At 35.1% G+C, this 57,671-nt stretch carries 52 protein-coding genes, 1 tRNA gene and 1 pseudogene (1 of these 54 cut by a window edge); 28 read left to right on the forward strand and 26 right to left on the reverse strand.

Going from position 1 to position 57,671, the window contains the following annotated elements; genetic code table 11:
• The first annotated feature begins 127 nt into the window (after nucleotides 1-127).
• Nucleotides 128-2,878, forward strand: coding sequence for a DEAD/DEAH box helicase (locus tag ACFIM8_RS05065; protein WP_375606862.1), 2,751 nt, complete (start codon nucleotides 128-130; stop codon nucleotides 2,876-2,878).
• Nucleotides 2,879-3,304: 426 nt separating this feature from the next.
• Nucleotides 3,305-4,243: a COG2958 family protein gene (locus tag ACFIM8_RS05070; RefSeq protein WP_375614592.1), complete on the forward strand. Its 939-nt coding sequence runs from the start codon at nucleotides 3,305-3,307 to the stop codon at nucleotides 4,241-4,243.
• 637 nt (nucleotides 4,244-4,880) lie between these two features.
• On the opposite strand, the gene sodC is transcribed toward ACFIM8_RS05070, so the two are convergent.
• The 4 genes from sodC to ACFIM8_RS05090 form a co-directional block, all read right to left on the reverse strand.
• Nucleotides 4,881-5,408, reverse strand: a complete 528-nt coding sequence (sodC, locus tag ACFIM8_RS05075) for a superoxide dismutase [Cu-Zn] SodC (RefSeq protein WP_375606864.1) — start codon at nucleotides 5,406-5,408, stop codon at nucleotides 4,881-4,883.
• Between the two features lie 417 nt (nucleotides 5,409-5,825).
• Nucleotides 5,826-6,182 (reverse strand): hypothetical protein, encoded by a 357-nt coding sequence (locus tag ACFIM8_RS05080; protein ID WP_375606865.1) that lies wholly within the window; start codon nucleotides 6,180-6,182, stop codon nucleotides 5,826-5,828.
• Entirely contained in the window at nucleotides 6,160-6,504 is a 345-nt protein-coding gene (locus ACFIM8_RS05085) for a hypothetical protein (protein ID WP_375606866.1), read from the reverse strand. Before ACFIM8_RS05085 ends, ACFIM8_RS05080 begins: the two co-directional genes overlap by 23 nt.
• Before the next feature lie 460 nt (nucleotides 6,505-6,964).
• Complete coding sequence (locus ACFIM8_RS05090; RefSeq protein WP_375606867.1) at nucleotides 6,965-8,191, reverse strand: UbiH/UbiF family hydroxylase; 1,227 nt, start codon at nucleotides 8,189-8,191, stop codon at nucleotides 6,965-6,967.
• Between the two features lie 185 nt (nucleotides 8,192-8,376).
• Between ACFIM8_RS05090 and pcsA the strand changes: the two genes are divergently transcribed.
• The 3 genes from pcsA to ACFIM8_RS05105 are packed head-to-tail and all read left to right on the forward strand — an operon-like array spanning nucleotide 8,377 to nucleotide 10,672.
• The gene (gene pcsA / locus ACFIM8_RS05095; protein ID WP_375609478.1) at nucleotides 8,377-9,189 is read left to right on the forward strand and encodes a phosphatidylcholine synthase; all 813 of its coding nucleotides are present in this window, start codon (nucleotides 8,377-8,379) and stop codon (nucleotides 9,187-9,189) included.
• A gap of 26 nt (nucleotides 9,190-9,215) precedes the next feature.
• Complete coding sequence (locus tag ACFIM8_RS05100; RefSeq protein ID WP_375614593.1) at nucleotides 9,216-10,262, forward strand: enoyl-CoA hydratase/isomerase family protein; 1,047 nt, start codon at nucleotides 9,216-9,218, stop codon at nucleotides 10,260-10,262.
• On the forward strand, nucleotides 10,259-10,672 hold the full coding sequence (locus ACFIM8_RS05105) for a DUF6163 family protein (RefSeq protein WP_375606870.1): 414 nt from the start codon (nucleotides 10,259-10,261) through the stop codon (nucleotides 10,670-10,672). Before ACFIM8_RS05100 ends, ACFIM8_RS05105 begins: the two co-directional genes overlap by 4 nt.
• A gap of 289 nt (nucleotides 10,673-10,961) precedes the next feature.
• On the opposite strand, the gene ACFIM8_RS05110 is transcribed toward ACFIM8_RS05105, so the two are convergent.
• The 8 genes from ACFIM8_RS05110 to ACFIM8_RS05145 form a co-directional block, all read right to left on the reverse strand.
• The gene (locus ACFIM8_RS05110; protein WP_375606871.1) at nucleotides 10,962-11,321 is read right to left on the reverse strand and encodes a hypothetical protein; all 360 of its coding nucleotides are present in this window, start codon (nucleotides 11,319-11,321) and stop codon (nucleotides 10,962-10,964) included.
• A 109-nt stretch (nucleotides 11,322-11,430) separates the two neighbouring features.
• Nucleotides 11,431-12,240 (reverse strand): MBL fold metallo-hydrolase, encoded by an 810-nt coding sequence (locus ACFIM8_RS05115; protein WP_375609481.1) that lies wholly within the window; start codon nucleotides 12,238-12,240, stop codon nucleotides 11,431-11,433.
• Nucleotides 12,241-12,250: 10 nt separating this feature from the next.
• Nucleotides 12,251-13,024, reverse strand: a complete 774-nt coding sequence (locus tag ACFIM8_RS05120; protein ID WP_375606873.1) for a TatD family hydrolase — start codon at nucleotides 13,022-13,024, stop codon at nucleotides 12,251-12,253.
• Entirely contained in the window at nucleotides 13,014-14,573 is a 1,560-nt protein-coding gene (metG, locus tag ACFIM8_RS05125; protein ID WP_375608358.1) for a methionine--tRNA ligase, read from the reverse strand. The genes ACFIM8_RS05120 and metG overlap by 11 nt, the downstream gene beginning before the upstream one ends.
• A gap of 76 nt (nucleotides 14,574-14,649) precedes the next feature.
• Nucleotides 14,650-15,693 (reverse strand): DNA polymerase III subunit delta', encoded by a 1,044-nt coding sequence (locus ACFIM8_RS05130; RefSeq protein WP_375614594.1) that lies wholly within the window; start codon nucleotides 15,691-15,693, stop codon nucleotides 14,650-14,652.
• On the reverse strand, nucleotides 15,690-16,334 hold the full coding sequence (gene tmk / locus ACFIM8_RS05135; protein ID WP_375614595.1) for a dTMP kinase: 645 nt from the start codon (nucleotides 16,332-16,334) through the stop codon (nucleotides 15,690-15,692). The genes ACFIM8_RS05130 and tmk overlap by 4 nt, the downstream gene beginning before the upstream one ends.
• Before the next feature lie 28 nt (nucleotides 16,335-16,362).
• Entirely contained in the window at nucleotides 16,363-17,526 is a 1,164-nt protein-coding gene (locus ACFIM8_RS05140) for a D-alanyl-D-alanine carboxypeptidase family protein (protein WP_375609484.1), read from the reverse strand.
• A 1,085-nt stretch (nucleotides 17,527-18,611) separates the two neighbouring features.
• Complete coding sequence (locus ACFIM8_RS05145; protein WP_375606878.1) at nucleotides 18,612-19,511, reverse strand: septal ring lytic transglycosylase RlpA family protein; 900 nt, start codon at nucleotides 19,509-19,511, stop codon at nucleotides 18,612-18,614.
• Between the two features lie 286 nt (nucleotides 19,512-19,797).
• Between ACFIM8_RS05145 and ACFIM8_RS05150 the strand changes: the two are divergent.
• A pseudogene (locus ACFIM8_RS05150) lies at nucleotides 19,798-19,975 on the forward strand (integrase); the annotation flags it as partial.
• An 86-nt stretch (nucleotides 19,976-20,061) separates the two neighbouring features.
• Here the strand turns inward: ACFIM8_RS05150 and ACFIM8_RS05155 are convergent.
• Nucleotides 20,062-20,137, reverse strand: a tRNA-Lys gene (locus ACFIM8_RS05155).
• Between the two features lie 1,236 nt (nucleotides 20,138-21,373).
• On the opposite strand from ACFIM8_RS05155, the gene lexA reads away from it, so the two are divergent.
• Together lexA and rimO are read left to right on the forward strand one after the other, a co-directional pair.
• A complete protein-coding gene (gene lexA / locus ACFIM8_RS05160) occupies nucleotides 21,374-22,078 on the forward strand; it encodes a transcriptional repressor LexA (RefSeq protein WP_375609539.1) in 705 nt (234 codons plus the stop codon).
• Nucleotides 22,079-22,575: 497 nt separating this feature from the next.
• Nucleotides 22,576-23,889: a 30S ribosomal protein S12 methylthiotransferase RimO gene (rimO, locus tag ACFIM8_RS05165; RefSeq protein ID WP_375606880.1), complete on the forward strand. Its 1,314-nt coding sequence runs from the start codon at nucleotides 22,576-22,578 to the stop codon at nucleotides 23,887-23,889.
• A gap of 954 nt (nucleotides 23,890-24,843) precedes the next feature.
• On the opposite strand, the gene ttcA is transcribed toward rimO, so the two are convergent.
• From ttcA to ACFIM8_RS05185, 4 genes are all read right to left on the reverse strand, one after another.
• Nucleotides 24,844-25,719, reverse strand: a complete 876-nt coding sequence (gene ttcA, locus ACFIM8_RS05170; protein WP_375614596.1) for a tRNA 2-thiocytidine(32) synthetase TtcA — start codon at nucleotides 25,717-25,719, stop codon at nucleotides 24,844-24,846.
• A 265-nt stretch (nucleotides 25,720-25,984) separates the two neighbouring features.
• Complete coding sequence (gene rpsD / locus ACFIM8_RS05175; protein ID WP_375606882.1) at nucleotides 25,985-26,602, reverse strand: 30S ribosomal protein S4; 618 nt, start codon at nucleotides 26,600-26,602, stop codon at nucleotides 25,985-25,987.
• A 170-nt stretch (nucleotides 26,603-26,772) separates the two neighbouring features.
• A complete protein-coding gene (gene murI, locus ACFIM8_RS05180) occupies nucleotides 26,773-27,600 on the reverse strand; it encodes a glutamate racemase (protein WP_375606883.1) in 828 nt (275 codons plus the stop codon).
• Nucleotides 27,593-28,429 (reverse strand): RNA methyltransferase, encoded by an 837-nt coding sequence (locus ACFIM8_RS05185; RefSeq protein WP_375606884.1) that lies wholly within the window; start codon nucleotides 28,427-28,429, stop codon nucleotides 27,593-27,595. Before ACFIM8_RS05185 ends, murI begins: the two co-directional genes overlap by 8 nt.
• A 267-nt stretch (nucleotides 28,430-28,696) precedes the next feature.
• Between ACFIM8_RS05185 and sfsA the strand changes: the two genes are divergently transcribed.
• From sfsA to radC, 3 genes are read left to right on the forward strand one after another with little or no spacing between them, the layout of a single operon-like run.
• Entirely contained in the window at nucleotides 28,697-29,413 is a 717-nt protein-coding gene (gene sfsA / locus ACFIM8_RS05190; protein WP_375606885.1) for a DNA/RNA nuclease SfsA, read from the forward strand.
• Complete coding sequence (map, locus tag ACFIM8_RS05195) at nucleotides 29,406-30,236, forward strand: type I methionyl aminopeptidase (protein WP_375606886.1); 831 nt, start codon at nucleotides 29,406-29,408, stop codon at nucleotides 30,234-30,236. The genes sfsA and map overlap by 8 nt, the downstream gene beginning before the upstream one ends.
• 17 nt (nucleotides 30,237-30,253) lie before the next feature.
• Nucleotides 30,254-31,048, forward strand: coding sequence for a DNA repair protein RadC (gene radC / locus ACFIM8_RS05200; RefSeq protein ID WP_375606887.1), 795 nt, complete (start codon nucleotides 30,254-30,256; stop codon nucleotides 31,046-31,048).
• A gap of 45 nt (nucleotides 31,049-31,093) precedes the next feature.
• Here the strand turns inward: radC and ACFIM8_RS05205 are convergent, their stop codons facing one another.
• The 4 genes from ACFIM8_RS05205 to ACFIM8_RS05220 form a co-directional block, all read right to left on the reverse strand.
• Nucleotides 31,094-31,306 (reverse strand): DUF3126 family protein, encoded by a 213-nt coding sequence (locus tag ACFIM8_RS05205; protein ID WP_375606888.1) that lies wholly within the window; start codon nucleotides 31,304-31,306, stop codon nucleotides 31,094-31,096.
• 608 nt (nucleotides 31,307-31,914) lie between these two features.
• Nucleotides 31,915-32,688, reverse strand: a complete 774-nt coding sequence (locus ACFIM8_RS05210) for an alpha/beta fold hydrolase (protein ID WP_375606889.1) — start codon at nucleotides 32,686-32,688, stop codon at nucleotides 31,915-31,917.
• Nucleotides 32,685-33,197 carry a DUF192 domain-containing protein gene (locus ACFIM8_RS05215; RefSeq protein WP_375614117.1) on the reverse strand — a complete coding sequence of 171 codons (513 nt, stop codon included), beginning with the start codon at nucleotides 33,195-33,197 and terminating at the stop codon, nucleotides 32,685-32,687. Before ACFIM8_RS05215 ends, ACFIM8_RS05210 begins: the two co-directional genes overlap by 4 nt.
• 261 nt (nucleotides 33,198-33,458) lie before the next feature.
• On the reverse strand, nucleotides 33,459-34,034 hold the full coding sequence (locus ACFIM8_RS05220; RefSeq protein WP_375606891.1) for a cold-shock protein: 576 nt from the start codon (nucleotides 34,032-34,034) through the stop codon (nucleotides 33,459-33,461).
• A gap of 325 nt (nucleotides 34,035-34,359) precedes the next feature.
• On the opposite strand from ACFIM8_RS05220, the gene ACFIM8_RS05225 reads away from it, so the two are divergent.
• From ACFIM8_RS05225 to ACFIM8_RS05245, 5 genes are all read left to right on the forward strand, one after another.
• On the forward strand, nucleotides 34,360-35,493 hold the full coding sequence (locus ACFIM8_RS05225) for an ABC transporter substrate-binding protein (protein ID WP_375606892.1): 1,134 nt from the start codon (nucleotides 34,360-34,362) through the stop codon (nucleotides 35,491-35,493).
• Nucleotides 35,494-35,606: 113 nt separating this feature from the next.
• Nucleotides 35,607-36,683 carry a branched-chain amino acid ABC transporter permease gene (locus ACFIM8_RS05230; protein WP_375606893.1) on the forward strand — a complete coding sequence of 359 codons (1,077 nt, stop codon included), beginning with the start codon at nucleotides 35,607-35,609 and terminating at the stop codon, nucleotides 36,681-36,683.
• Nucleotides 36,683-37,741: a branched-chain amino acid ABC transporter permease gene (locus ACFIM8_RS05235; protein ID WP_375606894.1), complete on the forward strand. Its 1,059-nt coding sequence runs from the start codon at nucleotides 36,683-36,685 to the stop codon at nucleotides 37,739-37,741. Before ACFIM8_RS05230 ends, ACFIM8_RS05235 begins: the two co-directional genes overlap by 1 nt.
• Nucleotides 37,738-38,520 carry an ABC transporter ATP-binding protein gene (locus ACFIM8_RS05240; protein ID WP_375606895.1) on the forward strand — a complete coding sequence of 261 codons (783 nt, stop codon included), beginning with the start codon at nucleotides 37,738-37,740 and terminating at the stop codon, nucleotides 38,518-38,520. Before ACFIM8_RS05235 ends, ACFIM8_RS05240 begins: the two co-directional genes overlap by 4 nt.
• Nucleotides 38,507-39,217, forward strand: a complete 711-nt coding sequence (locus ACFIM8_RS05245; protein ID WP_375606896.1) for an ABC transporter ATP-binding protein — start codon at nucleotides 38,507-38,509, stop codon at nucleotides 39,215-39,217. Before ACFIM8_RS05240 ends, ACFIM8_RS05245 begins: the two co-directional genes overlap by 14 nt.
• A gap of 88 nt (nucleotides 39,218-39,305) precedes the next feature.
• Here the strand turns inward: ACFIM8_RS05245 and gatA are convergent, their stop codons facing one another.
• Nucleotides 39,306-40,793 carry an Asp-tRNA(Asn)/Glu-tRNA(Gln) amidotransferase subunit GatA gene (gatA, locus tag ACFIM8_RS05250; protein ID WP_375608349.1) on the reverse strand — a complete coding sequence of 496 codons (1,488 nt, stop codon included), beginning with the start codon at nucleotides 40,791-40,793 and terminating at the stop codon, nucleotides 39,306-39,308.
• A 31-nt stretch (nucleotides 40,794-40,824) separates the two neighbouring features.
• Nucleotides 40,825-41,112: an Asp-tRNA(Asn)/Glu-tRNA(Gln) amidotransferase subunit GatC gene (gene gatC, locus ACFIM8_RS05255; protein WP_375606898.1), complete on the reverse strand. Its 288-nt coding sequence runs from the start codon at nucleotides 41,110-41,112 to the stop codon at nucleotides 40,825-40,827.
• 147 nt (nucleotides 41,113-41,259) lie between these two features.
• Here gatC and ruvX point away from each other — a divergent pair, with 147 nt between their 5' ends.
• On the forward strand, nucleotides 41,260-41,739 hold the full coding sequence (ruvX, locus tag ACFIM8_RS05260) for a Holliday junction resolvase RuvX (RefSeq protein ID WP_375606899.1): 480 nt from the start codon (nucleotides 41,260-41,262) through the stop codon (nucleotides 41,737-41,739).
• Here the strand turns inward: ruvX and ACFIM8_RS05265 are convergent.
• On the reverse strand, nucleotides 41,724-43,343 hold the full coding sequence (locus ACFIM8_RS05265; RefSeq protein ID WP_375606900.1) for an acyl-CoA dehydrogenase family protein: 1,620 nt from the start codon (nucleotides 43,341-43,343) through the stop codon (nucleotides 41,724-41,726). The genes ruvX and ACFIM8_RS05265 overlap by 16 nt on opposite strands.
• A 125-nt stretch (nucleotides 43,344-43,468) precedes the next feature.
• Between ACFIM8_RS05265 and ACFIM8_RS05270 the strand changes: the two genes are divergently transcribed.
• The 4 genes from ACFIM8_RS05270 to dprA are packed head-to-tail and all read left to right on the forward strand — an operon-like array spanning nucleotide 43,469 to nucleotide 47,565.
• On the forward strand, nucleotides 43,469-44,434 hold the full coding sequence (locus ACFIM8_RS05270; RefSeq protein WP_375608348.1) for an aspartate carbamoyltransferase catalytic subunit: 966 nt from the start codon (nucleotides 43,469-43,471) through the stop codon (nucleotides 44,432-44,434).
• Nucleotides 44,431-45,732 carry a dihydroorotase gene (locus tag ACFIM8_RS05275; protein ID WP_375614597.1) on the forward strand — a complete coding sequence of 434 codons (1,302 nt, stop codon included), beginning with the start codon at nucleotides 44,431-44,433 and terminating at the stop codon, nucleotides 45,730-45,732. Before ACFIM8_RS05270 ends, ACFIM8_RS05275 begins: the two co-directional genes overlap by 4 nt.
• 11 nt (nucleotides 45,733-45,743) lie before the next feature.
• Complete coding sequence (gene plsY / locus ACFIM8_RS05280; protein ID WP_375610381.1) at nucleotides 45,744-46,376, forward strand: glycerol-3-phosphate 1-O-acyltransferase PlsY; 633 nt, start codon at nucleotides 45,744-45,746, stop codon at nucleotides 46,374-46,376.
• Nucleotides 46,333-47,565, forward strand: coding sequence for a DNA-processing protein DprA (dprA, locus tag ACFIM8_RS05285; RefSeq protein WP_375608347.1), 1,233 nt, complete (start codon nucleotides 46,333-46,335; stop codon nucleotides 47,563-47,565). Before plsY ends, dprA begins: the two co-directional genes overlap by 44 nt.
• Here dprA and ACFIM8_RS05290 read toward each other — a convergent pair.
• Nucleotides 47,495-47,701: a hypothetical protein gene (locus tag ACFIM8_RS05290; protein WP_005773510.1), complete on the reverse strand. Its 207-nt coding sequence runs from the start codon at nucleotides 47,699-47,701 to the stop codon at nucleotides 47,495-47,497. The two genes, dprA and ACFIM8_RS05290, sit on opposite strands and share 71 nt — an antisense overlap.
• Nucleotides 47,702-47,965: 264 nt before the next feature.
• Between ACFIM8_RS05290 and topA the strand changes: the two genes are divergently transcribed.
• The 7 genes from topA (at nucleotide 47,966) to ACFIM8_RS05325 (ending at nucleotide 56,687) form a co-directional block, all read left to right on the forward strand.
• Nucleotides 47,966-50,539: a type I DNA topoisomerase gene (gene topA / locus ACFIM8_RS05295; RefSeq protein ID WP_375610383.1), complete on the forward strand. Its 2,574-nt coding sequence runs from the start codon at nucleotides 47,966-47,968 to the stop codon at nucleotides 50,537-50,539.
• 3 nt (nucleotides 50,540-50,542) lie between these two features.
• The gene (gene rnr / locus ACFIM8_RS05300; protein WP_375614598.1) at nucleotides 50,543-52,819 is read left to right on the forward strand and encodes a ribonuclease R; all 2,277 of its coding nucleotides are present in this window, start codon (nucleotides 50,543-50,545) and stop codon (nucleotides 52,817-52,819) included.
• Nucleotides 52,820-53,177: 358 nt separating this feature from the next.
• The gene (locus ACFIM8_RS05305; RefSeq protein WP_375606907.1) at nucleotides 53,178-54,350 is read left to right on the forward strand and encodes an MFS transporter; all 1,173 of its coding nucleotides are present in this window, start codon (nucleotides 53,178-53,180) and stop codon (nucleotides 54,348-54,350) included.
• A 102-nt stretch (nucleotides 54,351-54,452) separates the two neighbouring features.
• Nucleotides 54,453-54,620 (forward strand): 50S ribosomal protein L33, encoded by a 168-nt coding sequence (gene rpmG / locus ACFIM8_RS05310; RefSeq protein ID WP_004864083.1) that lies wholly within the window; start codon nucleotides 54,453-54,455, stop codon nucleotides 54,618-54,620.
• A 332-nt stretch (nucleotides 54,621-54,952) separates the two neighbouring features.
• Entirely contained in the window at nucleotides 54,953-55,516 is a 564-nt protein-coding gene (locus ACFIM8_RS05315) for a thermonuclease family protein (RefSeq protein WP_375606908.1), read from the forward strand.
• 28 nt (nucleotides 55,517-55,544) lie between these two features.
• Complete coding sequence (locus ACFIM8_RS05320; RefSeq protein ID WP_375606909.1) at nucleotides 55,545-56,174, forward strand: uracil-DNA glycosylase family protein; 630 nt, start codon at nucleotides 55,545-55,547, stop codon at nucleotides 56,172-56,174.
• Between the two features lie 21 nt (nucleotides 56,175-56,195).
• Nucleotides 56,196-56,687: an Lrp/AsnC family transcriptional regulator gene (locus tag ACFIM8_RS05325; RefSeq protein ID WP_375606910.1), complete on the forward strand. Its 492-nt coding sequence runs from the start codon at nucleotides 56,196-56,198 to the stop codon at nucleotides 56,685-56,687.
• A gap of 28 nt (nucleotides 56,688-56,715) precedes the next feature.
• Here the strand turns inward: ACFIM8_RS05325 and cobT are convergent, their stop codons facing one another.
• Nucleotides 56,716-57,671: the 3' portion of a nicotinate-nucleotide--dimethylbenzimidazole phosphoribosyltransferase gene (gene cobT, locus ACFIM8_RS05330; RefSeq protein WP_375606911.1), read on the reverse strand. Its footprint extends 52 nt past the window's final position; only the last 956 of its 1,008 coding nucleotides appear in the window; its start codon lies beyond the right edge, outside the window — the gene reads right to left on this strand; its stop codon occupies nucleotides 56,716-56,718.

A 57,671-nucleotide genomic window follows, 5' to 3' on the forward strand; every position in this document is an offset into this window, starting at 1 on the left:
GATGATTATAGTTTAAATGTAGCCAATCTTGAACCAATGATTGTGGTAAAAGAAAGCGACAAAGATAAAGATATTGCGCAACAAGAATTAGATCTATTTGAATAATATATAAAAAGCGGAGTTTTTTATGAACAGTGTTGAAAAAAGGATTTCAGCTCGCTTATCGTTGCGTGATCCTCAACGTGAATCATTAAATATTTTGGTGAAAATTTTAGAAAATATAGAGCTTTCTAAAAATGCTGATTTAGTTTCGAAATTAGAAATAATAAAAAGTCTCTATCCTTCTGTACAAGATTTTGAACGAAGCTTTCCCTCTTTTTGTTTTGCCTTAGCAACGGGAGTTGGAAAAACGCGACTTATGGGAGCTTTTATTAGCTATCTTTATTTAACAGGTCGTAGCCGACATTTTTTTGTTTTAGCGCCAAACTTGACTATTTATGAAAAATTAAAACAGGATTTTAGTCCTCAAAGTCCGAAGTATGTTTTCAGTGGAATAAGTGAATTCATTGCAAATAGACCCATTATTATTACAGGTGAAGATTATGAAAGTGGTAAAGGTATTCGCGCTGATGAACACCACTATTACGGACAAAAACGTTTGTTTGAAAATCGGGATACGGCCTTTATCAATATTTTTAATATTTCTAAAATTAATACAACGGATAATAAAAAAGGCACACTAAAATCTAGTATTCCGCGAATTAAACGCTTACAAGAAACGATTGGTGAAAGTTATTTTGATTATCTCGTAAATCTTCCTGATTTAGTTTTGTTAATGGATGAAGCGCATCGTTATCGAGCGTCTGCTGGTGCAGCAGCAATTAATGAGTTAAAACCTGTTTTAGGAATAGAACTTACAGCGACACCGAAAACAATAGGTGCAAAACCTGTAGATTTTAAAAATGTTGTTTACAGTTATTCACTTGCAGAGGCTATGAGAGATGGTTTTGTAAAAGAGCCTGCTGTTGCTACACGTAAAGACTTTCATCCTCAAAATTATACATCTGAACAATTAGAACATATTAAATTACAAGATGCAATTCATGCCCATGAAAACGTGAAAGCAGATTTAATTGCCTATGCCAAAGATTATAACAAAAAATTTGTTAAGCCTTTTATTTTAGTTGTCGCTCAAGATACAAATCATGCACAGAAATTGCGTGATTTATTGGAATCAGATGATTTTTTTGCAGGAGCTTATAAGGGAAAAGTTATAGAGATTCATACAAAACAGTCAAATATAGAGGAAGATCAAAATATTCAAAAACTCATTGTGATTGAGAATCCTCATGAGCCAACAGAAATTGTTATTCACGTTAATAAATTAAAGGAGGGATGGGATGTTAGCAATCTTTATACTATCGTACCGTTGCGTGCATCGGCTTCAGAAATTTTAACAGAACAAACAATTGGGCGTGGATTGCGTTTGCCTTATGGGCATAGAACAGGCATAGAATCTATTGATCGTTTAACAATCATTGCGCATGATCGTTTTCAAGATATTATTGATCGTGCGAACGATCCGAATTCAATTATAAAAAAGCATATTGAGATTGGAACAGGGGGTGATATATCCTCTGAAAAATCGGATATAGTGGCAGTTCCAAGTCAAGCAGAAGCTTTATTTATAAAAACGATAGTAACACGTCATTCCGATATAAATGGAACATCTGATTTACACGGTATCATGTTACGTAATACAGATTCACCCACATTAACCTCTGAAGAACAAGAAATTGCTGCTATCGCATGGGATATTATTAAAGAGAATGATAATTTACCAAGTTCTCAAATGCTTTGTTCTGCACCGATACAAGAAAAAATGAATAATAAAATTATGAGTATTATACCGCTAGCACAAAAGTCTCTTGTGTCAAAAGTGGTTACAATTCTGACAAAACAATTACCAGAACTGATCATAGATATTCCTAATATTGTACTCATTCCTTCGCGTGAGGTTACTTATGGTTTTTCTGATTTTGATTTGGAGAATCTAGAAAGTTTAAATTTGCAACCTGTTAGTAAAGAACTTTTAATTCGAGAATTGCGTACCCATAAAAGCATTTTTCTCACTTCTAAAGATAAATATATTAAAGAACCTCATCTTGAAAATTACATCATTCGTGGTTTTATTGATAATGATTTTATCGATTATGATAGCCATACGCCATTATTACGAAAATTGGCTTGTCAGATGGTAGAGCATTTCCAATCTTATTTACCCAATGATATAGCTGTTGAGAACGTATTAATTCACTATCAGCATAAGATTAATACTTTTATTGTTGCGCAATTAAGAAAACATCAATGGGAAACACAAAAAGATTATGAGATTAAAGTTACACGAGGTTTTACAACTTTAACACCTATCCATTATGTTTTGCCGCAAGGAACATCTCCTATTGATTTTCGTAATATTCCTGCCATTAAAAGAGACATTAAGAAACTTATATTCAGCGGCTTTAGGAAATGTTGTTATCCTTTGCAAAAGTTTGACTCAGTAGAAGGGGAATTACGATTTGCTCAAATATTAGAAGACGATGCAAAAGTATTGAAATGGATGAAACCCGCTCGAGGTTTTTTCAAGATAGAATATGATAAAGGATCAGCCTATGAACCAGATTTTGTTGTAGAAACGAAGGATGCCAAATATCTTTGTGAACCTAAAAAAGCTTCTGAAATACAAAACGCTATTGTTTTAAAAAAGAAACAAGCTGCAGTTCAATGGTGTTGTCATGCAACGCATTATGCAGCTACTTACGGTGGTAAAAAATGGTATTATGTTCTTATTCCCCATGATGCTATTAAAGCAAATAGTAGTTTTGAAGGTTTGTGTGCAGAATTTACCATTTCAGAATCTATACTTGAGAGCACATAACTTTTTGCTTTAAAAAAAACATAAGTTTTTTAACTGGTCGATGCGAGAAATAATCAAATGTTTGAATATTATTTTTAATTTTGTTCCCTGTTGCACCATTAATTTAAGAATATGAGCTAATTCTTAAATCATGAAATTATTATTTTTTTCTAACTAACTTAAAGTAAAAGGAAAAATTTATAGGGAAATTATACAATATTATGCTTTTTTATGGGGATTTTCAGCCCATTTATGATTTTTGATAAAAATAGAAGCTTACTTTCTTTATATGAAACAAAACCTTGAATTTGTAGTCACAAATTCAGAAAAAATATTTTAATTTTATAGACAGCTTTTTTCAAAAAAAATAGACAGTTTGTTGTGTTCTCTTTTGAAATATCTGAATATAATGGAATATCCAGAAGATAAAAGTAGGCTACTTTACATATGACTTTGAATTTAACAAACACTGTTTTTAATTTTTTAAAGAAAAACCCGACAAAAAAATTTACAGCTCGAGAAATTGCTCAATGGATATTTGAGAATTATCCAGAAAAATGCCGCCAAAAACAAAAGCGTTCAACGGCAATAATCTCTCCCCTTCATAGTGATGCAGCTCTTATTCAGCAAATTGTTGCTGAAATAGGGTCTCTGCGCTCTCAATTACAAAAGCGTTATCCAGAAATTAAAACCACTGAAGGACGACCGCGGCAGTATTATTTTACTAAACAAACAGATAGCGCTGAAATTGATGCAGCAGAGGACAATGTAGATTATAGGCCAGAAGATGGCTCTGTTAAAGAGCATGATCTTTATCCGTTATTATCTAAATTTTTATGGACAGAGCTTGCTGTTTACAGCAAACGCATTAATGAGAAATGTTCTCGTAATAAACATGGTGCGGGCGGCAATAAATGGCTTTATCCAGATCTCGTAGGGATGCAAGATTTAAGCAGGGAATGGAATCGTGAAATCAAAGACTGTATTTTGCAATATTTTGATAAAAAGACAAAGCTTTGGTCTTTTGAAGTTAAAATTCTCATTAATCGTTCAAATTTACGGAAAGCATTTTTTCAAACAGTTAGCAATTCTTCATGGGCTAATTTGAGCTATTTAGTTGCGAGTGAAATTGAAGGTATTGATACATTAAAAGAACTTCGGATGCTTTCAAGCTTGCATGGAATTGGATTTATAAGACTCGACAAGGAAAACGCCTCTGAGAGTGAGATCATAATTCCAGCGAAAGAACGTAGTGATATTGATTGGGATACTGCTAATAGATTAGTGAAAGAAAACAAGGACTTTTTTGATTATATTAAACTCATTCGTCAATTTTATCAAACTGGTGAAATGCGTCCATTGGATTGGGATTATATGGATCCATGAGGAGTATTAAAAAAGCTCTATTGTTTAAAGGCTCTTTTTGTAGAGTGATAAAAAATTACTTTCATGGTTTTATTTGATGATTATATTTAGGTAATACATTGATTTATAATGATAATTGGTATTTTTGACTTAAATGAGAAGTCTGAATATCATAGCATTCAATCATTTTAAACTATCTTATATTGGTGTTAATCAATCAAGGTTGTTTTCGTGCATCTCACGAGAGAGGCGATAGGGAAGGGGCGTGTGGAAATTCTGTTTGGAGTGTTCTATTTTGTGCAAGAGATGTGATCCCATTAGATACTAGATTTAATGATTATAATTCATTACATATTTTGTATTGTAGAAAATAAAATTAAACTTTGTTGTTTCTGTTTAACATAACATCAAGCATTGAAAAAATTTCCTCCTCATACTGAAGTTTCTTACAGAAAATTTATTCTGCTCTTTCCTTGTTTCCGATTTCTGTTCGTTCTGATTATTATTAAGTTCTTTATTCTCTGCATTAAATATTTAAAAAGAAATATCAATTTTATAAAATATTCACATAGTTTATTTCATTTCTTGAAATGGATTTAAAAAATAAATTTCTATCATATCTTATGCTCAAGAGAGTGTGTGTAACACAATATTCTATTTATTTTTCAATAATACCGCACGCTAAACGTGCTCCACCTCCGCCAAGCGGTAATGGTTTATCTGATTGATTATCAGCCCCTAAATGAATGACTAAAGAGCGCCCTTTAATTTCAGAGATTGTTTTTAATCGTGGAGCAAGAACGCTCATTACGGCATTTCCTTGCTTATCAACATAAAGTGCCGGTAAATCACCAAGATGACCATTGACATTATAGGGTCCTAAGTGTTTCCCAGTATGCTCTGGATCATAATGTCCACCCGCGCTTCCACCTATTATGCCATCTTTTGTATCACATGAAGGATTTACATGTACATGAAAACCATGAATCCCTTCTGATAAAGTAGATAAATTAGGGATAAAAATCAAACCGTGTATGTTTTCTTCAATTTTAATGCTACCAATAGCCTTTTTGGAATTGTTATTTTCTAATTTATAAATATTTATTTGTTTTGATAGTGCTAATGCAGAATTTTTATGAATTAAAAATGCCATAAAAAACAATAATGATAATAATATTTTTTTCATAAAATACCTTTATACTTATATTTAAATAGATTATTATCTATAAATAATAATCTATACTAATTATATCTTATATAAGTGTCTTAATTTGAACTTTAAGAAAAATAATTTACATAGAAATATTAGTTCTTATAAAGAGCAAATAAATTAAAATATGTTTATATATCTCTGAACATAATTTTTATTTTTTGATCTATAAAAAATACAGCTTTATGGATGAATAATTATATCTCACTTACATTTCTTCAAGAGATGCTTTTAAAAAATCTACTTTTTGAGATATAATGAGAAATTAAATAAGGAATTCTAGTAAATTAGCTATTATTTCATTTATAATATGATGATCGTTTCATCAAAAAAAATAACATATAATTTGTTGATGATTTAATTGTTTTTCATAGAAAAAATGACGAGGAGTTTCTATTTATTATGAAATTTATAAGAGAAAGAATTATTATGATTCGTATAAATTTCCCATAAAATACAGCATATACCGACACTCCCTCCCATTCCTGATCCTATCAGTGCTCCTATTATTATTCCGGAAGAAAGTGCTACTCTTATACCCATTGCAATAATTGGACCAAATCCTGGAAGAGCAATATAACCATAAGTTGCAAGAGTTGCCGCGATAGCTCCTGATAGGCTACCATTTAAACCGCCAATAAAAGCAAATTCTTTAATAGAATGGCGGCACTTTTTTAATTTTTTTTTCTTACGGCTGTAAAAAGAAACGTTGCTGTAAATTTTAAAATCAATCATATTCTTTTCTCTCATTTTGAATGCTAACTGTTCCTGAATAGTCAACGGATACGAAAAAATGGGACTTTTTAAATTTTACCAAAGCACGCCAGATACCATTGTCATCTAAGCGTAATCGTTTAATATTCTCAAAACCATTTTGCATAAGACAATTTTTAACTTGTGAAGCAGTAAATGAGTTCTGACCTATTTTAGTGACCTTTTGAGTAGAGCTATAGGTAAAGGCTTGACAATAAGGAAGGTGAAAAACTTCACTTATTGAAGTCGTGACTATCAACGAGACACATGCAATCATTATAAAAAAAGTACTTAATTTCAAAAAATTATTTAGTGTCATCTTATTACCATTTGTTGAAACAACACTTCATTAACCTCTGTGTTACTAACAGGTTCCAAAGATGATTTTATTTTTAATATTATAATTAACAATAAAAAGTTTTGAAAATATATTGATTAAATAAAACTGTTTTTTATTTTTCATTTTCTTTATAGTTCTAAATTTAACAGCTATGATTTAGCAAGATATATTTATTATTTAATTTGTAGTATATAATTCAGTTTTCTCTTATTTCATATCAATATACTAATATATATAATAATTATTTAATAAAAAATAGATGTATAGTTATATTAATTATACATATTATTATTACAAATAAATTAAATAAATATAATTAATTATTCTAATATAATTTGTTACTTCTTAGAAAGAACAAAAGTATATTTTTACATCAGTAATAGATATGATTAAAAATGCAATTTATTATTTTTTATTTTACGTTATTATCCATTATTGCTTAGTAGAGTTTTTTAGATGATTTTGTTGGAAATATTTGCATAATTTCCTTGAATCCATAACCGGGATACATTCCTTCGCGCATAAATAAATTACGTAATGGCGGGAAACTATGTAACAAACCAAGCCCAATGCTTCGTATGATATGAACAGGCAACATATGAGAAAGTAGAGCAGAGTTCAGTGTATGAACAGCTCCACTTCGGATTAATATATCTGGTTTGCGGCATTTGTTATAATGTGCAACAATCATTTCAGTGTTAGAGTTGGATATTTTATTGGGTAAAATATCAATTAAAGTTTGGACATCACGCAATCCTAAATTCAATCCCTGTGCTCCAATAGGGGGGAAAACATGAGCGGCTTCACCGACTAAAATTGTTCGGTTAGCAGCAAAATGATGAGAAAGAAGTCCGAAAAGCGGCCATGCTTGAATTGATGTTTCTAAGCTTAGCTTTCCAAGCATTGATTGCATTTTGTTTTCGATCATTTTTGCAATTGTTTTTGGTTCTATATTCAATAATTCTTCAGCAAGGGAAGGATGAACAACCCATACAAGACTAGATCTTCGTCCTGGTAGTGGAACCTGTGTAAATGGACCGTGTTCTGTATGAAATTCAGTTGATGTATTTTGATGAGAAAACTCATGAGAAAAGTTGAGAACAAGTGCTTTTTGTGGATAATTCCACTGTTTGACACTTATCCCTGCTGCGGCACGTGTAAGAGAGTGACGCCCATCGGCTGCAACAACAAGTGGTGTTTGAATGACTCTACAATCAGCAAGAGTAATACATACATGGTTTTTTGTATGATGAACAGATTTGGCTGCAGAAACAAATCTTGTAATATTAGGCGTATGTGTAACAGCATCGACTAAAGCACTGTTTAATTTTACATTAGGTATATTATAGCCAAAAGCTTTTTCACCAATTTCAGCAGAAGAAAAATGTACCGTAGGAGCATGCACAATTCTAGAAGTTATATCTATAATTCTCATGGACGATAAAGCAGCTGCATGTTTTTGAAGATTATCCCAAATATTGAGTTTTTGAAGCATGCGTATTGCAGGCATCATAAGAGCAGTTGTTCGTAACTCATCTGTATGAGCAGGGGGCCCAACAAGAAAAACAGAAAGCCCCTCATGTGCAAGACTCAGCGCAGCTAACATTCCGACAGGACCTGCACCAATAACAGCAATATCTCTATGCTCGTTTTTTTCAAAGATCACAACTGTTTGAACCTTTCTCCATTGAGAAAATATTTTAACATTTCCAAATGATCACTCTCTTTTTATTATATGAAGCTCTTCTATTATTATAGTATGTAATAAATAATGCGATATAAAAAAGTAACCTTTTTATGATTTTTTAAAATGTTGAGTTATATCATCGGTAAAAAATGGCGTATTGATAGATGATTGAAGACTTTAAAAACGAGGATAAGAAAACCTTGAAACGTAAACTAACAAAGAAAATCAAAACAAATGCTAAATTATTACGCCATAAAAAAGTAACAATGCCACAAGCAAAGGCCTTTTCCGTTCATTTACTAACAGCTTCGGGATCATTTTTAGCGTTTCTTTCTCTTATATCAGCCTCTCAAAAAGAATGGACAGCTATGTTCTGTTGGCTTGGGCTTGCCCTTCTCGTTGATGGTATAGATGGACCAATTGCACGCAAACTTGATGTTAAATACGTTCTTCCAACATGGTCTGGAGAGCTGTTAGATAATATTATTGATTACGTGACTTATGTCTTAATTCCTGCCTTTGCACTCTATCAAAGTGGTTTTATGGGGGTAGGGTTATCATTTTCATTGAGTGCAATCATTGTTATTTCATCTGCTATTTATTATGCAGATACTAGTATGAAAACCAAAGAAAACTTTTTTAAAGGATTTCCTGTTGTTTGGAATATGATGATTTTTACGCTTTTTGTCGTCAGGCCAGGAGAGTGGATTACTTTTATCATTATTGTTTTATCGGCGATTATATCTTTTTTACCAATTTATTTTATTCATCCAGTAAGAGTCCTTCGTTTACGTAGAGTTAATTTTCCCATTTTTCTCTTATGGTGTGTTTTTGGTGTTTCTGCCTTCTTTTATCAACTAGAGGCTCCGTATTGGGTTAAAATAGGAATTTCGGTGACAGGAATTTATATATATTGTATTGGTGCAATCATGCAAATATTTCCTCAACTTGGGGGGGGGAATATAAAAAAACAATGAAATAGTTGTTTTTAAAAGGGTGTAAGATGCAAATTGACTTTGGAGCAGGTGATGATATTTCTTTTACGAAAGAAGGATGTGCTGGTATTATAAAGCTCACGCGTCCTTCAGCATTAAACGCTCTTAATCAACGAATGGTTTCAGCTTTAAGAAAAGCTCTCAGAACATGGGAAACAGATGACAATGTTTCTTGTGTCTTAATTGAAGGGGAGGGTCGTGCTTTTTGTGCTGGTGGAGATGTTGTGGAAATCCATCATATGGGGAAAAGTGCCTCTGCTTGTCAATACTTTAGGGATGAATATAGCTTAAATGCTTATATCAAACATTTTTCAAAACCCTACATTTCTTTCTTAAACGGTATTTGGATGGGGGGAGGGGTAGGTATTTCTCTCTATGGTTCGCATCGAATTGTTACAGAAAATACAGTTTTTGCTATGCCAGAAGGTGCGATTGGATTTTTTCCAGATGTGGGTGCAAGTTTTTTCTTACCATCTTTGCCTAATCATTTTGGCATCTATCTTGCATTAACTGGCGCATGCATAAAGTGGGGAGATTGCTTAAATTTAGGATTAGCAACACATGCTGTTCCTGAAATTGAATTCGATAGGGTTAGAAAAGCTATTATCGAACAAGGAGATCCTCTTTTAGCTTTAAACGAGCGATCCATTACAAAAGACTATGAAACGAGTTACGAAATACGTTGTATTATTGATACTTGTTTTAGTGCCTATAGCTTAGAAGAATGTCTTGAGTTGCTACATAAAAAAAGCAATGAAGATGTTTTATTTGCTAAAGAATGTTATGATATTTTGCAGTCACGTTCTCCGACAAGTTTAAAAGTTATTTGGAAACAAATGAAACAAAATTCATCTCAAACGTTGGAAGACTGTATGAAAATTGAAAACCGCATAGCGCATCATATGATTCATTCACATGATTTTTATGAAGGTATACGTGCTATGTTAATCGATAAGGATAAAAGACCTCAATGGCAGCCAGATAAACTTTCAAATGTGACAGATGAAATGGTAGATTCTTACTTCCAACCTGTTGAACAAGAGTTATTATTGTGAAAAATAATTCACACAAACAGATTTCAAAAATCAATTTAATCTATAACTGTTACTTACGGTTTTTGGCACTTATTTGCTTAGTTCTAGGTATTTTTTATTGGATACGCCTTGTGGGGGTCTTTCCAGGTGTTTTATGGCGTTTTGACCTTATGCCTTGGCAGTGGCAATTTGCATCAGCTATATTGGCTATTCTCTATCCTATTGCTTTAATTGGTCTTTGGATGTATTCACTATGGGGCATTATTTTATGGTGTGTTGCCGCATTGATTGAAACAATAGCAATATATTATTCCGATTTTATTTATCAGCCTTTTGTACCATTGTTTCATGGAATATTATTTTTAGCTTTTATTATCTTACAAATTATGATGATTTTTTTAAAAAGAGTAAAAAATAAAAAACCATTATGAAAAGTCATCAAAAAGTTTTTTAAGTAATAAGTAAAAGATATTCACCTCAATTATCAAACTTCTATTCTTATATATTAAAATACGCCCTTTCTAAAAAGTTCCATAATATATATTATGCGATAACATGATACAGAAGATAAATCCTTTATCCCAAAAGAAAACCCTACTTTAAAACATCATCATATTTATATCATACAATTTACTTTTAAAATAAAATTTGGTCTTTAAAGTATATTCCTTAAAGACCAAAAATAGTGATAATAAAATTACATATAATAAATAAGAAAAATTACTGTACTATTTTACAACGTTTCATACGTGCAAGATCACTTAAAACAGCATTACGATTATTTAAAGCCGAAATTTCATTGCTTTCACTGGATTTAGGATCCATAAAAAACAGAGCAGGTAAAAATACAACACCTGCCGCTGCTAAAGCTACATTTTTATTTCTTGCTGTAGAACGCTCTCTAATTGTATCATTAATCTGTCGTTTATTAGCAAAAAACTCCCGTTGAATATCGGTGCAACTCATTGATCCATCATGTAATGTTGTCGTTGCAATATTTTTTTCTAAACGCCCCCCACATGCTGTTAAGGAAACTGCTAAAACGGCAATACATACACCCCGCTTAAAATTCTTATACATAAAAACCTCATTTTAAACATAAAAAAGTGACATTTATGTCAAAAATAAAACAAAATAAAGGATAATCTTCAAAAAACTTTATTTAACGTAAAATATTATATGAATAAACTTATGCGGTTGTTTCGAAAGTAAGGCCCTGATACGCAGGTTTTACAGAGGATGGAACGTAATTTACGACTGCATTATAATCCAGCGATCTATCCATATGTGTGAGTATTGCTTGTTTTGGCTTTAAATATTTTATCCATTGTAATGCTTGATCAACAGAAAAATGACTTGGGTGAGATTTAAATTGAAGGGCTTCAATGATGAGAACATCCAAACCCATTAGTTTTGATAATGTTTTTTCAGGAAACTCACTAACATCTGTACAATAGGCAACATTTCCGATACGGAAACCTAAAGAATGAATATTTCCATGGTGTTGTAAATGCGTATTAACGCTTATTGCTCCACCCTCCCCTTGAATAATAAATTGGCTATCTTCATTGATAAGATGCTCTTTTAAAATAGGAGAATAAGATGAATCTTTTGGTGTTTGAAAACAATATCCGAAAGCATTTTTGAGATGTTCTAGTGTAAATCTGTCAGCATAGATATCTATTAAACATTTTTGTGCAAGTGCATAGCTGCGTAAATCATCAATACCGTGGATATGATCTGCATGAGAATGTGTGTAAAGAGCAGCATCAAGATGGTCCACATGCGCTTCAATCATTTGTGAGCGAAAATCCGGCCCCGTATCAATAACGATTGTTGTTTTTTTCCCTGATGGTTTAATGCGTTCAACTAATAAAGAACTTCTGTAGCGTTTATTTTTAGGATTATTCGGATCACATGTTCCCCAATCACCATTAGGTCTTGGCACTCCTGGAGAAGGCCCACACCCTAATATTGTAAATCGGTATTGATCACACATAGCTTTTGCCTTATTTCATTTTGCTAAATAAACGAAAAGCATTACGGGTTGTTATTTGAGCTGTTTCTTCAATGCTTAAACCAATTGTTTCAGCCAAAACAGCTGCTGTATAGCATACAAAAGATGGTTCATTTGTTTTTCCCCGATGAGGGGTAGGTGCTAAAAATGGTGCATCTGTTTCCACCAACAAATGTTCATGGGGCACAATTTTTGCTATTTCACGGATTTCAAGAGCGTTTTTAAAAGTAAGAATACCTGAAAAAGAAATATAACCACCAAGCTCAATTCCAGCACGAGCAAGTTGCATTCCTGATGAATAACAGTGAAGGATAAAGGGAAAAGCTCCTTCTTTTATCTGTTTGCGCAATATTTTTTCCATATCGATATCGGCATTGCGTGAATGGATAACAAGAGGAATCTGTGTTTCTCTAGAAGCGATGATATGTTCTTGAAAAACTTTCTTTTGTTCTTCTGGTGTAGAGTAATCATAATGATAATCAAGCCCCCCTTCCCCAAACGCAACAATTTTAGGATGATTCGAGAGCTGTATAAGCTCTTCCGCTGTAATATTTTGTTCTTCATGCGCATGATTGGGGTGTGTTCCAACGGAACAAAAGACTTGATCATAGCTTTGCGCAATAGCTAACAGCTTATCTAACTTATGAACATGGGTTGAAATTGTTATCATACGTTTAACGTTAGCATCTAAAGCCCGTTGGATAACATTATCCAAATCTTGTGAAAAATCTTCAAAATCAAGATGACAATGTGTATCAATCAACATGATGAGTATCTTCTTTCTTCAAGATATAACGAGGAAAAATTGGTTCTGGTGGTGGAAGATCAAGTCCTTCTTGAATTTTCGCATGGCTTATATGATACAACAACCGATCATCTTCAGCAATCGCAAGGCTATCAAGAAGTTTTGCTGCTGATTGAGGTATGAAAGGCAAAAGCATTATTCCTATTCGCCGCAAGATTTCTACAGTTATATAAAGAACTGTAGAAAACCGATCTCGATCATTTTTACGTAAACTCCAAGGTTGTTCGTTGGCAAAATAGCGATTGGCATCTGCTACAATTGAAAAAATAGCTGAAAGGGCTAAATGCATACTATGAGAAGACATTGCTTGATGTACAGTTTCCAGCACCTGAAGAGATTGTTCTAAAAGCTGTTTATCTTGAACTAAGAATGAAGTTGGTTTTGGGACTTGTGCATTACAATTTTTGGCAATCATAGATAAAGAGCGCTGTGCCAAATTACCAAGATCATTAGCAAGATCAGCATTAATACGGTTCACTAAACTCTCATGGCTATAACTACCATCTTGTCCAAATGGCACTTCACGGAGAAGAAAATAACGGACCTGATCAAGACCGTAATGATCAACCATTTCAAAAGGATCAACGACATTTCCAATAGATTTTGACATTTTTGCACCACGATTAAGTAAAAAACCATGTGCAAAAATATTCTTAGGCAAATCAATTCCAGCAGACATTAAAAATGCTGGCCAATAGACTGCATGGAAACGAATAATATCCTTACCAATAATATGCGTATTTGCAGGCCAAAAATCACGTTTTGTTGAATTTTCATTGAAAAAACCAATTGCTGATAGATAATTTGTAAGTGCATCAACCCAAACATACATTACGTGCTTTGGATTATCAGGAACAGCAACGCCCCAATTAAAACTTGTGCGTGAAATAGAGATATCTTTTAAACCCGATTTGATAAAACTTATAATTTCATTTCGCCGCTCAAGTGGAGCAATAAAATCAGGATGTTTTTCATAATATTCAAGAAGAGCCTTTTCATAACGAGAAAGCCTAAAAAAATAACTTTCTTCTTCATTCCATTCAACTGGAGAGCCTAATTCCTTCTCGCGACGGATATTGTCTTGTCCAACTTCCGTATCTTTCTCTTCATAATAGGCTTCTTGGCGAATCGAATACCACCCCGTATAACGGCCGAGATAAATATCACCATTTGCTTCCATCTTTTTCCAAATTTCTTGACACGCTTGATAATGGCGTTCTTCTGTCGTACGGATAAAATCATCATTAGAACAATTTAATACTGCAAGCATTTTTTGAAATACCGCACTATTACGATCTGCAAGTTGCTGAGGTGTCATGCCTAATGCAGCTGCGGTTTGTTGCATCTTGAGACCATGCTCATCTGTACCAGAAAGAAAAAATACATTTTTCCCGTTTAACCGTTGAAAGCGGGCTAAAACATCGCTTGCAATGGCACTATAAGCATGTCCAATATGTGGAGCACCATTAGGATAAAAAATGGGAGTTGTTATGTAATATGTGTCACGCATGTCATACTCGTTGTAAAACGCTATAAATAGAAGATATTATGACATAACGTTTGTTCATCGCATTGTCACGGAAAAACTAATTCTCATGAATGATCTTATGAACTTTAAAAAGTAAGTTAATAACAAACTGCTTTTTATCGAGATTAAACAGTTGTATTTCCTCTATTTCTTGATGAATCTCTTGCCATTTTCCCGCATATTTTTTTGAGAGAAATAAGTCTCCCTTTTCAACGAGCATAATAGCTTTTTTTTGAATTTTATTAAGAATTTCATCACAAAATTGTTGAAATTGGAATGTAGAAGAAACAGATGAAAATGTTTGTGTAAGAGTATGTACAATCGTTGCGTTACAAACAGGTTTCTCTAGGAGAGCATCAATTGTTTTAATAATTTCAAGACCGCCATGGCAAATAAGTAAAGCGGCTTTTCGAGGGCTTCCTTTAGATTTTTTAATAATCATTTCAATTGTTTTTTCATCAGGTAAATCCTGATCGGCGAAAATATGTATAATAACTTTTTTCATTTCATCGTTATTCAACGGACGAAAAGAAATTTTTTGACACCGTGAATGGATTGTTGGAAGCAATTTTCCTGAAGAATGTGCGATAATAACAAATAACGTTTTTGTAGGTGGTTCTTCAAGTATTTTGAGAATTGCATTTGCTGCATTTCTATTCATATCATCTGCAGAATCAATAATAACAATACGCCATCCATTATCTTGCGATGTTCGACTTAAAAAATGCATAATATCACGGATATCATCAACGAGTATTCCTGTTTTAAACTTTTGCGTTTTCACATCAAATCGACGTGAAATATACAAAAGACCAGGGTGACTTCCTTGTGTAATTTGGCGCCATGGGGTAGAATAAGGATCGGGTTTCAGGAAAGAACTCTGTTGAAAACTTAAAATATTCCAAGCAAGATGAAAGGCTAATGTAGCCTTTCCAATCCCATATTCTCCTTCAAATAATAATGCATGATGCAAACGCTCTTCTTTAAGCATTTGTGTCAAAAAATGACGAACATCCTCATGACCAAAGAGAACATTGTTCTGGGATGGTGATAAAATTGTATCAATATCATCATATTGGCGTAAGGTATTTACATTACTCATGAAAGCTGCTCCAACAATACCTGATGACAAATATTTTTTATTTGATGAGCAATGGCTTCCACTGAGCCAGTGGCATCAATGACTCGAAATCTATGGGGTTCCCGTTTGGCCAATTGAAGAAAAGCCTGACGCCTTTGTTCTTGAATTTCCAACTGATCTTTTTCAAAATAATCAATTTCTTCTGTTTTTTTTCTTCGCAAATTTGCACGCTTCATACCACACACTGCTGGCATATCTAATAAAAATGTTAAATGAGGCAAAATACCATTGAGCGCAATACACTCTAAAACAGAAAGAAGAGAAGAACTGACGGTATCATTGAGGCCTTGATAAACGCGTGTAGAATCAATAAAGCGGTCACATAAAACGATTTTACCTTTTTGCAAAGAAGGTGCGATAACCTCAGTAACATGGTCGACACGTGCCGCTGTAAACAAAACAGCTTCAATCAATGGTCCATATTGTTGTATCTTCCCTGACAATAAAATATGTCGGATTGCTTCTGCTCCTGCCGTTCCTCCTGGTTCTCGTGTTGTAACAACATCATAACCTTTGTGAGAGAGATACTCAGCAAGCAAAGAAATCTGTACTGTTTTTCCTACTCCCTCCCCTCCTTCGAATGTAATAAAATAACCTGACACGTATGACCTTAACCTTATTAGCGCGTAACTATAAATATTTCCGTAACCATCCAATTGTGATTTCATAGAATGCATTTTTTACTTTTGCAAAGAAACTTCCTTCCTGAACATTCATTCCGGCAAAAACTGGTTTTTCCAGAAGAACCTTTTTATCTTCTAAAATTTGAATAACGCCAACTGATTGCCCAGAAACGATGGGGGCTTTCAATGGACCATGATATTTAATTTTTGCTTTAACATTTACTTTTTTTTCATTCGAAAGCATAAAACTTATTGGTGTTTTAACAATGAGTGGAACAAAATTTTGCTTACCACCATAAACAGGAGCACGACCAACCGTTTCTTCTCTTGTGAAAATCGTTTTGAGATCAAATGCCGTCATTCCCCATTGAAGAATGCGTTCTATTTCTTTTGTATATTTTTTTCTATCTTGCAAACCATTGATTGCTAAAAAAAGACGTTGATGATTTTTAGAAATGGTGGCAACCATTGAAAAACCTTCTTTTTTACTGTAGCCAAAACCAAATCCTTCTACACCAATTTCCTTAGAAATAAGAGGGTTTTTGTTACGTTGAAAAATATTATTCCACGTAAAATGAGGTTCACGATAAAGTGCATAATAATCTGGATATTCCTGAGTAATGTAACGTGCTAATATAATCATATCACGCACTGTTACAAATTGTCCCTCTTCGGGAAGCCCTGTTGCATTAACAAAATGACTCTGAGATAATCCAATCATTTTAGCGCGCTGATTCATCAACTTTGCGAAATGAGCTTCATCTCCTGATATGCCTTCAGCAAGAATAATAGCAGCATCATTTCCATTGACAATAATTAAACCACGCAACAGATCATAAACACTGATTTCTGTTTTTATCTTTGCAAACATAGTGGTTGTACCAGAAGGTGCTCCACCCTTGCGCCAAGCATTTTCACTGACCTTAAATTTCTGCGTACTTTTTAATAATCCTTTTTTTAATTGATGAAATACAACTTCTGCTGTCATCAATTTTACTAATGAAGCAGGGAAAAAAGGAATAGCACTTTGTTTTTCATAGAGTACTGTCTCTGTATCATCATCGAGTAATAACAATTGGGATGCGGGAGTTTGAAAATCTTGCGCTCTCCCCCATGTATCAAATGCCAATACTCCCCATAATATTAATAAGATCCTTAATACTGTATACATAGCCGCTCCTCCCATCTAAAAATCAGCATAAAGAATTTACTATATAGGAAAAAACTTTTTGATTGCTGCAAATTGAGGAATTATTTACAACTCACAAAAAGATTTTATTTTCATTTAGCTTTAGAAAAAAATAATATGACACGCTTTTTATCTTCCATGTAGGTTCAGTTTAATTTTAAAGTATGAGAGACAAAATATTTTTTCCTATTTTTATTGATAGTATTTTGATTTGTTATGATAAATTATAATCTTTTAACGTGGATTTGATTCAAAATACTGTAAGATTCTCTCATCCCCTCCTCTCATATTAAATTCAATAAAATCACTTGCTTACGCGTCATAAGCAGGGTTCGTATATGGATAAAAATTATTAAAAAAGAGAGTAAAATACTTCTTATCAACCTCTCAAGTGTTAAGAATTATCGCACAAAACATTGGGGCTTGCAAAGTCTATGACGTTGTCGGTTTATATCTTCATAAGTGTGAAGATGGTGATATCTAAAGGCGTTACAGTTATGCCATTCACAGGCGCTGTCGTAAAATAGGCTTGTAGCGTGTTGAAATATATCTCTTTTAAATAAGTCCATGAATTGGCAATGTAAGTGTATTTTGTTTGAGACGCTCTGTTTTTCGTGAGGGAACTTACTCCATTAAAGAACATGATAAACAAAAGCATGAGATAATGCATAATCTTTTCATAGGATATTACCGTAGATACTTTAGAAAGATGCAAGGCCGAATCAAAAGAAAATATTTTTTTACTTGTTAAGCTTTTTATTCTTCTCAAATCGATTGTACAGTTGTTTTAGAGATTACACAAACAGACTGACACAATAATCTACCTTCATCTAGCAAAAGCTATTACAGCAAGAAAAGTACACGCTTTATTAAGCAAGCAATATCATAAAACGACGAAAATACTAGCAATGGAGTGGAAAGGCCCGTACTGAATTTATAATAATAGCACCCAACCACGCTTTTTGAAAAGGACAACGCGCCTTAAGATGAAACCCCTACACTAAATCCGTAAGTTCTTATCTTTTTTACTAGAAAATTATATTGATAAAAAATCAACGCATTTTTTCTTAAAACAGTTGTAGCCAATTGACCTTTGTTTTTTTGTTTAGCTTATTTATAGAAGCAACTTGATCGAATGGCATCGGCTTATCAACCATGATAGGACCAATTTCCGGCAATTTAACTGCAACAGTTTTATTACGTTGTTCCTGTTCAACAGCAGCTGCTTTAGCTAATTCTTTTTTGTTCCCTATATTGCGCTGCTCTTTTAACAAAACAGTTTCTCTTTTTTTCGAAACATTCTCCGACGCTAATGAATATGACACGGCGTTTCCTGGAGTATAAGAGGCCATTAAATATGCACCATCATAATAGCCAATGGGTGCTTCAGCGATATATTCCACCTTAACATCTGCTACTCCCTTATCGACATAACCAAGTATTGTCGCAGCTTGCCTTGATAAATCAATGATTCTGTCTTTCATAAAAGGTCCGCGATCATTCACTCTAACAACGATTGAAGATCCATTTCTCAAATTAGTAACACGAGCATAGCTAGGTAAAGGCATTGTAGGATGAGCGGCAGTCAAAAGATTCATGTCATAAATTTCACCATTAGCTGTTAATCGTCCATGAAAGTCTGAACCATACCATGATGCCTCACCAACACGTTTATAAGTTGGATCATTTTGAGGATAATACCACTTTCCTTTTATTTGATAAGGTTTACCAACAATCGCTCGTCCACGCTTTTTTTCTTCCGATTGATTTTTCTTATTGGAGACTTGTTGAGGTAGTACAGAAGTGTTTACGTTAATTGGTTTATTATGATAGGAATCTTTTATTGAAAAATTCATAGTTTGGCTTGCGCAACAAGATACCAGTGACTGAGAAATGACAATCATAGAAAACAATTGAAGTGTTGGTTTAATCATAAAAGTAATTTTCTTTTTTCTATTTGAAGGCATCTATTCAGTCCACTTATTTCTGTTAAGTAATACTGTAAAAACCACATCACGCTTTTTGTACGCAACGGAAGAATTTACGTTTTTTAATGATTCCCCTCGCGTATATACCACTCTTAAATTGGCTTCTTTTACCAAGAAATTAACGTATTGTTAACTTTTTTATGGTTTTCATACGAAATAAATGTACTATAGTAGATGTTAAAAAGATTAAAAGTTAAATAAATCAACATCTTATAGAAAATTCATTTCATAATATTAAAGTGTGAATAAGTGGTGATTTTAGCAACTGTTTTGCGAATCATGTAATGTATTGAGTATTAAAAAACCACCTATGGATTGAGAAAATTAGAAACTACATGTGCTGCCAACGCAGGTACAACCCTATCCGTAAGCTTAAAGCTCTTTTTTGTTGGGAAGGAGACAGCATAGCATCGCTCTATTCCAAAACAGCTGATAGAAAATGACAGACTATAGAATCAAAAAATTTCAAAAAGAATCAAAACAAAAAAGATTCTTAAATTTTTTATAGCCTATTGATATTACTTAAATTTGGTGAGCGCGCAGGGATTCGAACCCTGGACCTACTGATTAAAAGTCAGTTGCTCTACCAGCTGAGCTACGCGCTCCCACACAAGCTATCTAGTTTGCATACTATGTAGTTTGCAGAAAGTGAAGGGAACATACGGTTGACTTTCCATTTGGTCAACACCTTTTGGAAAAAATATTATTATTTTCTGCAGTTATCAATAATTTTCCGTTTTCGCTCCTTTACTTCATCATTGTATAAGTACTTTTTAATCTTCTTTTTGAAGTTTCAATAAAGGAAAAATTTCACTGCAAAATATTGCATAGATTCGAAGCGTTAAAATTATGAGAAATCCCCCCTTCCCCTCACATGGGTTGTTGAGCATAATGGGTAGAGAAGAAAAATACCTTTTATTATAATATTATTTTTATATTTTAGTGTTCAATTTTCAAATATGAATACAGATTTATAAGATAATATATTGATTTATAATAATTTATCATTTTTTACTTGAGTGAAAATTCTCAAATACTGTAAGTTTTTCTCATTTCAAATCTTTTTTATATTGAAACAATAAAAAGCATTTGCTCGACCAATAAAAGTGAGGGAATAAAACTATATAAAAAAAGAAATGAAAATGATACTTATGCCTTCTTTCAATAACTAAAAATTATCGAAACATTAAGGGGATAGCAAAATAGTATGATAGTGTTAGCACGTTTGATATAAAAATGCGGCAATCCAATAGATTTTATATTATTCATCACAAAGTCTTGATGAAAGCAAGCACATTGAGAGATACTTTTTTAAACAAATGTACCAATGAGCGACAATAGCATTCTAGAGGGATGACTTTTATTCATGCACAATGGCTATATAATGAAAGCCAATTTATTCTATAAAATAAAGCAGACATAATAATGCAAAATGATTCTCGATACACCTTGAGTGATCAGTTCTATTATTGACAATAATATTTTCTAATTCACTTTTTATATCAGAAATTACAAGATACGTATATATATTTTAAAAGAAAAAGATACCACTGATCATAAACTTTAGTGTCGAATAATTCAGTTTATTTCAGAGCTATAAAATATTTTTATATATGATGTAATATTAATGTATTTATATAATATATAAATAATATTTTAATAATGTTATTAAATAAATAATTTTATATTTATAATACATTAAATATAAATAAACATATTAACTTCACTTATAAGATCAAAAATAAAGCAAATAATTTTGATTTAGCGAAAAAAATGTAGAATTATTATGTATACACGTATTTTTACTTTATTCCTTTTTATTATTTTGATTGGGACATTGAATGCTGACATGTAAACAATATGAGTTACTCTTGTTTATTCACAATCATATAAAAGAAACAGGAGTTTCTCCTTCTTTTGAAGAAATGAAAAATGCATTAGAACTTTCTTCAAAGTCTGGTATTCATAAGCTTATTATAGCTTTAGAACAAAGAGGTTTTATACGTCGTTTGCCCAATCGTGCGCGTGCAATGGAGGTGATTCGACTCCCTGAGAAAATAACATTCAACCTTTCTTTAGCACGTAAGATTTCTCCCAGTATGATAGAAAAAAATAAAAGAAAAATATCCAAAAACTTGAGTAATTTTGAAGTAGAAGAAAAAAAAAATACCACCATTCCCATTATGGGACGCATTTCTGCGAGCGTTCCTGCTTCTGCTATACTGCAACAAACAAGCACACTTTCTCTTCCACACGATATGGTTAATACAGGTGAGCACTATGCACTAGAAGTTAAAGATAATTCTATGGTGGAGGCTGGTATCCTTGATAAAGATACGATCATTGTGAAACGCCAAAATACAGCAATATCAGGTGAAATTATTGTCGCGTTTATTGATAAAAAAGAGGCAACATTAAAACGTTATCGACGCAAAGGAGCCTCTATTGCATTAGAAGCTGCGAATCCTCACTATGAAGTACGTACATACAAATCCGAGCGTGTAGAGATACAAGGCAAGCTTACTGGACTTATTCGTAAATATTAAATAACAATAATATTAAATAACAATCGCATTTTATATTACGCTATACATACGCCAATAAAATACAGTAAAAAAAACCGTTGGACATTTTTAATATTGTGCCACAAGAAATTGATTTTCTTCTCACTCCTCAAAAGACATCCTCCCCCAATCTGATCTGAGAATAATTCAGATTCTTGTTGAATGAATTCTTTTTTCCCTTCCCTTTTACGCGCTTCACTTACGCAAGGCTTGATAAGTAAGCTTAGAAATATTCATTACACGCTCTAAAGTACTGAATGTTTTAGGAGTTTGCTTTATATCATCGCTCTCAACGATGGTATTTTACAGTATAATAAGATAAAATCATATGCATGTATAAAATCACGTAAAATATTGTAGAAAAAAATCAAATAAATTTGTAACAGATTGTATTGCATATGTATAAAAATAAAGAACATTTTTTCTTTTTAAGCCAATAAAAGAGTCATTCAATTGTTCATAGTCATTATAGGATTATTATGGTCGCACCTCGTATTAGTTTTGTCTCTCTCGGATGCCCAAAAGCACTCGTAGATTCTGAGCGAATTATTACACGTCTTCGCTCTGAAGGGTATGAGATTTCACGTCAACATCAAGGAGCTGATGTCGTTATTGTGAATACCTGTGGTTTTCTTGACTCGGCAAGGAGAGAATCATTAGCCAATATTGATGAAGCTCTTAAAAAAAATGGAAAAGTTATTGTAACAGGGTGTCTTGGTGCTGATCCTGATGCTATTCGCCAAACATATCCTAATGTATTGGCTATTACAAAACCGCAAGCTTATGAAAGCGTTATAGAAGCTGTTCATACAGCAATTCCCCCTGTTCATGATCCTTTTCTTGATTTAGTTCCTCCCCAAGGTATTCGTTTAACTCCTCGCCATTATGCCTACTTAAAGATTTCTGAAGGATGCTCTAATCGGTGTAGTTTTTGTATCATACCTACTTTGCGTGGTGATCTCACTTCACGTCCCATCAGCGATGTTCTTCGTGAAGCTGAAAAACTCGTGCAAGCGGGTGTAAAAGAACTTTTGGTTATTTCACAAGATACGAGTGCTTATGGTGTTGATCTTAAATATCTCGAAAATTCTTGGAAAGATCGTACAATCAAAACCAAATTCTTTGATCTTTGTCGCGAATTAGGCGATATGGGTATTTGGGTACGTATGCATTACGTTTATCCTTATCCCCATGTTGATGAAGTTATCGAACTTATGGCTGCAAAAAAAATTCTTCCTTATCTGGATATACCTTTTCAGCATGCATCACCGACTGTTTTGCGTCACATGAAGCGTCCCGCACTTATGGAAAAAACAAACCGTAGAATTGAAAAATGGCGAAAAATATGTCCAGATCTTACTTTGCGATCAACATTTATAGTTGGTTTTCCTGGTGAAACGAATGAAGATTTTAATATACTTCTAGAATGGCTAGAAGAAGCAAAAATTGAACGCGCTGGGTGCTTTAAATATGAAGAAGTAAAAGGAGCTGCCGCAAATGATTTGGGATTAAAAAATATTCCTGAGGAGGTGAAAGAAAACCGCTGGCATCGTTTTATGGCAAAACAACAACAAATTTCTACACATCTTTTAAAGAAAAAAATTGGAAAAAGACTCCGAGTACTTATCGATGAAAGTCAAGGAAAAGTTGCCAAAGGACGTAGTCAGTACGATGCTCCAGAAATAGATGGTGTTGTCCATATATCATCACGACGTCCACTGCGTGTGGGTGAATTTGTCACTGTTAAAATCGAACAATCGGATGCCTATGACCTTTATGGCATAGCCGTTTAACAATTGAACGCTTTCTAGTCTCTAAATGACGAAGATTCCTATCAAAGTCGATTTATAAAAAAGTGACTTCTCACAATGAGCCGTGTTCGAAGTGTGTAATGCACTTCATGAGAAATTACAGGAAATCCCTGCCCTGAATACTCGCTATACATTCTAAAAAGTAATATCAGATTTATATATTTTCTTAGTGCTCCACCCTAAATGATAGGGTTTTATAGCACAACAGGATAAAATAAAATCCCTAAAGATTGCCCCATATTTAATTAATAAAAGAATAAACTGATAATCATGCTATTTTCCCGTTTTCAAATTTCAACAGTCATTGGTTTATGAAAGAAGTTTTTTTTCAATTGTGTTTTATACACACAAAAATACCACTTGTGATATGCAAGGAAATGTTTATGGATGTAATATAAGAGAATTTGAAATAAAATAATCTTATAGTTAAATTGCAAAACAATAAATTATCGTATTGTCTATGCAGCTGAGGAAGATATGGAAAAATTTTCTCAAGCAGTGCAATTTCCGATTATTATTTATAAAGCAATATATTGATTTATAATGATAATTCACAGTTTTGTATGTTGAATGATAGTCCAGAATATCGTAAGATTATTTCATTTTAGACCTGTTTATATTGAATCAATAAAAATCATTCGTTTGCACGTTACAAGCGGGATGAATGTGTGGACAAAAAATGTTAAAGAAAGGAGCTTTTATGAATCGTCTTAAGTGCTAAGGGCTGTCGCAACATCTACGAGCTGGTAAAATGAGTGATGGTGCCCAGCTTACTCCTTCATAAACGTAAAGATGGGAGTGCTTAATGGATTTTACAATAATATCCTTCATGGACGCCGTCGTGAAATGGTCTTGGGTGCTCTTTGAGAGATGTCTATTTAAGGAAGCGCTTTATTTCAAAATCTTTAAACTTATTTTTAGAGCATCTAATTTTTATTAACACGCTTTAAAGTTAAAGAATTTCTTATCAAGCAAATGACTTGGACGTACATTTGTTAAAGCGCGAATCATCGTATCTTTACGTCCTGGCATTTGTCTTTCTATATTTTTCAGCATTTCTTTCATTGCATTACGTTGTAAACCATCTTGACTGCCGCAAAGATTACAAGGAATAATTGGGAATTGCATTGCTTGAGAAAATTTTTCCATATCTTCTTCAGCAGCATAGACAAGAGGACGTAATACAAAAAGATCACCTTCATCATTTTTAAGTTTTCCAGGCATAGCGGCTAATCGACCACCATGAAACAAATTCATGAAAAACGTTTCCAAAACATCATCACGATGATGACCTAAAACTAATGCAGAACAGCCCTCCTCACGTGCAATGCGATAGAGATTTCCTCGTCGTAAACGAGAACAAAGGGAACAATATGTCTGCGTCTTTGCCAATTTATCTGTAACAATGGAATAAGTATCCTGATATTCAATACGATAGGGAATTTTATAAGAACTTAAAAAGTCTGGAAGAATATGTTTCGGGAATCCTGGTTGTCCTTGATCAAGATTACAAGCAAGAATTTCAATGGGTAAAAGACCACGCCATTTTAAGTCTAAAAGAAGCGCTAATAAACCATAAGAGTCTTTTCCACCCGATAAAGCGACAAGCCATTTTTTTCCCGTAGAGAGCATAGAAAAATCATCCAAAGCCTGCCGCATATGACGCAAAAGCCGTTTGCGCAATTTATTAAATTCTACGCTGGAAGGAGCAACCCGAAATATTGGATGACATTCATCTGCTTCTCTTTCCAAAAGATCATCTCTCTCTTCGTTTTCCTCTATTGTTTGATATTCAACTGAAACATCATTCATAATACCATATCCTGCACAAGTAATAGCTCGTTTTGCAAAGACAGAAACAAATATAAAGTAAACTTACATTTATGTTTTTTGAATTTATAAAATTAGATACATAAAAAAGAAATGGAACTATATAAGTTTATCGCTCTAAAACATAGCAATAAACTTAATATAGAACCATTCACAAAAAACACTTGTTAACTTCAAAGATTATAAAAAACACACTATTTTGAAGTTATAATCACAGAAAGAGGAAAACATGTTTCCTCATAAAAAATTATCGAGAATAAAATTCAACAACCAAATTAGGTTCCATTTGCACAGCATAAGGAACATCTGCAAAAGCAGGAATACGTGTAAAGGTTGCTTTCATCTGTTTATGATCAGCTTCAATATAATCAGGGACATCACGTTCTGCCAATTGTACTGCTTCTAAAACTAAAACAAGTTGTTTTGATTTTTCCCGAACCTCAATAACATCACCAGGCTTACAACGATAAGATTGAATATTTGTACGCCGCCCATTTACGTTAACATGACCGTGGTTGATAAATTGACGAGAAGCAAAAATTGTAGGTACAAATTTTGCGCGATAGACGACAGCATCCAAACGTGACTCTAACAGACCGATAAGATTTTCACCAGTATCACCCCGTCGACGAGCGGCTTCTTCATAAGTTTTATGAAATTGCTTTTCTGAAATATCTCCATAAAACCCTTTCAGCTTTTGTTTAGCGCGCAACTGCACCCCATAGTCAGAAAGTTTTCCTTTACGACGCTGTCCATGCTGACCTGGACCATAATCACGACGATTGACGGGAGATTTTGGACGACCCCAAATATTTTCTCCCATACGACGGTCAATTTTATACTTTGTTGTTTCGCGTTTACTCATCGCATTTCCTTTAAAATAAAACACGAGATCTTAAGACCCCAAGGAAACGCGCCCTCCTCTGCCTTTAAATACTAAAGACTGACAGAATACCTTAACATATCAATATGCAAAGTTATCCACGGGACACGTCAATTAATGCCATTTTCTTGAAAGAAAAAGCTGGAACAGTTTTATTGATCTCGTATCCCAAAGTCAACTCTTTTCATGAGTTTTAAGCCAAATCCTTTTAATAAACGCTCCGTTGAAGAAGTGACCTTTTTTGATGTTAGCAACACAAAATCTTGATACTTCTTTACAGGTTGCTGCTGTATTTTTTCCGACAATGGCAATAATGATCTGGTATGTTTAGCGATAGCCTTTGCTGGATCAATCCATTTAACGGACCATAAAGCTTGTTCACGAAAGAAGCTAATCAAAAAAGGATAATGTGTGCAGGCTAAAACAATAATATCAGTATATTTGCCATTTTTTTCCACAAAACATGGAAGGATTTCTTTCTTTATCTCTTTCGAATCGATAGATTTTCCCCGTAAATAATTTTCAGCAAATCCAGCAAGCTTTTCACTTCCCACAAGCTGAACATGACACTGTCCAGCAAAAGAGTTGATTAATTCATTTGTATAAGCACGTTTAACTGTTCCAGGGGTTGCTAATACGGAAATAAAACCAGATTTCGTCTGTTCAGCAGCTAATTTAATTGCAGGAACCGTTCCTACAAAAGGAACATGAGGAAAATTTTGTCGTAAATCTGCCATCATCAGTGTAGAAACAGTATTGCAAGCAATGACACATAAGGCGGGATTATAACGTGTTAAAAGATTTGTAAAAATCTTTAAAATATGGTCTTTCAAAACATTTTCTTCCCAATTGCCATAAGGGAATCCCGCATCATCAGCCACATAAATAAATTGCCTTTCAGGGATAAGAACACGCACTTCCCTTAAGACAGTTAAACCACCAATACCACTATCAAAAAAAAGAACAGGCTGTTCATCCATCAGTTTTCACACTTGTTTGTAATTTTTTACGGTCGCGCTCTTTAGGTGCTCCACTTCCCCGTGGATATTGTGGTGAAAAATAATCCAGTGAAGATATAACGCCCCGCAATAAACGAACCTCAGGTTCACTAAAGTTAGCACGCGTAAAAACAGAGCGTAAATTTGCAAGCATCACTTCTTTGCGTTCTGGGGGTCTAAAATATCCACGAATATCCAAAGCCTCTTCTAACTGAGATAAAAAACCATGAAATATTGTTTTATTTGCAGGTTCCATCTCTGCGGCACGAAATGCCGTATCGCTGACATTCTCTAGACCTGTTTTCATCCATTCGTAAGACATTAAAAGAACCGCTTGCGCAATATTGAGAGATGCAAAAGCAGGATTAACTGGAAAAGTGATGATTTCATCAACAAGGCTGATTTCATCATTTTCTAGTCCCCATCTCTCTCTTCCAAAGACAATACCTGTCTTATGTCCGATACTTTCACGCTGACGTAATACGCTTGCTGCTTCGACAGCACTTTTTACAGTTTTAAATCCACATCTTTCACGCGCTGTTGTGGCAAAAACATAGTGTAAATCTGCAATTGAATCACGCAATGTATCAAAAATCACAGCGTTGTTAATGACATGATCAGCTTTACTTGCAGCAGCTCTAGCTTTTTCATTTGGAAACATTTCTCGAGGATTGACTAATCGAAGCTTAGAAAGCCCAAAATTTGCCATTGCCCTTGCGACCATACCAATATTTTCAGGAAGCTGCGGTTCAACTAAAATAATAACGGGACCATTTGTTAAATTTTCACGATTCTTATTCGTTCCTGCCATCAATACTCCCTAATTGCACTTACTTATGCTCCATTCGTTGTTTTTTTAAAAGCAATCTTCTTCGAAGTACACCAATGCTTGTTAATAATAAATTTTAAAAGCCATTCAAAGTAGACTATGGAGTTTATACAATTTATATAAGATATCGTAACTTATATAAGATATCGTAACATTTTTTACATTAATTTTATCTTGTTTAGTAGGTGACAACTCCTACCCGTCATAATCTCAGTTGAATTATGAAATCATAAATCCTAAAAAAGGAATATGTATTTTATTCCCAAACTTTTTCCTGCAAAGCTTATCCGTCGTTATAAACGTTTTCTTGCGGATGTTAAACAAGATGATCAACATGTTTTCACCGTGTCGGTCCCTAATACAGGATCAATGCTTGGATTAACAGCTTCCAACTCCAATATTTGGCTTTCATATCATAACAACAGCAAGCGAAAATATGCCTATCAATTAGAAATTGTTGAAGCCGATAATACTTTGGTTGGCATTAATACCACTTTACCCAATAAACTTGCACTAGAAGCAATTCAAAACGGATTACTACCAGAATTAAGTGGGTATAAAACAATCTTAAAAGAACAACGCTATGGGATACAATCACGAATTGACTTTCTTTTACGTGATGACATTCTTCCTGATTGTTACCTAGAAGTTAAAAATGTTCATTTTATTCGTCAAAAAGGATTAGCAGAATTTCCTGATACAGAAACAAAACGTGGTGCACGTCACCTTGAAGAACTTATAGGGGTTGTACAACAAGGAAAACGAGCAGCTATGCTTTATATTATTCAACGAGAAGATTGCTCAGCTTTTACAATTTGTCATGATCTTGATCCACTCTATGGACGTAAGTTTGATTTAGCATTAAAATCAGGAGTAGAATGTTATGCTGTAAAGTGTCATGTAAGTGTAGAAGGCATTTTTCCGATTCAGAGAGTGAAAATAGAAAACAGAAGAAACAATGACTGAGTATATTGAATATAATGAAATACCTTTAAAATTTAATGGGAAAATCCGCATTTTTGATGATTATGCTTTTGCTAAAATGCGTGAAGTTGGTCGTATTGCTGCAGAATGCCTTGATGCGCTTACGGATATTATTAAGCCAGGTGTTACTACGCAAGAAATAGATGATTTTGTATTCATTTTTGGTGCTAAGCGAGGAGCTCTTCCTGCTGATTTAAATTATCATGGATACAGCCATTCATGCTGTACATCCATCAATCACGTTGTTTGTCATGGTATTCCCAATAAAAGACCCTTGCAAGAAGGCGATATTGTGAATGTTGATGTAACCTTTATCCTTGATGGTTGGCATGGAGATTCAAGTCGAATGTATCCTGTTGGAAAAATCAGACGTGCTGCAGAACGCCTTTTACAAATAACCTATGAAAGTCTTATGAAAGGAATTGCTGTTGTTAAGCCTGGAGCAACCACAGGTGATATTGGTGCTGCTATTCAACAGTATGCAGAATCTGAACGGTGCTCAATTGTGAGAGATTTTTGCGGACATGGTATCGGTCAGCTTTTTCATGATGCACCCAATATCCTCCATTATGGAAACCCTGGAGAAGGAGTCGAATTAAAACAAGGTATGATGTTTACAATTGAGCCTATGATTAACCTTGGTAAGCCACAAGTTAAGATTTTATCTGATGGTTGGACTGCCGTTACCCGCGACCGCTCTTTGACAGCACAATATGAACATACAATTGGTGTCACAAATGAGGGGTGTGAAATATTTACACAATCTCCTAAAAATATTTTTTATATTCCCAATTCGTATACCTAATGCACTGTAGAGATGTTATGGCTAAAAAATTAAATCAAAAGGAAGATATTCAAAGTAATCACTTTGCATTAACATCAAGTTTTCCACTCATCCCAGTATCTGAAAGAAAAAGTAAAGAGCCTGAGAAAAACACACAGCTTCATAAACATTATCAAGGACATCGTGAACGTCTTCGGAAACGCTATTTAAAGTCAAAAGGAAATGCAATTGAAGATTATGAATATCTTGAATTATTGCTTTTTCGCACAATCCCCCGCGCAAATACAAAACCCATAGCTAAAAATTTGATAGCACGTTTTGGTTCATTAGCTGATGTATTGGGAGCTGATATTCACCGGCTTCAAGAAGTTCAAGGATGTGGTCCCGCAACTGCAATTGATTTAAAAATTATCTCAGATGTTGCTGGACGTCTTGCTCGTGCACAATTATTTAAACGCGATATTTTTTCATCATGGGATAAAGTGTTAGCTTATTGTAAAGCTGTTATGGCTCACGAAACCCGTGAACAATTTCGTATTTTATTTCTTGATAAGAAAAACGGCTTACTTGCTGATGAGGTGCAACAAACTGGAACTATTGATCATACTCCTGTTTATCCTCGTGAAGTTATTTCTCGAGCTTTAGAGTTATCCGCATCAGGATTGATTTTAGTCCACAATCACCCTTCTGGCGATTCCACACCATCTGACGCAGATATAACAATGACATACAGATTAAAAGACGCAGCAAATGCATTAGGCATTACTATCCACGATCACCTTATTATCGCACGAAATAACCACACGAGCTTTAAAGCATTAAAGCTTATATAAACCTTATAGGATGAAAAAAGGCTTCATTCAACAATGAATAACGAATCAATTTTCTAAATCAATATCTAATATAGCCATTGAAAAATTATAGGACAGCTCATCTTCATCTTCATCTCGATAAATAATACCTAAAAACTCATCCCCCATATAAACCTCACAAGAATCATCTTTCTTAGGCCGTGCTTTGACGTGCAATGCTGAGTTTTGGAATATATTTTTTAAATAATTATTAAGTTTTTTTATTTCATCAGCATTCACTATACTCTCCTATTTTTTGAGACAATTAAAATAATTGCGTGTCATGCAAATAAGACACACCTATGATTCTATAAAGTTAGTAAAAAAGCTTAATCTGAATATTCACTTAATATTACATATATTTACACTGCTTTTTATACATTCATAAAAAACTTCTACAAAAGGAATCCTCATTATTAAATATACCCGTATAAATTAAAAAACGGCAGAAAATTGTATATTTTTAATAATTTTACTTTATTTCTAATTTTAGCATCTGCATTTACAGATTCCTATTCGGGAGAAAAATTGATCAACCATTTATAGTTTTGTTCCTTCTATAAAAAATTCAAAGAACAAAACTTTTTTATTTAAAGCTACAGTTTTTAGCAAAAAACATTATTATATCATTAAAAAATAATTCTTTTTAACGACTTTTTAAAGTAGATATTGTCTAACCTTAGAAGAATTACATCTCTAAAAAATATACAAAATAAGTTAATAAGAGTTCATTTTTCTCTCCATTTTTATAAAAATTCATTTCACAATGGGAAATTTTTAAATAAGCTTTCAGTTTATATAGAAGAATATTAGGTATTTTTGTAAATACTAAAACCTATGAAGAATGCTTATTTTATAGGATAACGAGAAAGAAAATCGATAACTCCTTTTTTATAAACTTTATCGCCTACAGCAAGCATATGATCACGACCAGGAATTGATAAAGCTTCACCACAAGGCAACAAAGCTGCTAATGGTTCTGCAGCGCCACCAATTTCATCTAATGAACCAACGGCAACAAGTGCAGGTTGTTCGATTTTGTAAATTTCAGATGCCGTTAACTCCTGTTTTGATGTGATAATACAAGCAGCCAGAGCACGTCTATCGCTTTTCGTTTGATCAGCAAATTTACGGAACATTAAACCGCGCGTATTGGTAATGGTAGAAATATCTTCCGCTAAAAGAGCTTCAGCCACAGGCTCCCAATTTCCTGCTCCCGTTACCATACCAATACCTAAACCACCAAAAATAACGCTGTTCACATATGTTGGATGCAAAAGAGCCATAAAAGCACTAATACGAGCTCCCATAGAATATCCCATAACATGGGCTTTAGATAACTCTAAATGCTGTAGTAACTTTATCGCATCACCAGCCATAGCTTGAGGTGTATAAAAAGCAGGATCATAACTTTTAACTGAATCTCCGTGACCGCGATTATCAAGAGCAATAACACGATATCCTGCTTCCGTGAGAATACGAAACCAACCTGTCGCATACCAATTCACCCGTGCAGAAGATCCAAAACCATGGATCAACAAAACAGGAGCGCCTTGCCCTTCTTCTCGATAAGCAAATCGCAAACCATCATATTCAAAAAAACGAATATCTTCAGCGGTCATTTTTTATTGCACTTTCCACAAAGTACAGGATGAATAACACGTTGCCCTTTTTGTATCTGTTTTTCAGAAACTTCACCAGCATTAATTTCAAGTGCAAAAGCTGCAGGAACTCCTGAGGAAATAGTGTTTGTTGAAAATGGAGAAGTATTTTCAATAATCGATACAATAATTCCCTCAGAGTTTAAAAAAATCATATCTAAAGGTAAAGGTGTATTTGCCATCCACATAAAAAACTTCTGCTCATCTCCCGATAGATAACCTTTTTGCTGCTTAAAGAGCATTGCACGATCGCGTGGAAAATCAGTCCGATACATTAAACCAGCTGCTGCTTGAGATGGTGTAAAAGCAAGCTCTACCTTATAATAAATCGCACCTTGCTTTGTATGTATTTCTAAAGGAATTGGATGAACGGGAATCTCTATGGGCTTCTTTGCTAAAACAACATGCACGTTTAACATAAAAAGTATCGCCAATAAAATGATATGCTCTTTTTTAAAAGGCTTTAACATTCTTGTCTCCACCACAGAAAAATTTCAAACTTTGTTTCTAAAATAAAAAGTGCTAAAAAATCAAAAAAAAGAGAGCTGTTTCATTGTTTTTCTCTATTTTTTCTCAACACAATAGGAGCAATTTTTCCATTTGGTTTATCGATTCACGAGAGTCATATTTTCTTGAAATATATTTACCTCTCTAGCTTTTTATGCAATAATTACCTTTAAAAAACACAGAAAACATACTGATTTTACTAGTGAAATTCAATGCACAATAATTTAATGCGTAGAAAAAGGAATACCTATATCTGGATAAATTTCTGCTGTCATTAAACCTTTTTCCCCTTTTCCAAAACGCACAAGAACAACTTGGCCCGAACGAAGCTCTGCTAAACCAAAACGGCGCAACGTCTCCATATGAATAAAAATATCTTCTGTTCCTTGTCCACGGCTAAGAAAACCGAAACCTTTATCACGATTAAACCATTTAACAATTGCACGTTCTAGGCCACTTTCTGGAGTCACAACAACATGGGTACGGGCTGGAACTTCTGATGGGTGAACAGCTGAAGAACAATCTATGGATTTCACCTGAACGCACTTTAATCCTCGTTCAGTTTTTTCCACAGCACAAATAACTTTAGCTCCTTCCATCGCTGTTTGAAAACCATCCCGTCGCATTACTGTAACATGCAATAATATATCGGGAAAATGAGGTAAATCAGGTACAATAAATCCATACCCCTTACTACCATCAAACCACTTAATGACACCACTTATTTCAATAATCTCTCCACAAGCACCTATACTCTCCTCAGATAGGGAACAATCCTTTAATGCATCCTTACTCGTCATAATAACGTGATCCTGTAGCTTTTATAAATTGTACGATATTGATTCTCTAAGTTTAAGTAAACATTGCTCTTGTACCAACACGCAAGTCCCAAGATAAGATTTCCCCATATTGTCGTATCTTCTATGTTAACATCAGAGAATATCAACATGAATATTTATAAAACTATTTGATTGTACGCTTTATATATCTTACAAGGAATGCCCTACAAAAGAGATCATATAAAAGGTTTTTTTACATAATGATATTTTCATTAATGTGTAACTTGCATGATGAAGAAGTTCAATATAAGGTGCAAAAACGACAATTCAATTAAGGAAAATGCGCATGCAATTGAAAAAAATCCTTACGACAATCACAGCATTCATGGCATTTACAGCAAATGTGTATGCAAGTGAACCTATCAAAATTGGTGTTTATCTTCCATTAAGTGGTCAAAATGCATTTGGAGGTCAGCTTGAAATTAGAGGTATAGAATTAGCCCATAAAAAAGTTCCAGAAATTTTAGGCCGTAAAGTGGAACTTGTTATTATTGATAATAAGTCTGATAAAGTAGAAGCAGCTAATGCTGTTATGCGTTTAACAGCAAGTGAAAAAGTGAGTGGAATCATTGGCAGCTATGGCTCTTCGCTTTCGTTGGCAGGTGGTGAAATATCTGAAAAAGCAAAGACTCCAACCATTGCAACGTCCTCAACGAGTCCCCTTGTTACACAGGGTAAAAAATATTACTTTCGCGCTTGCTTTATTGATTCCTATCAAGGAGTAGGAATCGCAACTTATGTAAGCCAAACTTTACACGCAAAAAAAGCTGCTATCCTCAAAGATATTTCAAACGATTATGCTATTGGTCTTGCAAGTTATTTTACACGTGCTTTCAAAAAATTAGGTGGTGAAGTTATCTCAAATTTAAACTATAATTCCGGAGATCAGGATTTTTCAGCTGTTCTTACGCAAATTATTGCACAAAAACCTGATATTTTATTCATTCCATCTTATTTTTCTGAAGGTGCTATCATCATGAAACAAGCACGAGAATTAGGAGCGAAGTTTCAAATTATGGGTGGAGATGCTATGGATAATCCAGAAACCATTACGATTGCAGGAAAAGCGGCAGAAGGTTTCTTACATACAACACTTCCCTATAGTGAGGATATGCCAAATATGTCAGTAGCTGCGCAAGAATTCACAAAAGAATGGAGAGAAGCTTACCCTGACAAAGAGCCAAATATCAATTCTGTTTTAGGGTACACGAGTTATATGATGTTTATGAAGGCTATTGAAAATGCAGGTAGCGCTGATCGTGAAAAAATTACTATCGCACTTAGCAAATTAAAAGATTTTCCAACCCCCTTTGGTGATATGTCCATGGATGAAAATCATAATCCTAAAATTCCTATTGGTATCATTAAAATACAGGATGGAAAACGTGTTTATTTAGAAGAAGTTAAACCTGCTTTTTAATTAAGAAGTTTTACTAATGAAAATACAAGAATTGGTTGAGGATCTTTTCTCAACCAAAAACTTAAAGGTTTCTTGTTGTCTTATGTAAATTAACAAATGTGGAAGGATGAGAGATGAGCACTGAAATGTTCATCCAGTATTTTTTTAATGCACTGGCATTGGGATCTCTTTATGGACTTATCGCTATTGGTTATACTATGGTCTACGGTATACTGAGACTCATTAATTTTGCTCACGGTGATATTTTTATGCTGGGAGCATATTTTGTTTTCTTTTCCACAATTGGCTTTATGCCTGCTTGGGCAGCCCTTCTTCTTTTGTTCCTCGCTGCTCTTGTTTATTATTCGGTCTTTGTAGGGTTTAAAAGGCGTCCTCCAATTTATTGGATTGCTGTTTTTTTAATTCTTGCTTTAGGGTTTGTTTATTACTTTAAAATTTCTCCACAGGATTTCACTCCGATTTGGGTTTTAGCGCTTTGTTTTTCCATTTTTATTACAAGTGCAGTGGGTGTTACTGTTGATCAACTTGCCTATAAACCTCTACGCCATGCTCCACGTATCTCGGCATTGATCGGTGCGATCGGTGTTTCTTTTTTTATTGAAAATCTTGCTACTGTACTCTTTAGTGGTATTCCGAAAGGTGTAAAACAACCAGATTTTCTTGTAACACCATTTTTATGGCATCTAGGATCAGACGCAGATGGTATCATTAGAATTGCTCCTATGTCTCTGATTGTTCCCGTTGTGTCATTAATTCTTATTGTATTACTGTTATGGATTATCCATAAAACGAAACCGGGTCTTGCTATGCGTGCAATCTCCCATGATATTGAAACGACGCGTTTGATGGGTGTATCTGTTAATAAAGTCATTGCATTTACATTTGGAATAGGCTCAGCACTTGCCGCTATATCAGGCATTATGTGGTCTTTGCGCTATCCTCAAATTCAGCCTTATATGGGTGTTCTTCCTGGTCTCAAAGCATTTATCGCTGCTGTTATCGGAGGGATTGGTTCGATACCAGGAGCAATGTTGGGAGGATTGTTATTAGGGTTTATTGAAATTATGATTATCGCATTTTTCCCCGCGCTATCTGGATATCGAGATGCCTTCGCTTTCATTTTATTGATTCTGATTTTATTGATATTGCCCACAGGATTAATGGGTAAAAAAAGTCAGGAGAAAATCTAATGGCAAAGTCAGTGACAACTATTTTATCGTGTATAAGTGTTTTAGTTCTCATAGGTTTTTTATTTTATGCTGATAGCCATTTTAATGACTATACGCTTCGTATCATAAATCTGATTGCTATTAATGCGATACTGGCAATTTCGCTTAATTTGATTTATGGTTTTACAGGTATGTTTTCTCTTGGACATGCTGGCTTTATGGCTATTGGTGCTTATGTCTGCGCAATTTTACTGCTTTCTCCTGAACAAAAAGAGATGATGTGGATTCTTGAGCCTATCGCTGAACCATTGTATCATCTGCAATTACCTTTTTTCATTGCTGTTGTTGTAAGTGGTTTGTGTGCCGCAGTTGTAGGTTTATTGATTGCTTTGCCAATATTGCGTCTTGGTGGTGATTATCTTGGAATTGCAACATTGGGTTTTGCAGAAATTATTCGCATTGTCATTACAAATGCAACATCGCTCACAAATGGCTCTTTAGGAATCAAAGGAATACCTCAAAATGCAACATTATGGTGGAACTATGGTTGGCTAGCATTCACAGTTCTCTTTATTGTTCTCTTACTGCGAAGCAATACTGGTAATGTATTACGTGCTATTCGTGATGATGAAATAGCTGCGAAAACTATGGGAATTAACGCTTTTTTCTACCGTAGTTTTTCTTTTACTGTTGGAGCGTTTTTTGCAGGTATAGGTGGAGCATTAATGGCTGCTCTTATTTCAACCATTGATCCCAAAATGTTTAATTTTCTTCTCACTTTTAATATTTTGATGATTGTTGTTGCTGGTGGTTTGGGTTCAATTACAGGGAGTATTATTGGTAGCATTGTTATTACAGTTATGCTTGAATGGCTTCGTATTATTGAAAGTCCATTTGACTTAGGTTTTATACATATTCCAGAAACACCAGGACTTCGTATGGTTGTTTTTTCTCTTTTATTGCTGGTAATTATCTTGTTTTGGAGAAAAGGCTTGATGGGACAACGTGAATTCTCATGGAATGGAATTTATAGCTTTCTGATACGCAAAAAACTTTCTAATACTGAGGGAAATCTATGAACGACACCATCCTTTCACTCAACGAGATCGTCATGCGTTTTGGCGGATTAGTTGCTGTAAATAATATTAATATGGCAATTAAACGAGGAAGTATTACTGGATTAATTGGTCCCAATGGTGCTGGAAAAACAACAGTTTTCAATATGATTTCGGGATTTTATGCCCCTACGAGCGGTATTATTCTTTTTGATGAGCAAAAAATTTCTGGAGCACCTCCTTATATTATCTGCAGACGCCATATCGCCCGAACATTTCAAAATATTCGTCTTTTTTCAGGGTTAACGGTTTTGCAAAATGTTATGGTGGGGGCGCATGTTCGACAAAAATATCCTTGGTTTTCTTCAGCTCTATTTTTTTCAAAAGCAATGAAAGAAAAAAAAGAAATTTATAAAAACTCCATGGAGCTTCTTGAACGGCTACAACTTGATCACCTTGCCAATCAATCGGCAACAGCTTTACCTTATGGTGTGCAGCGACGTCTAGAAATTGCACGTGCGTTAGCCACAAAGCCCAAATTGCTTCTTCTTGATGAACCTGTTGCTGGCATGAATCCACAAGAAAGCGAAGATCTTAAAGAATTTATAACAAAAGTGCAAAAAGACTTTGATCTTACAATTCTTCTTATCGAGCATGATATGAAAGTGGTTATGGGACTTTGCCAACATATTTTAGTCATGGAACATGGCTGTTGCATTGCCAATGGTACACCAGATGAAATTCGTAATAACCCTAAAGTTATTGAAGCTTATCTTGGCGGAGATGTGTATGGATATTCTTAAAATAAAAAATCTTCACGTTCATTATGGTGCCATTAAAGCTGTCCAAGATCTTTCTATGTCCATAAAAAAAGGAAGTATTGTCACTTTAATTGGCGCCAATGGTGCAGGAAAAAGCAGTATTGTACGTTCTATTACAGGACTTAATCGCTCTGTGTATGGAGAAATTACCTATAATGGCAAATCAATTATTAAAAAGTCACCAGAAGAGATTTTGCGTTTAGGGATTGCTCTCAGTCCTGAAGGGCGTCGTATTATGCCTCATCTCACTGTTTTAGAGAATCTCCATCTAGGTGCTTATATCCGTCATGATAAACAGGGAATTTCTCGTGATATTGAATGGATATTTGATCTTTTTCCGCGCCTACGTGAAAGATCAAAACAGTTGGGAGGAACAATGTCAGGTGGGGAACAACAAATGGTTGCTGTAGGCCGCGCACTCATGAGCAATCCTGATATGGTCATATTAGATGAACCGTCGTTGGGATTAGCGCCCCTTCTCGTTCGGGAAATTTTTTCAATTATCCGAAAAATTAATGATATGGGAAAAACTGTTCTTCTTATTGAGCAAAATGCATTTGCTGCACTTTCCATAGCTGACTATGCTTATATTTTAGAGGTAGGGCATATTTTATTTCACGGTGAAGGTAAAGCTATGCTTTCTGATCCACGTGTTAAAGAAGCCTATCTTGGTGGATAAAGGCTACAAATTAAGGAAATAAAGTTCTCCCCTCCTCCTTTTAAAAAAGCATCTCTCTATTTAATGAGAAATGCCTTTTTGCGCTTAACTATGATATCCACCATTTTTCTGCACAGTATACTCCTGCTGCTTGTTCAATAATGTGCGCTATCTGAAAAATAACTTCCTCAGAAAAAGGTTTACCAATCAATTGCAGTCCTAACGGTAAACCATTTGATGACAGACCAGCAGGAACAGAAATTCCTGGTAAACCAGCCATATTAACTGGTACCGTAAAAATATCATTAAGATACATTGCGACAGCATCATTTTTTATTTTTTCATCAGCAATACCAAAAGCAGGTGTTGGTGTTGCTGGTGTCAAAATAGCATCAATGCCTGAAGCAAAACATTGGTCAAAATCACGCTTTACGAGTGTTCTTACTTTTTGAGCTCTTAAATAACAGGCATCATAATACCCAGATGAAAGAACATAAGTTCCAACCAGAATGCGCCGTTTGACTTCATCTCCAAAACCAACAGAACGCGTATTTTCATACATCTCAATGATGTCTTTTCCAGGCATGCGCAAACCAAAACGCACACCATCATAACGCGCTAAATTAGAAGAGGCTTCTGCAGGAGCGATAATGTAATAAGAAGGTAGAGCATATTTTGTATGGGGCAAAGAAATATCTTTAATCTCAGCACCTGCTTCTTTTAACCAATTTATTCCTTTTTGCCAAAGCTCAATAATTTCTGGAGACATTCCATCTACATGATATTCTTTTGGAATACCGATTTTCATTCCTTTGATTGATTGACCAAGATAACTTTCATAATCAGGAACTGGTAAATTGACGGAAGTAGAATCTTTTTCATCAAAAGAGGCCATTGATCTTAGTAAAATAGCACAATCACGAACATCTCTAGCAACAGGTCCAGCTTGATCAAGAGATGAAGCAAACGCAACAACGCCCCATCGCGAACAACGTCCATAAGTTGGCTTTATTCCTACAGTTCCAGTAAAAGCTGCGGGTTGACGTATTGAGCCACCTGTATCGGTTGCAGTTGCACCAGCACAAATTTGTGCCGCAACAGCGGCTGCAGAACCACCTGAAGAACCACCGGGTACGAGTTTTTCATTTGAGCCTTTTTTTTTCCATGGATTAATAACGGGACCATAATATGATGTTTCGTTGGATGAGCCCATAGCAAACTCATCCATATTAAGTTTTCCTAACATCACAGCACCATCTTGCCATAAATTAGCCGTGACAGTTGATTCATAGTGCGGTTTAAAACCATCAAGGATATTTGAACAGGCTTGAGTATGAACACCATAGGTTGCAAAAAGATCTTTAATCCCCAAGGGAATTCCTTCCAAAAGCCCTTCCTGCCCTCTCGCTAAGCGACTGTCTGATTCAGCAGCCATTTTCATTGCCTGTTCTGCTGTTATTGTTACATAAGCATTCAAAATTGGATTAGCTGATTCTATTGCTTGTAAATAAGCTTCCGTTAATTCTGTTGCTTTGAGATTTTTCTTTATTAAAGCATCACGAGCTTGCGCAATTGTGAGAGTTGTTAAATCAGTCATATTGGTTCTCAAATTTCAAAAATATAAAAAGTTACTCAACAATTTTTGAGACAAGAAAAAAATTTTCTTCTGTAACAGGGGCATTGGCTACAATATCTGCTGCTTTATCGCCATCTGTAACACTATCTTCACGCATTCGTAGAGTCATCGGCATCACAGAAGTTAATGGCTCAACTCCACTGACATCAACTTCATTCAATTGCTCTACAAAACCTAAAATAGCATTGAATTTTTTTGTCACAGGTTCTATCTCATCATCGTGGAGAGCAATCCTTGCTAAATGTGCTATCCGCTTGACTGTCTCTTGATCAACAGACATACTCTTTACGCCTTTCTGCTTTTTTGTTTATTTATTGATCTTTATTCTGGCTATACAAGGCTGCACTTGTAAGTGCAAGAATATTAGATAACATGAATAAAGAATATAACTATAGATCTGAAACATTAAAAAACGTATTATACCTTTATGACTGTTATTAATATAGATGAAGTTATAACACATCTTTTGCCTAGACAAACGATAGCAGGCTTAGATTTAGGGACAAAAACGATCGGAATTGCGATTTCTGATAGGGGGTTGATTGTCTCAAATCCGCGTCCTGTATTACAGCGAAAAAAATTTACAGAAGATGCTTACACACTTATTAAAATTTTTGACCGTGAAAATGTAGGTGTTATTATCATTGGTTTACCTCTTAACATGAATGGAAGCAGTGGCTCTCGTGTTCAAGCAACCAGAGCTTTTGTGAGCAATATGAAAGCTTATACAAAAATTCCATTTGTTTTTTGGGACGAACGTTTATCAACAATTGCTGCAGAACGGTCTCTTTTAGAAATGAATGTATCGCGCGCTAAAAGAGTAAGCCGTATTGATTCGGCAGCCGCCGCTTTTATATTGCAAGGTGCTCTCAATAGAATTCAAAACTTTCATCATATGGAAGGATAGAGGACATTGAGCAAATGCCCTGCATTATATCGCGCAATGAGCATCCCGTAAGAAGATCTCCATTGTCCCCCAAGGCGGCTTTCCATATAGGCATTCGCAACATGTTCTATGTCCGTAGAACGTAATGCTGCTGCTGCTGCTGCATAAGCTACTTGTTCAACAAAAAATCTTCCTGCACCTTCATTTGCTGATGCCATATCACCTGCTGATTTAATAATTTCAATTGCTCGGGGTCCCGCTGGTCCAATATCAAGAGCAATTTTTTCCAACAATTTCTGAAACAATCCCGGTGCTTTTTCACCAATAAGGATGGCATCCTTTACCAATTGATTAGCAGAACTATTTCTCACAATTCGCGCAGGCCCATTATGCAACATTTGTGATAATGGATTATTCTCTATAAAACTTTCAATACCAAGTTGTGCAATAATTTCACCAATAATAGGCACAACCAATTGACTTACATGATAAGCAATAATAGGTGTCATAATGCGGGCAAAAGCTGCTTCAGAACGGTCATTTGCTGCATTGTCAAATGCTCTTGCTAAACGCAAAACCAATGCTTGTGAGGCAGCTATATCTAATGCAATATCTGCAAAAATACGTTCTGTCAGTGGAGGTAAAGGCTGATTGGGCATTTTTTTCCGGAAAAAATCCATACCAAATTGAAGAGCCGCTCGTAAAACACCTGCCGATATGACAGATTGATCGAAACGCATCATCGTCTCGATATCTTTAATAACTTTAAGCCCTTCTCCAGCATTTCCCAAAAGCCAGCCATAACTGCCTTGGAAGTCGACAACCCCCTCTGGTGTTAAAAGTTCTCCAGAACGCTGAATTAAATGACGAATCGATATAGATCCATTTAATGCGCCATTTTCTTGTATGCGTGGAATAAAAAAACAACTTAAATGACCATCTAAATCTGCACTAACAAGATATCCGTCAGCGGTAGGATTAATAACGTTGGTTTTTACAACATTTAAACGATATAGATCACGTTCCATACTTTCATCGAAAGAAATTTTCTTAACACTTGGAAAATTGAAAGCGTATTTTTCAATATCGTCAAATGCACAAGTTAGAGAAGCAGCCTTTTTATGATGAATAGGCTTTGATGAGGAATCATATTGGCGTGATAAAAGGACATGTTGCCATTTTTTGAAGAGCTCAATATCACTAATTAAAACAGCAATAGCTGCACTCGTTATGATAACTTCATTCAAATGTCCTGTTTCTAAACCAGCAGATAAAGCTAAACGAATCGCACGCGCTTGATAGCGTACTCCATTTTCTGAGCTCGTATTTTCCCAAAGCGAGGTAACCAAACCTGCTTGTCTAGAATATTGTTGAAGAGCTTGATAGGAAGAATGGATCTCTAATCTTTCTGTTGGTTGCCCCCATTCATCATTATAGCATAGTAAAGGCTTATAATGATTCGCTAAGCAAGAAAGTTTCCATGCTTCTCGACTCGCGGCAAAATCCCCTATTTCTTCAAAACTTGCTAACAAAAACTTAGGCAAAGTAGAAGCAATACGAAACATAAGCGTATCGCTAAGAAATGTATTTTTTCGACGAGTATTTTGCGCAGATACAGCACTCATAGGTATATTCCTACATTCAAATCATTCATATCATAGACTATTTGTCTTTTTAGAGTTAAGAAACATTTATCATATTCAAACAAATGCTTGTTTAACCTGTTTAGAGAGAGATAAAGAAGAATGCTATGATGCAAGATAATTTTTTTCCACTTTTCCCTCATCAACATCTTTTAGCTATTAAAGATCTAAGTGTACAAGATCTTAATACATTGCTTGATCGTGCAGAAGCAAATGTTATCCTTTCTAACAAAATTGATAAAATAAAATCTACTTTGCATGGACGGACTCAAATTAATCTCTTTTTTGAAGCCTCTACGCGAACACAATCTTCTTTTGAATTAGCGGGTAAAAGGCTAGGTGCACACGTGATGAGTCTTGCGATCGGCAACTCATCTGTAAAAAAAGGAGAAACATTACTTGATACAGCTATAACTCTCAATGCGATGAAGCCAGATATACTGGTTTTTCGCCATAACAGTGCAGGAGCGGCAGCTTTATTAGCACAAAAAGTTGATTGTTGTGTTATTAATGCAGGTGATGGTGCTCATGAACATCCAACCCAAGCTTTATTAGATGCTCTAACCATTAAAAGGACAAAAGGTCGTATTGAAGGATTAACTGTTGCGATTTGCGGAGATATCTTACACTCACGTGTTGCCCGTTCCAATATCCTGTGTCTCAATGCTTTGGGTGCTCGTGTTCGTGCTGTTGCTCCTTCAACACTCTTACCCGCAGAAATCGCTCATATGAGTGTTGAGGTTTTTAACACGATGAAAGAAGGTCTTAAAAATGCTGACGTTATCATGATGTTGCGCTTACAGCATGAACGGATGACAGGATCTTTTATTCCTTCTACGCGTGAATATTTCCATTATTTTGGCTTACATAAAGAAAATTTAGCCTATGCCAAAAATGATTCTATTATTCTGCACCCTGGACCAATAAACCGTGGTGTGGAGATTGCATCCGATATAGCAGATGGACCACAAAGTATGATTCATACACAAGTAGAAATGGGAATTGCAGTGCGTATGGCTGTCATGGAGGCTCTATTAGATTCACGCGCAAAGATCAGTGGAGAAAAAAAATGATAAAACCAGTTGTTTTTCAAAATGCTCGTATTATTGATCCTTCGCGCGCAATCGATGAAATTGGTACAGTTATTATTGAAAATGGACGAATTATAGCCGCTGGAAAAGAGGCTCTAAATCAAGGATTTCCTGAAGAAGCAGAAGTTATTAACGCACAAAACAAAGCAATTCTCCCTGGACTTGTTGATGCGCGCGTTTTTGTTGGAGAATTAGGGAATGAACATTGTGAAACAATTGCATCAGCAAGTCAAGCGGCCGCAGCAGGTGGTATTACTTCCTTTTTGATGATGCCAGACACGCACCCAGTCATTGATAATATTGCTCTGATTAAATTTATTACGCATACAGCACAGGAAATGTCATCGGTCAATATTTATCCTGTTGCTGCCATCACACAAGGTTTCAACGGACAAGAAATAACTGAATTTGGTTTGCTCAAGGATGCAGGGGCTGTTGCTTTTAGTGAAGGAAAAAAAACACTTCAAAATTCATCTGTTATGCGACGGGCAATGAGTTATGCACGCGATTTTGATGTTCCATTGATGCATGAAACGCAAGATAAAGATCTTACAGGGCAAGGTGTGATGAATGAAGGACTGCTTGCCAGTTGGCTTGGTCTTTCTGGCATCCCACGCGAAGCAGAAGTTATCCCACTTGAAAGAGATCTGCGATTAGCAGTATTAACGCAAACACGCTATCATGCTGCTCAAATATCGACAGCACTCTCTGCTGATGCACTTCGTTTAGGTAAAAAACGCAGTGAGAAAATTTCAGCGGGTGTATCTATTAATCATTTATCTTTCAATGAAAATGACATTGGTGAATATCGCACCTCTTTTCGCTTAATGCCCCCATTGCGTACAGAAGAAGACCGTATAGCAATGATTGAAGCAATAAAGGATGGGACTATAGATGTTGTTGTCTCTTCTCATGATCCTCAGAGTATTGACAAAAAACATTTACCATTTAATGACGCGGCAGTTGGCGCTATTGGTATGGAGACCTTATTGAGCGCAGCTTTACGCCTTTATCATGATGAGAGCTTATCTCTTCTACGGATAACGGAACTTTTGTCAACGGCGCCTGCAAAGCTCTTTGGACTCAATGCAGGAACACTCAAAAAAGGTACTCATGCAGACCTTATTGTGGTTGATCTTGAAGAACCATGGGTTGTTTCAAAAGAGAAGCTCTATTCACGTTCAAAAAATACCCCTTTTGAGAATGCACGTTTTCAAGGACGCGTGCTCCAGACTTTTGTGAAAGGGAAAAACGTTTTTAAACTTGATCAACAAACTTAATGAGATTCTTAATGAATGAAGCAGAAATATTTTTTCAGTTCACTCCATGGTTTATTTTCCTCATATCTTATCTCATTGGCTCGATTCCATTTGGGCTTCTTTTTACGAAATTGTTCAAAATTGGTGATATAAGAACAATCGGTTCCGGCAATATTGGAGCAACAAATGTTTTACGAACAGGAAATAAAAAGCTTGCTGCTCTAACACTTCTTTGTGATATGTTAAAAGGAACTATCGTTGTTTTCGTTACAAAATTTTTTAGTGATCCGCTAGACAATAGTATTCTTATTTCTCTAGCAGGCTTTTTTGTTTTCTTAGGACATCTTTTCCCCGTATGGCTTAAATTTAAAGGCGGCAAAGGTGTTGCTACCTATCTAGGGGTGTGCTTAGGAATCTATTGGCCTGCAGCAATTATTTTTATTATTGTATGGAGTGCGATTTTTCTTCTCATGCGTTATTCTTCATTATCTGCGCTTATTGCTGTTACGATCACACCGGTATTTGTTTTTTATTTTTCCGCTTCTTATTTCTGTTGTATGCTGATTATGATGAGCATATTTGTTTTCATAAAACATTATGCAAATATCGGTAGATTATTAATTGGGGAAGAAAATAAGATTGGTACGAAAAACGGAGATAAATAAAGGAATCCTGCTTACTGATCGTCAACGTCTAAGCTGGTTACGGTTATTGCGCAGTGAAAATATTGGAGCTGTTAGTTTTCGCAATCTCATTGATCATTATAAAACAGCAGAAAATGCTCTGGCAGCGCTGTCAGAGCTTAGTAGAAAAGGTGGTGGTTCTGTATCTATTAAAATAGCAAGCTTAGAAGATGCAGAAAAAGAAATGCAAGAAGCTGAAAGATTAGATGTCCGGTTTATCGGTATAGGAGAACCAGATTATCCAGCTTTTCTTAAGGTTACAGAAGCCCCTCCGCCGCTTATTGCTATCAAAGGTAATGTTGCAATTTTTCAAAAAACTTCTATTGGAATTATAGGTTCTCGAAATGCTTCAGCTGCGGGAAAAAAGCTTACGGCTCAATTTGCGCGTTTTCTCGGAGAAGCAGACTTTGTAACAATTTCTGGGCTTGCTCGTGGAATTGATAGTGTTGCGCATCAAGCAAGTTTAAAAACAGGAACTGTTGCAGTCATGGCTGGAGGAATTGATCATATCTATCCTCCTGAAAATAAAAAGTTGCATGAAGATATTATTGCCAACGGTGGAGCCATCATCAGCGAAATGCCCATTTCTTGGCAGCCGCGTGCTATCGATTTTCCAAGAAGAAACCGTATTATTGCAGCTTTGTCACTTGGTCTCTTGGTTGTAGAGGCAGCCCTGCGCTCAGGGTCCTTAATTACCGCACGTCAAGCAGCTGAAATGGGACGGTTAATTTTTGCCATTCCCGGTTCTCCACTTGATCCAAGATCTGTTGGTACCAACAATCTTATCAAAGACGGAGCTCTACTCACCACACATCCTTCTGACATCATAGAAACACTTACGCCATTAATTTCACCGCTTCCAAATTCCCAACTCAATTTTTTTGAGGAACCATCCTCTTTACAACTTGAAAAGGAGAATTTTAATTTAGCAGATAAAAAAAACAACAGCCTCTCTTTAGCAGATGATGATGCAGCACGCGCAGCAGTTCTCTCCGCTCTTTCAACAACGCCAATCGATTTAGACACACTCAGTATCCACTCAGGTGTTTCACTCCCAGCTCTCTACCTCTTGTTGGTAGAACTCGACCTTGCTGGAAAGCTTATTCGACACTCTGGTGGTTGTGTGTCATTGTCGAATCTTGATCTTCCCCAAGAGCCTCAGCACTATTAATAATGCTTTGCCCTTCTTTGGCAACCATATCCAAAAGCAATGCTAAAAGCGGACTGTGCGCCTGACGCGCCATCTGATTCATTTGCTTTGACATGTCTGTAATATATTGGATAACTTTTAAATGATTTATAAACATAATCCTCTATCCTTGAGCATTTCCCCTCCTACCTCTCAATAGACGTTATCTTAGTATTTCGCCGTATGTTTTTGTAATAACAGTGGAAAATAAATCGTGTAATTCTATATAGGGTGTACTCTAATAATGACAATCATAAGTTGTACAATATTCATGTTTTTTATATGGCTAATATTTTTTTATGTGCTCTTAAGCAATTGGCATTAGCTATTCGCGTGAAAGGCGTTTATAAAAAAATTTTTATTTCAATATTTGGATAAAATTATGAATATCGTTATCGTTGAATCTCCAGCAAAAGCAAAAACAATTAATAAATATCTTGGGTCTCAATACAAAGTTGTCGCATCATTTGGACATGTTCGTGATTTGCCTGCAAAAGATGGTTCTGTTTTACCGGATCAAGATTTTTCTATGAAATGGGATATAGATTCTGCTGCCGCTAAACGTTTAAATGAAATAGCAAAAGCCGTTAAAGAAGCCGATAGCCTTATATTAGCAACAGACCCTGATCGTGAAGGGGAAGCTATTTCATGGCATATTCTGGATGTTCTCCGTCAAAAAAAAGTTTTAAAAGATAAACCTATTAAAAGAGTTGTCTTCAATGCCATCACCAAAAAGTCTGTGCTTGATGCTATGAACAATCCACGTGATATTGATACATCGCTTGTAGATGCTTATCTTGCGCGTCGTGCTCTTGATTATCTCGTTGGTTTTACACTTTCACCTGTTTTATGGCGTAAACTTCCTGGTGCGCGTTCAGCAGGACGCGTTCAATCGGTTGCTTTGCGTATTATTTGTGATCGTGAATCAGAAATAGAACATTTTATCAAAGAAGATTATTGGTCCATTACAACACAGTTAAAAACCATCCGAAATGATGGTTTCCAAGCAAGATTGACAATGTTTAATCAAAGAAAAATAGGCAAGCTTGATATTCAATCTCAAGAACAAGCAGACCAAATTCGCTTTATGTTGGAGCAAGCCCAATACCATACACTCAGTGTTGAAGCAAAACCTACAAAGAGAAATCCTTTTCCTCCATTTACAACCTCCACACTACAACAAGCAGCTTCTTCAAAATTAGGATTTTCAGCTTCTCGCACTATGCAAATTGCCCAAAAGCTTTATGAAGGCATTGAAATTAACGGTGAAACGGCAGGGCTTATTACTTATATGCGTACCGATGGTGTGCAAATAGCACCTGAGGCTATTGATTCAGCAAGAAAAGTTATTCATGAAACTTTCGGAAAAGACTATATTCCTGAAAAGCCACGTTTTTATTCAACAAAGGCAAAAAATGCACAGGAAGCACACGAAGCGATCCGTCCAACAGATTTTCAACGCAATCCTAGTCAAGTCCGTAATTTTCTCGATAGCGATCAAGCAAAGCTCTATGAGCTAATATGGAAGCGTGCTATTGCCAGCCAAATGCGCTCTGCTGAAATTGAACGTACAACTGTTGAAATTGAAGCACAACAAGGAGAAAACCATGCAAATCTACGAGCAACAGGATCTGTTATTCGCTTTGATGGCTTTATTTCCGTCTACACGGATCAACGAGACGAAGAAAATAATGAAGAAAATGAATCAACACGTTTACCACAAATAAACACTGGTGAAGCACTGACAAAAGAAAAAGTTGAATCTATACAACATACCACAGAGCCCCCTTCTCGTTATTCTGAAGCTTCATTAATTAAAAAGCTTGAGGAGTTAGGAATTGGTCGTCCTTCAACTTATGCATCCACATTGGCGACATTGTGTGACCGTGGATATATTGTCATTGATAAACGAAAGCTTATTCCCGATGCTAAGGGACGTATTGTTACAGCCTTTCTTGAAAATTTTTTTAATCGCTATGTAGAATATGGTTTCACAGCAGATCTTGAAGAAAAGCTGGATCTTATCTCTGATGGCAAACTTTCTTGGAAAGACGTATTGCGAGATTTTTGGGATGGATTTAATGCATCTATTATCAATATCCAAGAACTCCGTATAACTAATGTTCTTGATGCTTTAAATGTAACATTAGCACCTCTCGCTTTTCCTGAACGCGAAGATGGAAGTGATGTACGTTCCTGTCCTCTTTGTAAAAATGGTCAATTATCATTAAAACTTGGGCGTTATGGTGCTTTTGTTGGTTGTTCCAATTATCCCGAATGTAAATACACACGCCAACTTGGTACAGATACTGGAGAAGAGAATGAAGCTATACGCAATGATGAACCTGTTATACTTGGTATTGACCCTGAAACAGGAAAAGAGATCTCTCTTCGTAATGGCCGCTTTGGTCCCTATATTCAACTTGGTGAAAGCAAAGAAGTTAAGCGTGCAGGACTACCAAAAGAATGGCAGGCAGAAAATGTAACCCTTGATAAAGCCTTGGCTTTACTATCCCTTCCCCGTGAAATTGGCATTCATCCTGAAACCGGAAAAACAATCACGGCTACGATTGGACGATATGGTCCCTATCTTAGCCATAACGGAAAATCTGCGCGCCTTCTTCATGCAGATGAAGTTTTTGATATTGGTATCAATCGCGCTGTTACAGTATTAGCAGAACAACAAGAAAACAAAACCAGGCAAAGCAGAACAACACCTGAAGCATTGGCAACATTAGGAGAGCATCCCGAAGGAGGAACCATTACCGTGCGCAACGGGCGTTATGGTCCTTATGTCAATTGGGGTAAAATTAATGCAACATTGCCAAAAGATAAAGATCCCATTAGTGTAACACTTCCAGAGGCACTAGAACTTATATCGGCTAAAGCATCGAGTAAAAAAACAACTTCAAAAAGAGCTTCTTCTAAAACAAAAGCAAAAATAAAAGAGATATAAATTTTGGCTAAAGGTGAAAAAAACATAAAATATCTCTCTTCATTCAAGGGGAAAACTTTTCCCAATAAGGAAGCAATTCTTTCCTTTATAATTGAGAATCCTAACCACTCAAGTAAACGAGAAATCGCCAAAGCTTTTAACTTAAAAGGTGATTCTCGTATTTTGCTTAGAGATATGTTACGTGAGTTGAAGGATCAAAATCTTATATCTAAACACCGCAAAAGAGCAATAAACAAAGGAAAATTACCTCCTGTTACTTTAGTAAAAATTAGCGGACGTGATAAAGATGGAAGTTTTATTGCACAACCTCTTGAATGGGAAGATTCTCCAAAGCCCAATATTGAAATACACTCTTTTCATCACATAAAAGGAAGTAATATTGGTGTTGGAGATCATATTCTTGTAAAAGTTTTTCGAAATAAAAATTCTGAAAGCTCAAGCCATCCTTATACGGGACGAATTATTCGTAAAATTGATGTATCTCCCAAAAGCGCATTTGCTATTGTACGAAAATTGGAAAATAATCAATGGCGCCTTGATCCTATAGACCGCAAAACCAATGAACTTATTGTTGAAATGTCTCCAGAAATGAAGATTGAAACGGGTGATCTCGTTGAAGTCGAAATAAAAAAAAATACTGGTTACGGATTAAAGAGCGCAAAAATAAAGAATGTTTTAGGGCACATTAAGAGTGAGAAAACACTCTCAATGATAGCGCTTCTTTCGAAAGGAATTCCTTATATTTTTCCTGAAAGTGTTCTTGAGCAAGCCAAACATATCAAAGCTGCCAATATGGATAATCGTGAAGATTGGCGACAATTACCCTTTATTACAATTGATCCACCAGATGCAAAAGACCATGATGATGCAGTTTATGCAACCAAGGATAAGGATCCAGCAAACAATGATGGTTGGATTATTATTGTAGCCATCGCAGATGTTTCTTACTATATCAAAACAGGAAGTGCTTTAGATAAAGAAGCATTGAAACGCGGAAATTCTGTTTATTTTCCCGATACTGTTGTGCCAATGCTGCCTGAACGCCTTTCTCATGATTTATGTTCTCTACGTGAAGGAAAAGAACGGCCAGCTTTAGCAGTTCGTATGATTTTTGATGCAAACGGTAATAAACGAAAACATAGTTTTCATCGTATTATGATGCGGGTAAGAGCTAAATTTTCTTATCAAGAAGTGCAATTGGCAAGAAAAGAACATATCAATGAAAAAAATGCACCTTTACTTGAGAATATCTTACACCCCTTATGGGAAGCCTATGCATGCCTTAAAGCTGCGCGAAATCTTCGACAACCACTAGAATTAGAAATAACAGAAAAAAAGATTATTCTTGATCAAAATGGATGCATCCAAGATGTTGTGAGTGAAGAACATCTAGAAGCACATCGTTTGATTGAAGAGTTTATGATACAAGCAAATATTGCAGCTTCTGAAACCTTAAAAGAACATCATCAGCCCCTCATCTACCGTATTCATGAGAAACCCTCTCTTGCCAAGCAAGAAATATTGCGGAATTTTCTTCAAAGTTTAGGAATATCACTCGCTCGAAGTGCAGAACTGACATCAGCACGTCTTAATAGAATTTTAAAAAAGGTCGCTCATACTCAACAACAAGAACTAGTCAATCAAGTTATTTTGCGTTCACAATCACAAGCAGAGTACAACCCTAAAAATAGTGGCCATTTTGGTTTGAACTTGCAGAACTATACACATTTTACATCACCAATCCGTCGTTATGCTGATCTCATTATTCATCGAGCACTCATTAAAGCTCTCAAATTAGGAAATGATCAATTAACAGAGACACAAGAACAAAATCTTGCAGAAATTGCTACGCAAATTTCTTTATATGAGCGCCGTGCGATGGTAGCTGAAAGAGAAACGATTGATCGGCTTGTTGCTCACTATTTAACGAATAAAATCGGTCGTATTTTTACAGGTCGCATTTCCGGAGTTACAAAAGCAGGTCTTTTTATCTCACTTGATAAACTCAATACAGATGGTTTTGTCCATATTTCTACACTTAAAAATGATTATTATCATTTTGATGAAGCACAACATGTTCTTGTAGGACAGCGTAGCCATAAAGGCTATCAACTCAGTGATGTTGTAGAAGTAAAACTTATAACGGTACAACCTTTTGCTGGCGCTTTATGCTTTGAACTCTTAACAAAACCTCGTCCAATAAAATTTTCACCAACATCCTACCATAAAAACAAATTAAAAAAACAAAAATATACTTTTTATGGGAAAAGAAAAAATTAATTAAAAATAAAAAGTAAAAAACATTTTTATAATTTTCGTTGTATTATTTTTTATTTTAAAGTCTAAAAATCTTTATTAAAAATAATTAAACCTCTTGTTTCTCTCTTTAAAAGCATATAAATAATAATGACTTAAAGCTAAGAAAAGACCTATAATATGTAGTATTTATATTATTTTTATGTTTTATTTAGTATATAAAGGTATGTGATTTATTTTATAAATATAGTAATTTTATAAAAATCTTGCAGGTTTTTTATACTTAATAGGTGAGAAAATCTGCAAAAGAGAGCTTGAGCTTTTTTCATTTCAGCACACCTTTTTATTATTCGAATAAACAAAAGTATCTTAAGTCATTCTTATGAAAAAAAAAGCTTTTGACTCTCAAAATAATTCTTTGCGTGCCATTATTGCAGCTATTGCAACCATTGGTACCGTTGGAACAGCATTGGGAATGGGAACACAACTTGTCTCTTTTCTTATGGCAGAAAAAGGACTTTCCAACAGTACAATCGGCTATAGTGGAACTGTTGGTGGAATCGCCACAATTATTGCAGCTATTTTTACGTCTCGAATCGCCTTATGCTTAGGAATTTCTCAAACAATATTGCTTATGATGGCTATAGGATCTTTAAGTTTTTTAGGATTCTATTTTTTCGACCCCTTATGGGTTTGGTTCATTTTAAGGTTTATATTACATTTCACTATGACAGTTATGTTTATCCTGTCAGAGTTTTGGATCAACAGTTGTGCTCCCCCTAAAAAACGTAGCTTGGTTCTTTCCATTTATGCTATTGTTTTAGGATTAGGGTTTGCGGTAGGTCCAACGTTGCTAGCAAAAGTGGGAACACAAGGCTTTATTCCTTTTGCTGTTGGCTATAGCCTTATTATACTTGCTGTTATCCCAATTCTTGCGGCTTGGAAATTAAGTCCAGAATTTCAAAAAAGCCAATATACGCCATTTTTTCGTTATCTTTTTTATGTTCCAAGTGCCATGATGGCAGTGTTTGTTTACGGTGCTATTCAAATGGGCGCATTAACTCTTATAACACCCTTTACTTTATCCATTGGCTATAATGAGCATGAAGCAGCACACTTTATGGCAACGCTTGCACTTGGGAATGTTTTGCTCTTAATTCCTATCAGCATTATAAGCGACTATGCCAAAGATCGACGTTATCCCCTAATAAGTTGTGCTATCCTAGGTCTTGTGGGAACTTTTATGGTACCATGGATCACTCAATATCCATGGGTTCTAATGCTTGATCTGTTCCTTCTTGGTGGTGTATCAGCTAGCCTTTATACAATTGCTCTGGCACATCTAGGAGCACGTCTTAAGGGCCAAGAACTTGCTGCTGCTAATTCTGCCTTTATTTTTTGCTATGGAATTGGTATGCTCATCGGGCCAACCTTTATTGGAAAATCCATGGATATTTTTAATCCTTTTGGTTTTTCAATAGCTATGGCTGTTTTTTTCGGTTTATATGTCATTTTGGTATTTATCCAACTGATGAGAAAATTAATCAGCTCTTGACTTTTTTGAGAACATCCGTAGTGTTGCCGGAAAATCTGATGATGTCGGAAATAAGTTTTGAAAGCAATAATATTTTTTCAGTATAAATAGGGTATTTACATTATGGCTAAAGCAGCAACCATTAAGATCAAGCTTTTATCAACTGCAGATACTGGTTTTTTCTATGTAACAAAGAAAAACAGCCGCACAATGACAGATAAAATGAGCAAGCGTAAATATGATCCAGTTGTAAAAAAGCACGTTGAATTTAAAGAAACAAAAATTAAATAAATAAAATTATTATTGAATTGATAGATTTTATACTCCAAAAGAAATGTGGGAGTATTGCTCTTCAAAGTTATTTTTTGAGGGGTGTTTTTTTATTTCCTTAAGTTTAAAAAGTTTACTTTAAACTTTGTACGTTTTGTACGGATTTGGCTTAAGTTGATTTATTATTTAAGTTGCTTACATATATTCTGCATGAGTATTTGATTATTGTGATATCTAACGAAAATTTTGTCATTAAAACGAGACATTGTTTCGTCATATGAATAAAGCTTCTCGGATGAATTATAAACAATACTAAAATAGAGTTATAGTAATGTTAGCAGTTTCTTTATTTCATGAAAAAATCTTTTTCTCATTTTAATCTAAGAATCTTTAATCTAAAAGTTATCGGTTTCAGTATTTTTGTCGCTGCCAGCATTCTTATCATTATGTCAACTTACTTTAAGAAAACTCAGCAGTTGCCTCAAAAAGAAAAATTTTCTTCTCAAAACTCTGTTAAAGGAAATGCTTTAATCATTGATGGCGATACCATTATGATTTCTTCAATTAAGATTCGACTAGCTGGAATTGATGCTCCTGAACTCCACCAATTTTGTGGAAAAAAGGAAGCACGCTACCCTTGTGGGCTTGAGGCAAAGAAATATTTAGAACAATTATTAAAAAATCAAACTGTTATATGTCACTGGCAAAAAACAGATAAATATCGCCGTATTCTTGCAACATGTAAAACAAAACAAGTTAGCAATATCAACGCAACACTTGTACAGAATGGTTGGGCTGTAAATTATTATGAATACCCCAAAGAAGAGCAAGAAGCGAGAAGGAAAAAGAAAGGAATATGGGCATCAAGTTTTCAACGACCAAAAGAATGGCGCAAAGCAAATCCTCGCACAGAATAAGAAAAATATTTTTTAATTTTATTTACTAATGAAACAATATAGCCCAATTATCAAACTTGAAAAAGAGATCTATTCCTGTCGTGTTTGCGTCCAACAACCCCATTATTTTCCTCCTCTTCCTCATGAACCAAACCCTGTCGTTTATTTATCCGATACTGCTTCGATTGCAATTGCAGGCCAAGCACCAGGATTGCGTGTTCATGAAACTTCTATCCCTTTTAATGATCGTTCGGGCGAAAGATTGCGTAATTGGCTGGGTGTTACAAAAGAAGAATTTTATAATAAATCTCTCTTTGCTATTGTTCCTATGGGATTTTGTTTTCCAGGTTATGACAAAAATAAAGCTGATTTACCACCAAGATGTGAATGTCGAGAAATATGGCATGAAAAGATATTTCAGGCAATGCCTCAAATAAAGCTTGTTCTTGCCATTGGTCGTTATGCGCAAAAGTGGCACATTACAGAATTAAAACATAAAACCGTTTCTGCAACTGTTGGTGATTGGAGAAATATTCTTTCCATTCCTCAACCTCGAGGCTATAATGTTATGCCTTTGCCTCATCCGTCATGGCGAAATACTTCTTGGTTACAGAAAAATCCATGGTTTAACGATGAGCTTATTGTATATCTGCGTCGTTTAGTGCGTAAATTTTTATAAATTAAAATATTGAGAAAAAATATGGATCGTCTTGACCGAAAAATTTTACATCTTTTGCAAGAAAATGCGACACTTTCTGTTGCTGATATTGCTAAAAAAGTGGGACTTTCGACCACTCCTTGCTGGCGTAGGATTCAAAAACTTGAAGAAGATGGCGTCATTCAACGTCGTGTTGCTGTTCTTTCTCCAGAAAAAGTAAACGCACACGTCACTGTTTTTGTGTCTATTCGCACAAATACACATAGTCATGAATGGTTTAAGCGTTTTTCACAAATTGTGCAGGAGTTCCGTGAAGTTATTGAATTTTACCGAATGAGTGGAGATATTGACTATTTATTGCGTGTTGTTGTTCCCAATATTGAAGCTTATGATCTTTTTTATAAAAAATTAATTTCTAAAATTGATATCCGTGATGTCTCATCTTCTTTCGCAATGGAACAGATTAAATATACAACGGAGCTTCCGCTGAATTATATTAAATTACATGAAAAGGTAAATGAACATAACTCTTAAGCGTTTTTTATATCCGTCTCATCATCTTTTAAGTGTTCAAACTTTCTTGTTCCAAAACCGCCATTTGTGCATGAGTTAAAACAGCAGCTTTGACAATACCAGCTGCCATAGCTGCTCCTGTCCCTTCACCAAGACGCATCCCCAAATCTAGAAGTGGTTCTTTGCCAATTTTTTGTAAAAGTTTACGATGGACTTTTTCAGAAGAAACATGTCCAACGAGAGTATGATCAAGAGCTTTTGGATGCATTTTATAAAGGACCGCTGCCGCTGCTGTTGCCACAAAACCATCTAAAATAACGGGTATCTTTTCCATTCTTGCCGCCAAAATAGCACCAACCATAGCAGCAATTTCACGTCCTCCTAAGCGACGCATTATCTCAAAAGGATCATTTAAATGCTCCTTATGCAAGGAAACTGCTGCCTTAACCGCTGCTATTTTACGCTGATAAAAATCACCCTCCGATTCCATATCATGTCCTGTCCACTCTTCAACGTCTCCACCAAACAATGCTAAACATAAAGCTGAAGCTATTGTTGTGTTTCCAATTCCCATTTCACCAATACATAAAAGATCTGTTCCACCAGCAATGGATTCCATTCCAAATGCCATTGTAGCAGCTGCACTTCTCTCGTCCATTGCAGCATCCTTGGTAATATTCATTGTTGGATATTCCAATGCTAAATCAAAAATTTTTAATCCCAGATCATAAGCGATACAAATTTGGTTGATAGCAGCACCGCCAGATGCAAAATTTTGTACCATTTTTTGTGTCATAGATTGTGGAAATGGTGTAATATTCTCCTCTACAATACCATGGTTTCCAGAAAAAATAGCAACCAAAGGTCGCGTTACTATAGGTTTTTCTGTACCTCTCCACCCCGCGTACCAAACAGCAATATCTCCTAGTTTTCCCAATGTTCCTTGCTCTTTTGTTAAGTTTTTTTGCCGTTTTTTTGCCAAAATTATAGAAAACTCATCAGCAA

This window comes from Bartonella sp. AC535YNZD (assembly GCF_042196625.1).
Classification (GTDB): Bacteria; Pseudomonadota; Alphaproteobacteria; order Rhizobiales; family Rhizobiaceae; genus Bartonella.

Excerpts from the sequence above, each read along its gene's own strand:
- ACFIM8_RS05065 (WP_375606862.1), top strand. The coding sequence starts at position 128 with ATGAACAGTGTTGAAAAAAGGATTTCAGCTCGCTTATCGTTGCGTGAT.
- ACFIM8_RS05070 (WP_375614592.1), top strand. The coding sequence starts at position 3,305 with ATGACTTTGAATTTAACAAACACTGTTTTTAATTTTTTAAAGAAAAAC.
- sodC (WP_375606864.1), bottom strand. The coding sequence starts at position 5,408 with ATGAAAAAAATATTATTATCATTATTGTTTTTTATGGCATTTTTAATT.
- ACFIM8_RS05080 (WP_375606865.1), bottom strand. The coding sequence starts at position 6,182 with ATGAGAGAAAAGAATATGATTGATTTTAAAATTTACAGCAACGTTTCT.
- ACFIM8_RS05085 (WP_375606866.1), bottom strand. The coding sequence starts at position 6,504 with ATGACACTAAATAATTTTTTGAAATTAAGTACTTTTTTTATAATGATT.
- pcsA (WP_375609478.1), top strand. The coding sequence starts at position 8,377 with ATGATTGAAGACTTTAAAAACGAGGATAAGAAAACCTTGAAACGTAAA.
- ACFIM8_RS05100 (WP_375614593.1), top strand. The coding sequence starts at position 9,216 with ATGCAAATTGACTTTGGAGCAGGTGATGATATTTCTTTTACGAAAGAA.
- ACFIM8_RS05110 (WP_375606871.1), bottom strand. The coding sequence starts at position 11,321 with ATGTATAAGAATTTTAAGCGGGGTGTATGTATTGCCGTTTTAGCAGTT.
- ACFIM8_RS05115 (WP_375609481.1), bottom strand. The coding sequence starts at position 12,240 with ATGTGTGATCAATACCGATTTACAATATTAGGGTGTGGGCCTTCTCCA.
- ACFIM8_RS05120 (WP_375606873.1), bottom strand. The coding sequence starts at position 13,024 with ATGTTGATTGATACACATTGTCATCTTGATTTTGAAGATTTTTCACAA.
- metG (WP_375608358.1), bottom strand. The coding sequence starts at position 14,573 with ATGCGTGACACATATTACATAACAACTCCCATTTTTTATCCTAATGGT.
- ACFIM8_RS05130 (WP_375614594.1), bottom strand. The coding sequence starts at position 15,693 with ATGAGTAATGTAAATACCTTACGCCAATATGATGATATTGATACAATT.
- ACFIM8_RS05140 (WP_375609484.1), bottom strand. The coding sequence starts at position 17,526 with ATGTATACAGTATTAAGGATCTTATTAATATTATGGGGAGTATTGGCA.
- ACFIM8_RS05145 (WP_375606878.1), bottom strand. The coding sequence starts at position 19,511 with ATGCCTTCAAATAGAAAAAAGAAAATTACTTTTATGATTAAACCAACA.
- lexA (WP_375609539.1), top strand. The coding sequence starts at position 21,374 with ATGCTGACATGTAAACAATATGAGTTACTCTTGTTTATTCACAATCAT.
- rimO (WP_375606880.1), top strand. The coding sequence starts at position 22,576 with ATGGTCGCACCTCGTATTAGTTTTGTCTCTCTCGGATGCCCAAAAGCA.
- ttcA (WP_375614596.1), bottom strand. The coding sequence starts at position 25,719 with ATGAATGATGTTTCAGTTGAATATCAAACAATAGAGGAAAACGAAGAG.
- rpsD (WP_375606882.1), bottom strand. The coding sequence starts at position 26,602 with ATGAGTAAACGCGAAACAACAAAGTATAAAATTGACCGTCGTATGGGA.
- murI (WP_375606883.1), bottom strand. The coding sequence starts at position 27,600 with ATGGATGAACAGCCTGTTCTTTTTTTTGATAGTGGTATTGGTGGTTTA.
- ACFIM8_RS05185 (WP_375606884.1), bottom strand. The coding sequence starts at position 28,429 with ATGGCAGGAACGAATAAGAATCGTGAAAATTTAACAAATGGTCCCGTT.
- sfsA (WP_375606885.1), top strand. The coding sequence starts at position 28,697 with ATGTATTTTATTCCCAAACTTTTTCCTGCAAAGCTTATCCGTCGTTAT.
- map (WP_375606886.1), top strand. The coding sequence starts at position 29,406 with ATGACTGAGTATATTGAATATAATGAAATACCTTTAAAATTTAATGGG.
- radC (WP_375606887.1), top strand. The coding sequence starts at position 30,254 with ATGGCTAAAAAATTAAATCAAAAGGAAGATATTCAAAGTAATCACTTT.
- ACFIM8_RS05210 (WP_375606889.1), bottom strand. The coding sequence starts at position 32,688 with ATGACCGCTGAAGATATTCGTTTTTTTGAATATGATGGTTTGCGATTT.
- ACFIM8_RS05215 (WP_375614117.1), bottom strand. The coding sequence starts at position 33,197 with ATGTTAAAGCCTTTTAAAAAAGAGCATATCATTTTATTGGCGATACTT.
- ACFIM8_RS05220 (WP_375606891.1), bottom strand. The coding sequence starts at position 34,034 with ATGACGAGTAAGGATGCATTAAAGGATTGTTCCCTATCTGAGGAGAGT.
- ACFIM8_RS05225 (WP_375606892.1), top strand. The coding sequence starts at position 34,360 with ATGCAATTGAAAAAAATCCTTACGACAATCACAGCATTCATGGCATTT.
- ACFIM8_RS05230 (WP_375606893.1), top strand. The coding sequence starts at position 35,607 with ATGAGCACTGAAATGTTCATCCAGTATTTTTTTAATGCACTGGCATTG.
- ACFIM8_RS05235 (WP_375606894.1), top strand. The coding sequence starts at position 36,683 with ATGGCAAAGTCAGTGACAACTATTTTATCGTGTATAAGTGTTTTAGTT.
- ACFIM8_RS05240 (WP_375606895.1), top strand. The coding sequence starts at position 37,738 with ATGAACGACACCATCCTTTCACTCAACGAGATCGTCATGCGTTTTGGC.
- ACFIM8_RS05245 (WP_375606896.1), top strand. The coding sequence starts at position 38,507 with ATGGATATTCTTAAAATAAAAAATCTTCACGTTCATTATGGTGCCATT.
- gatA (WP_375608349.1), bottom strand. The coding sequence starts at position 40,793 with ATGACTGATTTAACAACTCTCACAATTGCGCAAGCTCGTGATGCTTTA.
- gatC (WP_375606898.1), bottom strand. The coding sequence starts at position 41,112 with ATGTCTGTTGATCAAGAGACAGTCAAGCGGATAGCACATTTAGCAAGG.
- ruvX (WP_375606899.1), top strand. The coding sequence starts at position 41,260 with ATGACTGTTATTAATATAGATGAAGTTATAACACATCTTTTGCCTAGA.
- ACFIM8_RS05265 (WP_375606900.1), bottom strand. The coding sequence starts at position 43,343 with ATGAGTGCTGTATCTGCGCAAAATACTCGTCGAAAAAATACATTTCTT.
- ACFIM8_RS05270 (WP_375608348.1), top strand. The coding sequence starts at position 43,469 with ATGATGCAAGATAATTTTTTTCCACTTTTCCCTCATCAACATCTTTTA.
- ACFIM8_RS05275 (WP_375614597.1), top strand. The coding sequence starts at position 44,431 with ATGATAAAACCAGTTGTTTTTCAAAATGCTCGTATTATTGATCCTTCG.
- plsY (WP_375610381.1), top strand. The coding sequence starts at position 45,744 with ATGAATGAAGCAGAAATATTTTTTCAGTTCACTCCATGGTTTATTTTC.
- ACFIM8_RS05290 (WP_005773510.1), bottom strand. The coding sequence starts at position 47,701 with ATGTTTATAAATCATTTAAAAGTTATCCAATATATTACAGACATGTCA.
- topA (WP_375610383.1), top strand. The coding sequence starts at position 47,966 with ATGAATATCGTTATCGTTGAATCTCCAGCAAAAGCAAAAACAATTAAT.
- ACFIM8_RS05305 (WP_375606907.1), top strand. The coding sequence starts at position 53,178 with ATGAAAAAAAAAGCTTTTGACTCTCAAAATAATTCTTTGCGTGCCATT.
- rpmG (WP_004864083.1), top strand. The coding sequence starts at position 54,453 with ATGGCTAAAGCAGCAACCATTAAGATCAAGCTTTTATCAACTGCAGAT.
- ACFIM8_RS05315 (WP_375606908.1), top strand. The coding sequence starts at position 54,953 with ATGAAAAAATCTTTTTCTCATTTTAATCTAAGAATCTTTAATCTAAAA.
- ACFIM8_RS05320 (WP_375606909.1), top strand. The coding sequence starts at position 55,545 with ATGAAACAATATAGCCCAATTATCAAACTTGAAAAAGAGATCTATTCC.
- ACFIM8_RS05325 (WP_375606910.1), top strand. The coding sequence starts at position 56,196 with ATGGATCGTCTTGACCGAAAAATTTTACATCTTTTGCAAGAAAATGCG.